This is a genomic window from Rhizobium sp. R693 (assembly GCF_002211315.1).
GTDB lineage: Bacteria > Pseudomonadota > Alphaproteobacteria > Rhizobiales > Rhizobiaceae > Rhizobium.
Window position 1 is genome coordinate 1 of sequence record NZ_LOKY01000006.1, and the last position, 57,055, is coordinate 57,055.

At 59.3% G+C, this 57,055-nt stretch carries 53 protein-coding genes, 1 other RNA gene and 1 pseudogene; 26 read left to right on the forward strand and 29 right to left on the reverse strand.

What is annotated here, in order from left to right:
• Together ATY79_RS30430 and ATY79_RS07425 are read left to right on the forward strand one after the other, a co-directional pair.
• A pseudogene (locus ATY79_RS30430) lies at nt 1–113 on the forward strand (IS5/IS1182 family transposase); the annotation flags it as partial.
• A gap of 90 nt (nt 114–203) precedes the next feature.
• A complete protein-coding gene (locus ATY79_RS07425) occupies nt 204–467 on the forward strand; it encodes a hypothetical protein (RefSeq protein ID WP_088703390.1) in 264 nt (87 codons plus the stop codon).
• Nucleotides 468–562: 95 nt separating this feature from the next.
• Here ATY79_RS07425 and ATY79_RS07430 read toward each other — a convergent pair whose 3' ends face one another.
• Complete coding sequence (locus tag ATY79_RS07430; protein ID WP_088703391.1) at nt 563–1,720, reverse strand: hypothetical protein; 1,158 nt, start codon at nt 1,718–1,720, stop codon at nt 563–565.
• Nucleotides 1,721–2,223: 503 nt separating this feature from the next.
• Here ATY79_RS07430 and ATY79_RS07435 point away from each other — a divergent pair.
• Nucleotides 2,224–2,889 carry an HNH endonuclease gene (locus ATY79_RS07435; RefSeq protein ID WP_088703392.1) on the forward strand — a complete coding sequence of 222 codons (666 nt, stop codon included), beginning with the start codon at nt 2,224–2,226 and terminating at the stop codon, nt 2,887–2,889.
• Between the two features lie 114 nt (nt 2,890–3,003).
• Here the strand turns inward: ATY79_RS07435 and nthB are convergent, their stop codons facing one another.
• Both nthB and nthA read right to left on the reverse strand, forming a co-directional pair.
• Entirely contained in the window at nt 3,004–3,669 is a 666-nt protein-coding gene (nthB, locus tag ATY79_RS07440; RefSeq protein WP_088703393.1) for a nitrile hydratase subunit beta, read from the reverse strand.
• On the reverse strand, nt 3,666–4,301 hold the full coding sequence (gene nthA / locus ATY79_RS07445; RefSeq protein WP_088703394.1) for a nitrile hydratase subunit alpha: 636 nt from the start codon (nt 4,299–4,301) through the stop codon (nt 3,666–3,668). Before nthA ends, nthB begins: the two co-directional genes overlap by 4 nt.
• A 96-nt stretch (nt 4,302–4,397) precedes the next feature.
• On the opposite strand from nthA, the gene ATY79_RS07450 reads away from it, so the two are divergent.
• Entirely contained in the window at nt 4,398–5,678 is a 1,281-nt protein-coding gene (locus ATY79_RS07450; RefSeq protein WP_088703395.1) for an SDR family oxidoreductase, read from the forward strand.
• Complete coding sequence (locus ATY79_RS07455) at nt 5,678–6,154, forward strand: DUF2269 domain-containing protein (RefSeq protein ID WP_088692012.1); 477 nt, start codon at nt 5,678–5,680, stop codon at nt 6,152–6,154. The genes ATY79_RS07450 and ATY79_RS07455 overlap by 1 nt, the downstream gene beginning before the upstream one ends.
• Here ATY79_RS07455 and ATY79_RS07460 read toward each other — a convergent pair.
• Entirely contained in the window at nt 6,146–6,739 is a 594-nt protein-coding gene (locus tag ATY79_RS07460) for a LysE family translocator (protein WP_088692011.1), read from the reverse strand. The two genes, ATY79_RS07455 and ATY79_RS07460, sit on opposite strands and share 9 nt — an antisense overlap.
• A 159-nt stretch (nt 6,740–6,898) precedes the next feature.
• Between ATY79_RS07460 and ATY79_RS07465 the strand changes: the two genes are divergently transcribed.
• Nucleotides 6,899–7,747, forward strand: a complete 849-nt coding sequence (locus tag ATY79_RS07465) for an aldo/keto reductase (RefSeq protein WP_088703435.1) — start codon at nt 6,899–6,901, stop codon at nt 7,745–7,747.
• A gap of 34 nt (nt 7,748–7,781) precedes the next feature.
• Here the strand turns inward: ATY79_RS07465 and ilvN are convergent, their stop codons facing one another.
• Together ilvN and ATY79_RS07475 are read right to left on the reverse strand one after the other, a co-directional pair.
• The gene (gene ilvN / locus ATY79_RS07470; RefSeq protein ID WP_016554457.1) at nt 7,782–8,354 is read right to left on the reverse strand and encodes an acetolactate synthase small subunit; all 573 of its coding nucleotides are present in this window, start codon (nt 8,352–8,354) and stop codon (nt 7,782–7,784) included.
• Between the two features lie 26 nt (nt 8,355–8,380).
• Nucleotides 8,381–10,174 (reverse strand): acetolactate synthase 3 large subunit, encoded by a 1,794-nt coding sequence (locus tag ATY79_RS07475; RefSeq protein ID WP_088692010.1) that lies wholly within the window; start codon nt 10,172–10,174, stop codon nt 8,381–8,383.
• Nucleotides 10,175–10,519: 345 nt separating this feature from the next.
• On the opposite strand from ATY79_RS07475, the gene ATY79_RS07480 reads away from it, so the two are divergent.
• The gene (locus ATY79_RS07480) at nt 10,520–12,592 is read left to right on the forward strand and encodes an ATP-binding protein (protein WP_088703396.1); all 2,073 of its coding nucleotides are present in this window, start codon (nt 10,520–10,522) and stop codon (nt 12,590–12,592) included.
• An 11-nt stretch (nt 12,593–12,603) separates the two neighbouring features.
• On the opposite strand, the gene miaA is transcribed toward ATY79_RS07480, so the two are convergent.
• Nucleotides 12,604–13,494 carry a tRNA (adenosine(37)-N6)-dimethylallyltransferase MiaA gene (gene miaA / locus ATY79_RS07485; RefSeq protein WP_189637109.1) on the reverse strand — a complete coding sequence of 297 codons (891 nt, stop codon included), beginning with the start codon at nt 13,492–13,494 and terminating at the stop codon, nt 12,604–12,606.
• 1 nt (nt 13,495) lies between these two features.
• Between miaA and serB the strand changes: the two genes are divergently transcribed.
• Together serB and ATY79_RS07495 are read left to right on the forward strand one after the other, a co-directional pair.
• On the forward strand, nt 13,496–14,386 hold the full coding sequence (gene serB / locus ATY79_RS07490) for a phosphoserine phosphatase SerB (RefSeq protein ID WP_088692007.1): 891 nt from the start codon (nt 13,496–13,498) through the stop codon (nt 14,384–14,386).
• The gene (locus ATY79_RS07495; RefSeq protein ID WP_088692006.1) at nt 14,383–14,949 is read left to right on the forward strand and encodes a GNAT family N-acetyltransferase; all 567 of its coding nucleotides are present in this window, start codon (nt 14,383–14,385) and stop codon (nt 14,947–14,949) included. Before serB ends, ATY79_RS07495 begins: the two co-directional genes overlap by 4 nt.
• 79 nt (nt 14,950–15,028) lie before the next feature.
• Here the strand turns inward: ATY79_RS07495 and ATY79_RS07500 are convergent, their stop codons facing one another.
• From ATY79_RS07500 to ATY79_RS07520, 5 genes are all read right to left on the reverse strand, one after another.
• Complete coding sequence (locus tag ATY79_RS07500; RefSeq protein ID WP_088692005.1) at nt 15,029–16,624, reverse strand: DegQ family serine endoprotease; 1,596 nt, start codon at nt 16,622–16,624, stop codon at nt 15,029–15,031.
• A gap of 188 nt (nt 16,625–16,812) precedes the next feature.
• Nucleotides 16,813–17,742 carry a protease modulator HflC gene (locus ATY79_RS07505; protein ID WP_088692004.1) on the reverse strand — a complete coding sequence of 310 codons (930 nt, stop codon included), beginning with the start codon at nt 17,740–17,742 and terminating at the stop codon, nt 16,813–16,815.
• A gap of 3 nt (nt 17,743–17,745) precedes the next feature.
• A complete protein-coding gene (gene hflK / locus ATY79_RS07510; RefSeq protein ID WP_088692003.1) occupies nt 17,746–18,831 on the reverse strand; it encodes an FtsH protease activity modulator HflK in 1,086 nt (361 codons plus the stop codon).
• Between the two features lie 153 nt (nt 18,832–18,984).
• Entirely contained in the window at nt 18,985–19,500 is a 516-nt protein-coding gene (locus ATY79_RS07515) for a dihydrofolate reductase (RefSeq protein ID WP_088692002.1), read from the reverse strand.
• A 12-nt stretch (nt 19,501–19,512) separates the two neighbouring features.
• Nucleotides 19,513–20,307 (reverse strand): thymidylate synthase, encoded by a 795-nt coding sequence (locus ATY79_RS07520; protein ID WP_088692001.1) that lies wholly within the window; start codon nt 20,305–20,307, stop codon nt 19,513–19,515.
• Nucleotides 20,308–20,589: 282 nt separating this feature from the next.
• Here ATY79_RS07520 and cmoA point away from each other — a divergent pair, with 282 nt between their 5' ends.
• The 6 genes from cmoA (at nt 20,590) to ATY79_RS07550 (ending at nt 23,723) form a co-directional block, all read left to right on the forward strand.
• Nucleotides 20,590–21,351 carry a carboxy-S-adenosyl-L-methionine synthase CmoA gene (gene cmoA, locus ATY79_RS07525; RefSeq protein WP_088692000.1) on the forward strand — a complete coding sequence of 254 codons (762 nt, stop codon included), beginning with the start codon at nt 20,590–20,592 and terminating at the stop codon, nt 21,349–21,351.
• A gap of 14 nt (nt 21,352–21,365) precedes the next feature.
• A complete protein-coding gene (locus ATY79_RS07530; RefSeq protein ID WP_088691999.1) occupies nt 21,366–22,109 on the forward strand; it encodes an isoprenylcysteine carboxylmethyltransferase family protein in 744 nt (247 codons plus the stop codon).
• Nucleotides 22,110–22,155: 46 nt separating this feature from the next.
• Nucleotides 22,156–22,525: a transfer-messenger RNA gene (gene ssrA, locus ATY79_RS07535) on the forward strand.
• Nucleotides 22,526–22,652: 127 nt separating this feature from the next.
• Complete coding sequence (locus ATY79_RS07540) at nt 22,653–23,162, forward strand: SspB family protein (protein ID WP_088691998.1); 510 nt, start codon at nt 22,653–22,655, stop codon at nt 23,160–23,162.
• A gap of 50 nt (nt 23,163–23,212) precedes the next feature.
• Entirely contained in the window at nt 23,213–23,407 is a 195-nt protein-coding gene (locus ATY79_RS07545) for a DUF4169 family protein (protein ID WP_088691997.1), read from the forward strand.
• A gap of 97 nt (nt 23,408–23,504) precedes the next feature.
• The gene (locus tag ATY79_RS07550; protein WP_088691996.1) at nt 23,505–23,723 is read left to right on the forward strand and encodes a ribbon-helix-helix domain-containing protein; all 219 of its coding nucleotides are present in this window, start codon (nt 23,505–23,507) and stop codon (nt 23,721–23,723) included.
• 102 nt (nt 23,724–23,825) lie between these two features.
• Here ATY79_RS07550 and ATY79_RS07555 read toward each other — a convergent pair whose 3' ends face one another.
• The 3 genes from ATY79_RS07555 to ATY79_RS07565 form a co-directional block, all read right to left on the reverse strand.
• Nucleotides 23,826–27,569, reverse strand: coding sequence for an AsmA-like C-terminal region-containing protein (locus tag ATY79_RS07555; RefSeq protein WP_088691995.1), 3,744 nt, complete (start codon nt 27,567–27,569; stop codon nt 23,826–23,828).
• Nucleotides 27,570–27,751: 182 nt separating this feature from the next.
• Nucleotides 27,752–29,164, reverse strand: a complete 1,413-nt coding sequence (locus ATY79_RS07560) for an FAD-linked oxidase C-terminal domain-containing protein (RefSeq protein ID WP_088703397.1) — start codon at nt 29,162–29,164, stop codon at nt 27,752–27,754.
• A gap of 108 nt (nt 29,165–29,272) precedes the next feature.
• Complete coding sequence (locus ATY79_RS07565) at nt 29,273–30,307, reverse strand: aldo/keto reductase (RefSeq protein WP_088703398.1); 1,035 nt, start codon at nt 30,305–30,307, stop codon at nt 29,273–29,275.
• Nucleotides 30,308–30,403: 96 nt separating this feature from the next.
• Here ATY79_RS07565 and ATY79_RS07570 point away from each other — a divergent pair, with 96 nt between their 5' ends.
• Together ATY79_RS07570 and ATY79_RS07575 are read left to right on the forward strand one after the other, a co-directional pair.
• Nucleotides 30,404–31,306 carry a LysR family transcriptional regulator gene (locus tag ATY79_RS07570; protein WP_088703399.1) on the forward strand — a complete coding sequence of 301 codons (903 nt, stop codon included), beginning with the start codon at nt 30,404–30,406 and terminating at the stop codon, nt 31,304–31,306.
• Nucleotides 31,307–31,465: 159 nt separating this feature from the next.
• Entirely contained in the window at nt 31,466–32,560 is a 1,095-nt protein-coding gene (locus ATY79_RS07575) for an AbrB family transcriptional regulator (RefSeq protein ID WP_189637108.1), read from the forward strand.
• Here the strand turns inward: ATY79_RS07575 and ATY79_RS07580 are convergent.
• Nucleotides 32,520–33,407, reverse strand: a complete 888-nt coding sequence (locus tag ATY79_RS07580; RefSeq protein ID WP_088703400.1) for an AraC family transcriptional regulator — start codon at nt 33,405–33,407, stop codon at nt 32,520–32,522. The two genes, ATY79_RS07575 and ATY79_RS07580, sit on opposite strands and share 41 nt — an antisense overlap.
• Before the next feature lie 33 nt (nt 33,408–33,440).
• On the opposite strand from ATY79_RS07580, the gene ATY79_RS07585 reads away from it, so the two are divergent.
• Complete coding sequence (locus tag ATY79_RS07585; RefSeq protein ID WP_088691989.1) at nt 33,441–33,848, forward strand: DUF2000 family protein; 408 nt, start codon at nt 33,441–33,443, stop codon at nt 33,846–33,848.
• A gap of 51 nt (nt 33,849–33,899) precedes the next feature.
• Here the strand turns inward: ATY79_RS07585 and ATY79_RS07590 are convergent, their stop codons facing one another.
• The 4 genes from ATY79_RS07590 to ATY79_RS07605 form a co-directional block, all read right to left on the reverse strand.
• On the reverse strand, nt 33,900–34,565 hold the full coding sequence (locus ATY79_RS07590) for an OmpA family protein (protein ID WP_037084427.1): 666 nt from the start codon (nt 34,563–34,565) through the stop codon (nt 33,900–33,902).
• A 194-nt stretch (nt 34,566–34,759) separates the two neighbouring features.
• Nucleotides 34,760–35,755: a flagellin gene (locus ATY79_RS07595; protein WP_088691988.1), complete on the reverse strand. Its 996-nt coding sequence runs from the start codon at nt 35,753–35,755 to the stop codon at nt 34,760–34,762.
• Nucleotides 35,756–36,004: 249 nt separating this feature from the next.
• Nucleotides 36,005–39,157: an efflux RND transporter permease subunit gene (locus ATY79_RS07600; protein WP_088703401.1), complete on the reverse strand. Its 3,153-nt coding sequence runs from the start codon at nt 39,155–39,157 to the stop codon at nt 36,005–36,007.
• The gene (locus ATY79_RS07605) at nt 39,154–40,320 is read right to left on the reverse strand and encodes an efflux RND transporter periplasmic adaptor subunit (RefSeq protein WP_088691986.1); all 1,167 of its coding nucleotides are present in this window, start codon (nt 40,318–40,320) and stop codon (nt 39,154–39,156) included. Before ATY79_RS07605 ends, ATY79_RS07600 begins: the two co-directional genes overlap by 4 nt.
• A gap of 396 nt (nt 40,321–40,716) precedes the next feature.
• On the opposite strand from ATY79_RS07605, the gene ATY79_RS07610 reads away from it, so the two are divergent.
• Nucleotides 40,717–43,203 carry a UvrD-helicase domain-containing protein gene (locus ATY79_RS07610; RefSeq protein WP_088703402.1) on the forward strand — a complete coding sequence of 829 codons (2,487 nt, stop codon included), beginning with the start codon at nt 40,717–40,719 and terminating at the stop codon, nt 43,201–43,203.
• 152 nt (nt 43,204–43,355) lie between these two features.
• On the opposite strand, the gene ATY79_RS07615 is transcribed toward ATY79_RS07610, so the two are convergent.
• The 4 genes from ATY79_RS07615 to ATY79_RS07630 all read right to left on the reverse strand — a co-directional run bounded on the left by ATY79_RS07615 (nt 43,356) and on the right by ATY79_RS07630 (nt 45,641).
• Nucleotides 43,356–43,751 (reverse strand): hypothetical protein, encoded by a 396-nt coding sequence (locus ATY79_RS07615; RefSeq protein ID WP_088691984.1) that lies wholly within the window; start codon nt 43,749–43,751, stop codon nt 43,356–43,358.
• Between the two features lie 344 nt (nt 43,752–44,095).
• Nucleotides 44,096–44,443 carry a hypothetical protein gene (locus tag ATY79_RS07620; RefSeq protein WP_088692062.1) on the reverse strand — a complete coding sequence of 116 codons (348 nt, stop codon included), beginning with the start codon at nt 44,441–44,443 and terminating at the stop codon, nt 44,096–44,098.
• A gap of 32 nt (nt 44,444–44,475) precedes the next feature.
• Nucleotides 44,476–44,877, reverse strand: a complete 402-nt coding sequence (locus ATY79_RS07625; protein ID WP_088691983.1) for a DUF488 family protein — start codon at nt 44,875–44,877, stop codon at nt 44,476–44,478.
• A gap of 74 nt (nt 44,878–44,951) precedes the next feature.
• Nucleotides 44,952–45,641, reverse strand: a complete 690-nt coding sequence (locus ATY79_RS07630; protein ID WP_245306780.1) for an isoprenylcysteine carboxylmethyltransferase family protein — start codon at nt 45,639–45,641, stop codon at nt 44,952–44,954.
• Between the two features lie 545 nt (nt 45,642–46,186).
• Here ATY79_RS07630 and ATY79_RS07640 point away from each other — a divergent pair.
• Both ATY79_RS07640 and pncA read left to right on the forward strand, forming a co-directional pair.
• On the forward strand, nt 46,187–46,687 hold the full coding sequence (locus ATY79_RS07640; RefSeq protein WP_088692061.1) for a hypothetical protein: 501 nt from the start codon (nt 46,187–46,189) through the stop codon (nt 46,685–46,687).
• Between the two features lie 394 nt (nt 46,688–47,081).
• A complete protein-coding gene (gene pncA, locus ATY79_RS07645; protein ID WP_088691979.1) occupies nt 47,082–47,708 on the forward strand; it encodes a bifunctional nicotinamidase/pyrazinamidase in 627 nt (208 codons plus the stop codon).
• Here pncA and ATY79_RS07650 read toward each other — a convergent pair whose 3' ends face one another.
• Entirely contained in the window at nt 47,709–47,957 is a 249-nt protein-coding gene (locus ATY79_RS07650; RefSeq protein ID WP_088691978.1) for a DUF2164 domain-containing protein, read from the reverse strand.
• A 133-nt stretch (nt 47,958–48,090) separates the two neighbouring features.
• On the opposite strand from ATY79_RS07650, the gene ATY79_RS07655 reads away from it, so the two are divergent.
• Nucleotides 48,091–48,807: an AzlC family ABC transporter permease gene (locus ATY79_RS07655; RefSeq protein ID WP_088691977.1), complete on the forward strand. Its 717-nt coding sequence runs from the start codon at nt 48,091–48,093 to the stop codon at nt 48,805–48,807.
• 2 nt (nt 48,808–48,809) lie between these two features.
• Entirely contained in the window at nt 48,810–49,118 is a 309-nt protein-coding gene (locus ATY79_RS07660) for an AzlD domain-containing protein (protein WP_088691976.1), read from the forward strand.
• Nucleotides 49,119–49,133: 15 nt separating this feature from the next.
• Here ATY79_RS07660 and ATY79_RS07665 read toward each other — a convergent pair whose 3' ends face one another.
• Nucleotides 49,134–50,969: an aminopeptidase P family protein gene (locus ATY79_RS07665; protein ID WP_088691975.1), complete on the reverse strand. Its 1,836-nt coding sequence runs from the start codon at nt 50,967–50,969 to the stop codon at nt 49,134–49,136.
• Nucleotides 50,970–51,249: 280 nt separating this feature from the next.
• Here ATY79_RS07665 and ATY79_RS30780 point away from each other — a divergent pair, with 280 nt between their 5' ends.
• Nucleotides 51,250–51,423 (forward strand): hypothetical protein, encoded by a 174-nt coding sequence (locus ATY79_RS30780; RefSeq protein ID WP_183754615.1) that lies wholly within the window; start codon nt 51,250–51,252, stop codon nt 51,421–51,423.
• Nucleotides 51,424–51,579: 156 nt separating this feature from the next.
• Here the strand turns inward: ATY79_RS30780 and ATY79_RS07670 are convergent, their stop codons facing one another.
• From ATY79_RS07670 to ATY79_RS07680, 3 genes are read right to left on the reverse strand one after another with little or no spacing between them, the layout of a single operon-like run.
• Nucleotides 51,580–52,458 (reverse strand): 50S ribosomal protein L11 methyltransferase, encoded by an 879-nt coding sequence (locus tag ATY79_RS07670; protein ID WP_088691974.1) that lies wholly within the window; start codon nt 52,456–52,458, stop codon nt 51,580–51,582.
• A gap of 14 nt (nt 52,459–52,472) precedes the next feature.
• On the reverse strand, nt 52,473–53,600 hold the full coding sequence (locus tag ATY79_RS07675; protein ID WP_088703404.1) for an NAD(P)/FAD-dependent oxidoreductase: 1,128 nt from the start codon (nt 53,598–53,600) through the stop codon (nt 52,473–52,475).
• Nucleotides 53,601–53,604: 4 nt separating this feature from the next.
• A complete protein-coding gene (locus tag ATY79_RS07680) occupies nt 53,605–54,207 on the reverse strand; it encodes an SCO family protein (RefSeq protein ID WP_088691972.1) in 603 nt (200 codons plus the stop codon).
• Nucleotides 54,208–54,561: 354 nt separating this feature from the next.
• On the opposite strand from ATY79_RS07680, the gene ATY79_RS07685 reads away from it, so the two are divergent.
• Entirely contained in the window at nt 54,562–56,526 is a 1,965-nt protein-coding gene (locus tag ATY79_RS07685) for a methyl-accepting chemotaxis protein (protein WP_088703405.1), read from the forward strand.
• A gap of 2 nt (nt 56,527–56,528) precedes the next feature.
• On the forward strand, nt 56,529–56,996 hold the full coding sequence (locus ATY79_RS07690; protein ID WP_007534808.1) for a chemotaxis protein CheW: 468 nt from the start codon (nt 56,529–56,531) through the stop codon (nt 56,994–56,996).
• Nucleotides 56,997–57,055 lie beyond the last annotated feature (59 nt).

The window sequence follows — 57,055 nt, forward strand, 5'->3', positions numbered from 1 at the left end:
TCAACAAGATCAAACAGTTTCGAGGTATCGCTACGCGCTACGACAAGCGCCCGGAAAACTATCTTGCTGCTGTCAAACTCGTCGCCGCAAGGATCTGGTGTCAGAGTTTATGAGTCGACGGCCTAGTCGGGTACGATGTTTTACCAAGAAAAAGAGGATCGTTATTTGAATATGTTCCGAAGCGAAAACGAAGGAAGGCTTAGATGAAAGTACATCTAAAGGTCGAGCGTACGAGTGGCGGCGTGCGTGTCGTCGCGACTGGAGATTACGAGGACACTATCGAAACGACCCTCGTCCCGCGCGAACGCATCGGCAGATTCGTTGCCGATCTCATCCTTGATCGTGTCTACCTGAAGGGTGCGCAGATTATCGTCAATGACGCCATCGCCTTCGAGGTCTTCGATGCCAATGATAACTTTGATGAGTTCGCCGAGATTATCCAGGAGGCCCAAGGGTCCGGTATCTGAAAATGATCACCGACGCGGCTCATAGGGCCCCAGAAACGAACGCCGTTAAAGTGAATCAAATGCGTGGGCGCGTCAGCCGCTACCGAGCACTAGCCCTAACGCGACCGGGGCCTGAGATACTCTCGTGTAGGAAACACGGGAAGCTGCTTTGGTTTAGATAAATTTTCCTGCGGCGATTTCATCTTCTTTAAGCGATCTTGCAATCGGGAGATAATCCGTTTGTCTGTCACTTCGATGTAAAAGCGACTGTATTGATTGCGTTGAATGAACTCGGCTTGAAACAATGTTGCTGACTGAAAGCTCTCGACAAGGTACATGACGGCGTCGTCGCCGCTTACCTGATCACAATAAAAATAACGCAAAGGGCTATAGGCAAAGTAAAATACACCCGCCTTGAAGTAAGAATCGCCAACTGGTAAAGATTTCGCCGGAACTTCTATCGAAGATCCATCAATAACATTTGTGTATTTTACCGTTTCTTTCGTAACAGAGGGTTCAATTAAAGAGTTTGACTCAATAAGCTTCCCAGAAATGCCTTTTACGGTTATAATAATTTCCTTTACAGTTCCTTTTTTCAAAAAGTAATCGTCCGGTGGATGCAATTCGTCTCCCACTGAGACTGATCTCGTCGCGATTTGATCGAGGGGAACGAGTTCCGAAGAAACCGTCTTATCAATCAAATCTCCGATTGATTGTCCGGACGAAAAAAGACTTCTTTCTAGGTAGTAGTTCAACTGGCTCGGTTCATCCGGAAGGGCGGAACTGCTTCCATCGGAGTAAGCGAGCTTGACTGTTTCTACGACGTTCATCCTCCGGTCGGTATCCACGACGCGCACTTCTAAATCCTTGAAGGGAGGTGCCTTACCCTGTGTGATTATTACGTGCGCTGATCCGGCGTCGACGCTCGGAAGATCGTCCGCCGAAAGATCGAGACGAAACAGGTCAATGCCATGATTTTTACCAACTGAAATCGCGCCACTTTGAAAGCCAGATCTGCTGACGAAGATAGGTTTGTTTATACCCGCATCCCTTGCTTTCGTGACAAAAGCGTCCATAGCCTCAACCGAGATGGGCCTGCTTTTATTCTTCACTTCATAGCCGATCAGAACGGAGTGAAGCCCAACTTTCAGTTTTGCCAGGACGTCAAACTGACGGTTCCCGATCTTAACGTTCCACTGCACATCCGCTTCGGGTATCGTGCTGCGCTGGATAGCCGCAGCAAGTATCTCGATATATCGATCCTCAGAAATCATATACTGCGCTCCACGTCTCGAAGAATGCCGCAAGGTCTCGTGCAAGTTGCACGTAGTTGGCACGATGGGCAATGGGGGCTGAGCACTGATCTCGCTAAATTCCCCATGGTTCAACCTCTTGGGTCCGTCCGGACCACACCCCACCTAAGCACGCCGCGATCGACTAAACGGCAATGTTGTCTTCGAGGTGTTCGATGCCAACGACGACTTTGACACGTCAGTAGAGCTCATCGTTGCGGCGTAAGGCGCACGTCAGCGCCATTGGGTGATCAAAAGAAACGTTTCTTGTTGTCGTGCAATTTCCAGAAACGATGAGATTCTCTACTTTTTGTTGTGGGCAATGATCAGGTCCTCTTGCAGCGATAAATCTAGCCGTTGCACCCTGTCATCTTGGATGCACCACCGCATCCGCGTGGGTTGGGGACTATGAGACAGAATTTTATTGCATCTATGCTGCTTTCGGCAGGGCAGGAAATCCCGATTGGACATGGGACGAAACTCTCTTGGCGTTGGACCTGCTCTACCGCCATGGAGCGCCGATCGACCGCAACCACGGGGATGTAAGCGACCTATCTAGTTCGCTCAGGGCAGCGGAAATCCATCCGAAGGATAAACGGAAGGACAATTTCCGAAACCCTGATGGTGTTTCCCTGAAGCTGCAGAACCTACAATCTGCCATCGATCCCACACGCGGCTTGTCGTCTTCGAAAAGAGACCGCGAAGCGGTTGCAGAGTTCCCTATTTCGAGAAAGCACGAACTAGCCGAAATCGCGGCGGCTATCCTGCGAGAGTTGTCAAACGATCCACAACCTTTAGAAGTCCCCGAGGATGAGGTGTTTGTTGAAGGTCACGTCATTACGGCATCGCATCGACGGCGCGATGCTCGCCTTCGACGAAGGCTTCTCGACAAACGCACTGACGAGGGGCTTATTTGTGAAATATGTAACTTCTCACCACCTTCTCTGACGAGGACCTTGCGTGAGAGCTTCTTCGAAGCGCACCATAAAATTCCGCTATCTGCGGCGGTCGGACAAACATCCACCCGCGTCGCTGATATGGTCCTGCTATGTGCTGGCTGCCACAGGTTTGTCCACAAGCTCATTTCATGGAGAAAGCAATGGGTCAGTGTCGAGATCGCGCGTACTCTCATGGCATCCGCTGACGAGTGACCGGCGATGCTGCCTAAATTCGGCAATCTGACGAAGACCACTTCCTGCCCATTTTGCTAATTTGTTTGTTAATTTCACCTACAACTAATGCACGCAATGCGATCAGCGATTGACTCAGCCGTCAGCCGGAATTATGTAGGATTCCCAAGCGTCTATCGAGACAGTCGAGGTTGGATCCCCATCTTCGCCCCATAACTCGGTCGCCTCAAATACAACCAAATACACCCATTGCGGATTTTCGCCCTTTCCATGCGCATTGTCGTCAGGAAAGACGAAGGAGCCCTGAACGGCCTCGACGACGCCGGCTTTTGAACGAGCGTAGCGGGGCAGCCGCGTGTGTGTCGTCGGATTGAAATTTATGGTTCGAACCCTGTCCCCGGCTGCAAAGCGGGGTGGCGTCGCGACAGGTCGGTCGCAAGGACCGCCCTTGGCGAGCACACCCGCCACCATGTCGGCCTTCAGGACACGCTTGGGCGCAGCTCCGTCCGTTTGCTTGTGGCCGGCATTGATCTCGTCAGCTGTCACGAAGCCGTGGCGCTGCAGGAGGACCTCCAGCGCCCGCGTCCAGATCTCATAATAGCTCGCGCCAAGATAATTCGCCGGCGGAATGTTCTCGCGCGCATGCCGGCTCTCATCGATATTCCAGGCGCCAAGCGCACCGCTGGAAAGCGTAAGACCGAGCGCACGCTTCTCCCACTCCGCATGGAAATACGGCTCGTCCTTTTCGGGCGCGACGGGGCCAAACCCCATCAGACCGCCAAGATCGTGCGGACCGTTCATGACGCATCTCCCGGCACAGTCGCAACACCCGTTCCGATCATCGCGTCACGGCTGACGAGATCGGCAAGCTGGTCCTCGCTCCACCCATCTGTGCCTTCCGGCCGCTCAGGAATGACGAGATATCGCAGTTCTGCCGTCGAATCCCAGACGCGGATCTTCTTGCCGTCAGGCAGTGTCACGCCGAACTCGGCCAGCACGCCGCGCGGGTCGATAACCGCCAGCGAGCGATAGGCCGGTGCCTTGTACCAGACCGGCGGCAGGCGGAGCACCGACCAGGGGTAACAGGAGCAAAGAGTGCAGACGACGAGATTGTGCGTATCCTCAGTGTTGAACACAGCGCGCATGTGTTCCCCCTGACGGCCCGTATAGCCGAGGCTCGCGATCGCAGCCGTCGCATCGCGCCGCAGCCAGTCCGCAAAAGTGGGATCGCTCCAGGCTCTGGCGACGACGCGCGCGCCATTGCGCGGACCGACCTTGGTCTCGTAGGTCTCCACGATCGCGTCGATCGCCGCCGGATCGATCAGCCCCTTCTCCGTCAGGACCGTCTCCAGCGCCCTCACTCGCGCCTGCATGTCGGTGTAGTGGTTATCGTGATCATGGTCATGGTCATGCTGGTGATCGTCGTGGTGCACGAAATAATCTCCGCCAATCTGCGGGTATCTTTAGGCTCTCGCGCGTGTCACGCCAAGACCTCTTCCAGATGCAACTTTTCGGTTAAGTTCGGTGCCATGAACATCCTGATTCTCGGCGCGACAGGCTTTATCGGCTCGGCGGTAGCATCTCGCCTGCTGGCTGACGGGCATAGTGTGACTGGCCTCGGCCGCAACCCGTCGCGCGCTCATCTAAAATTCCCTGATATCAAATGGATCGCAGCCGATCTGTCAAAAATGCTGCACGCCGAAGACTGGAGTGCGGTCATTGGAGGCTATGGCGCGGTCGTCAATTGCGCCGGCGCCCTGCAGGACGGTCTCTCCGACGACCTGGCGGCGACCCAATCCAAGGCGATGCAAGCGCTGTACGCGGCTGCACAAGAAACGCGCCCTCTCATAGTGCAGATATCAGCACGAACGAATGGCGCCGCTGCCGACCTGCCATTCCTGGCGACGAAACGTCACGCTGACGAAGCGCTCGCGGCAAGTGGCCTGCCTTACGCAATCCTGCGCCCTGCCCTCGTCCTCGGCCGCAATAGCCATGGCGGTTCGGCCCTGCTGCGTGCGCTCGCGGCCCTGCCCTTCGGCATCCCCTTGGTCCATGCAACAAGTCCGGTTGCAACAGTCGCGCTTGACGACGTTGCGGCGGCCGTAAGCAACGCTGTCATGGGACAGCTCGGATCGTGTACTGACGCGGATCTTGCATCGACAGAGCAATTGACGCTCGTCAAACTCGTTACCCTCCACCGGCAATGGCTGGGTTTGCCGCATGCAGACGTGGTTTCCCTGCCTGACATCGTTGCCCGACCTGTCACCTGGCTTGCGGATGCCGCCGGTCACCTTGGATGGCGATCACCCTTGCGTTCCACGGCCATGGCCGTCATGGCGGAAGGCGTTCAGCCAAACGCCGGCAGCAACCTAGGCATCGCGGCCGCGTCGGCGCAGGACACGCTGCACACGAACCCGGCCGGGGTGCAGGATCTTTGGTTTGCCAGGCTCTATCTCCTGAAGCCGCTGATGATTGCGGCACTGTCGAGCTTCTGGCTGCTGTCGGGCGTTCTGCCGCTCCTCGAAATTCAACGTGTCGTCACGCATTTCCACCCCCTGCTGCGGGAAGGCCCGGCCACGTCGCTTACCGTCTTCACCTGCCTGATCGATGTGATGCTCGGTGCGGCCGTGCTCGTCCGGCCATTCGCCCGGAGAGCTATGCAGGGCATGATATTGGTCTCGCTGAGTTATCTTGCCGGTGCCACAATCATCGAACCCTCTCTGTGGCTCGATCCGCTTGGCCCCTTGGTGAAAGTGCTGCCGTCGCTGGTGCTGACATTGACCGCCCTCGCGATCCTGGATGAGAGATGATGCTCGAACAATTGCTGCTGCTGGCACACGTGATCGGCGCGACAGTTCTGTTCGGCACGGGCGCCGGGATCGCTTTCTTCATGGTGCTCGCCCACAGGACACGGGATCCGAAGCTGATCGCTCATGTCGCAGGGACCGTCGTCATCGCTGATACGTTGTTTACGGCGACGGCTGCAATTTTCCAGCCGGTAACAGGCTATATGCTAGCGAGACAGATCGGCTGGGAACTGACAGAGGGCTGGATCGCCCTCTCGCTGCTGCTCTACGTTTTTACCGGTCTTTTCTGGTTGCCGGTCGTCGGTATCCAGATTCGTATGCGAAACCTCGCCCGCGCGACCGCCATGTCACGCACGGAATTGCCCACCGACTATTTCCGGCTCTATCGCATCTGGTTTGCTTTTGGATTTCCCGCATTTTTCGCAGTTATCGGCATCCTGTGGCTGATGGTCAACAAACCGACGATCGCGCTATTTTAGCATCGGCCAGAGGCTGAGGACCAACAACACAGCCATGGTGATGTTGAACCATTTGAGCCGTGCAGGATCCGACAACCAATCGCGTAGTGCTGAGCCAAACCCGGCCCAGGTCGACACACTCGGCACATTGACCAGCGCGAAGGCGCCTCCGACGATCAGGACACTCGCCAGGTAGATGTCGGGGATGGTGTAGGTGGCCATTGCGGTCACCGCCATGACCCATGCCTTCGGATTAACCCACTGGAAGGCCGCCGCCGACAGGAACGACATCGGCTTCGCGCCGCTTTTGCCTTCACCGAGAGTACGCGATGTCGCGATCTTCCAGGCGATCCAGGCAAGGTAGGCCCCACCAGCAAACTTCAGCGCCGTGTAAACAACTGGCACCGCATGAAGCAGCGCGCCCAGTCCGAACCCGACGCCGATTAGCAGCAAGAAGAATCCCGCCCCGATGCCCAACATATGCGGAACGGTGCGGCGGAAGCCGAAATTCACGCCCGATGCGAAGAGCATCATGTTGTTAGGGCCGGGTGTTATCGATGTGGTAAAGGCAAACAGGACGAGTGCCAGGAATGTATCCAGCGGCATGAGACCTCCCAGAGGCCCGCGATTGCTGGGCGAGCTCAATTGATTTAGGTCAATATAACTGACCTAAATCCGCCATTCCACGCAATCATTGTCATGGTGACAGGATTGGTGAAAGATTGCCGGGCCATCCAATCTCTTTCGAAACCCGGAATGATGACCATGCGAGATGACGCGATCCCAACCATCAGCTTTCCGAATGGTGCAGAGGTCCCCGCCCTCGGCCAGGGCACCTGGAACATGGGCGAGAATTCCACCGAGGCGAAGCGGGAAATAGAAAGCCTGCGCGCGGGCCTCGATCTCGGCATGACGTTGATCGATACTGCGGAAATGTATGCAGAAGGTGGAGCGGAGAAGATTGTCGGCGAAGCGATCCGAGGGCAACGGGATGAGGTCTTTCTCGTCAGCAAGGTCTACCCCTGGAACGCCAGCCGGAACGGAACGATTGAAGCCTGCGAACGCAGCCTATCGCGCCTCGGCACCGACCACCTCGACCTCTACCTGCTGCATTGGCGCGGCGACCACCCGCTCGCTGACACCGTCGAAGCCTTCGAAGCACTGAAGGCATCCGGCAAGATCGGCGCCTGGGGCGTTTCCAACTTCGATACTGTTGACATGGAGGAACTGCTGACGGTCCCCGGCGGACGCAATGTCGCCGCCAACCAGGTTCTCTACAACCTGTCGCGGCGTGGCGTTGAATACGATCTGCTACCCTGGTGTCAGGAACGTCGGATCCCGATCATGGCCTATTCGCCGATTGAGCAGGGACGCATCCTGCATCATCCGGAGCTGATCCGCATCGCCAAGGCCTATCAGGCGACGCCAGCGCAAGTGGCGCTTGCTTTCCTGCTGGAACGCGACGGTGTGATCGTCATCCCGAAGACGTCGAGCGCAACTCGCGCCGCCGAAAACCGGGACGCCGTCTCGCTCGACATTACCGATGGAGATTGGGCCGTGCTGGACGCCGCCTTCCCACCACCGGCAAGAAAGAAGCCACTGGAGATGGTCTGATCCCCAGCGGCCTAAAGTGTCACTGACTGGCGACTTACATGCCCTGCTGGCCGCGGTTCATCGCGGCGATACCGGTACGGCAGACCTCGATCAGGCCAAGCGGCTTCATGATCGAAACGAACTGGTCGATCTTCGAGGACTTGCCCGTGATCTCCAGGATAAAGTGATCGACCGTCGCGTCGACGACCTTCGCATGGAAGGCATCCGCGAGCCGAAGCGTCTCGGCGCGGGTCTCGCCAGTGCCGACGACCTTGACAAGCGCCACTTCGCGCTCGATCGGACGTTCCTGACCGAGTTCGCGGGCGCGTACCGTCAGATCAACCACCCGATGAACCGGAACGATGCGCTCAAGCTGCGCCTTGATCTGTTCGAGGACATGCGGCGTACCACGCGTCACGATGGTAATTCGCGACAGATGCGCCTGATGCTCTGTCTCGGAGACGGTCAGGCTCTCGATGTTGTAGCCGCGGCCGGAGAACAGGCCGATGACGCGGGCAAGGACGCCCGGCTCGTTGTCAACGAGGACCGAAAGCGTATGGCTCTCGGCCGCCGCCGTCTCGGGCGAGATGAAGTAGGCAGAGCCCGTCGGCTGAAGATGTGCGTTCATGATCGTGGGTTTCCTCTACCTTGATATCAAACGAGCTGCCGGCCCTTGGCGTCGATCGCATTGGCGACCGCCTCGTCCGTGGCTTCATCCGGCAGCAGCATCTCGTTGTGAGCCTTGCCCGAGGGGATCATCGGGAAGCAGTTGGCGAGATTGGCGACGCGGCAATCGAAAATGACCGGCTTCCTCACGTCGATCATTTCCTGGATTGCGCCGTCCAGATCATCAGGCTTGTCGCAACGCAGACCAACGGCACCATAGGCTTCGGCGAGCTTGACGAAGTCAGGCATCGCCTCCGTATAGGAGTTGGACAGACGGTTGCCATGCAGCAGCTGCTGCCACTGGCGAACCATGCCCATGTACTGGTTGTTCATGATGAAGATCTTGATCGGCGCTTCGTACTGGATCGCCGTCGACATTTCCTGAATGCACATCTGGATCGAGGCATCGCCGGCGATGTCGATGACGAGGCTTTCGGGATGCGCGATCTGCACGCCGAGCGCTGCCGGCAGGCCGTAGCCCATGGTGCCGAGGCCGCCCGAGGTCATCCAACGGTTCGGCTTCTCGAAGCCGTAGAATTGCGCTGCCCACATCTGGTGCTGGCCGACTTCGGTCGTGATGTAGGTGTCGCGATCCTTCGTCAGCGCATAGAGGCGTTCCAGCGCGTACTGCGGCATGATGACGTCGTTGCTCTTGGTATAGGCGAAGGAGTTGCGCGCACGCCAGCGGGCGATATCGGCCCACCAATCGGCGGTCTGGCTCTTCTCCGGCTTCTTCGGCAGAGCCCGCCACAAGCGGACCATGTCTTCAAGAACGCTTCCAACATCGCCGCGGATGCCGAGATCGACGCGAACGTTCTTGTTGATCGAGGACGGGTCGATGTCGATATGGATCTTCTTCGAGTTCGGCGAGAAGGCATTGATGCGGCCGGTGATGCGGTCGTCGAAGCGGGCGCCTATGCAGACCATGACGTCGCAGTCATGCATCGCCATGTTCGCCTCGTAGGAGCCGTGCATGCCGAGCATCTTCAACCAGTTCTTGCCTGACGCCGGATAGGCGCCGAGGCCCATGAGCGTCGAGGTGATCGGGAAATCCGTCAGCTCGACCAGCTCGCGCAGCAGCTTGGTGGCCTCGGGGCCGGAATTGACAACGCCGCCGCCGCTATAAATGACCGGGCGCTTTGCGCTCGCCATCAGTTCAACGGCCGCCTGGATCTGGTGAAGATCGCCCTGAACCTTCGGCTGGTAGCTCTTCTGGATCGCATGGGCCGACGGCGGCGTATAGGTGCCGGTCGCAAACTGCACGTCCTTCGGAATATCGACGACAACAGGACCCGGACGGCCGGACTGCGCGATACGGAAGGCCTCGTGGATGATCGCGGCCAGATCATTGACATCCTTGACAAGCCAGTTGTGCTTGGTGCAGGGGCGCGTGATGCCCACCGTATCGCACTCCTGGAAGGCATCCGAGCCGATCAGCGAAGTCGGAACCTGGCCGGTCAGGCAGACGAGCGGGATCGAGTCCATCAATGCGTCCTGCAGCGGCGTGACGGCATTCGTCGCACCTGGACCGGAGGTAACGAGCATGACACCGACCTTGCCGGTGGAGCGGGCGTAGCCTTCGGCCGCATGGCCGGCGCCCTGCTCGTGGCGGACGAGAATGTGCTTGATATCGTCCTGCTGGAAGATCTCGTCGTAGATCGGCAGCACTGCGCCACCCGGATAGCCGAAGATATGCTCGACGCCGTTGTCCTTCAGCGCCTGGAGGACGATCTCCGCTCCCGTCATCCGATTGCCTGCTGCCTGATTGTCCGTGCCCGTCATGTTTCTTTTCCGTTTTGACTGCTGGGATTTGAGTTTTGTGGTCCGGAAGCCCGAATTTCGGGCATAAAAAAAGGCCCCTGGGGAGCCTGTCATCTAGCGCATGGGTGGCTATCGCCGGATGGTTACACCATCCTGCCCATGCGCCTTCCCACCACGATAAGAGCTGCTGCGATTTTCATGGGGCGAAGTGATAGACAGAAAATTTCGCATCGTCAACGCATGCCGCAATAAAAAATCGAGCGGCATCTTACCGGCTGAGCATGTGCGAGAATGGCGCGCCTGTCGCAAAAAGACTTTCTTAAACGTTCGCTGATATCCTCCCTTGCTACCGCAGGGAGTAGCCCTTTGCTGAATAAGGACTTGCACACGTCAGGCAAGGCAGGCGAGCATGACCGCCGCAATGACCAGACCCCAGGCAACCGGTTTCTCGGTCGCGTTGTTGCGTGCAGCGGTTCTCGCGCCACTATCGCCGCCGTCGCAGAAGCCGGCGGCACCGAGTTGGCAGAACTGTGGTCGGTCGGCAGGCTGATTTCGATCAGCGTCGGTCGAAACCGTGTGGTCGCCCTTGTCTACTCCATGAACACCGGCAGCCACAGCTGGGGTGAAGGCGAGGACAACTACTTCCAGATCGAAACCGAACTGCTTGGCGAAGTCCGCGTCGACGAGGATGGTCGCGAGCAGTTCTCGACCGGCATCTCGCGCTACCCCTATCTCGGCGCCATCGCCCACCGCATTCGCGCAAGCGACCTCATGCGGATCTATGACGCTGGCACTGGAACGACGGCCGTCATCGGTAAGCTCACCCAGGACGAGAGCATCGACGCCGCGATCCACATCCCCTCAATGCTGTCGAAGCATTTCGCGATCGTCGGCTCAACCGGCGTCGGCAAGTCGACCGCCGTCTCACTCCTCCTGCATAAAGCGATCGAGGCCGACCCGAAGCTGCGCGTCCTGATTCTCGACCCGCATAACGAGTTTGCCGCTGCCTTCCCGAAGCACTCCGTCGTCGTCGACACGGACACGCTCGATCTGCCGTTCTGGTTGATGAGGCTAGAGGAGTTCGCGGAGGTCGTCTTCAGAGGTCGGGCGCCCATTCCCGAAGAGGTCGATATTCTGCGAGACTTGTTGCCGGAGGCAAAGCGCGCCTTCCGCGGTAGCGATAGTTCTCTTGTCAGGCGCACGACGGAGAAGAGTTCGATCACGGCGGACACACCTGTGCCCTACCGCATGGCCGATCTGCTCGCTCTTATCGACGAACGCATCGGCAGGCTTGAAGGCCGCAGCGAGAAACCGTTGCTGAGATCGCTGAAGATGCGCGTTCTCGCTGCCATCAACGATCCACGCTACCACTTCATGTTCTCCAATAACACGATCAGCGACACGATCATGGAGACGGTGGCGGAAATCTTCCGTATTCCTGGCGACAGTCGGCCGATCTGCACCTTCCAACTATCCGGCATCCCGTCCGAGGTCGTGAACTCCGTGGCCTCGGTTCTCTGCCGCATGGCGTTTGAAATCGCGTTGTGGAGCGAGGGCGCCATCCACATGCTTGTGGTCTGCGAGGAAGCGCATCGCTATATCCCTTCGGACCCCAATCTCGGCTTCTTCCCGACGAGGCAGGCAATCGCCCGCATCGCCAAGGAAGGCCGCAAATACGGCGTCTCGCTGGGGATCATCACCCAGCGTCCCGGCGAACTCGATCAGACGATCCTGTCGCAGTGCTCGACGCTGTTTGCCATGCGCCTTGCCAATGATCGCGACCAGGAAATCATTCGTTCGGCTATTCCAAATTCGTCGATCTCGACGACGAGTTTCATTTCTTCGATCGGCAACGGCGAGGCGATCGCCTTCGGTGAGGCGATCAGCGTTCCGATGCGAATGCGCTTCTCGCGCGTCGAGGAACGTTACTTGCCGAAGGCAAACGGCGCCAACGTGAAGGTTAGCGACGAGGATCCTGACAACGTAGACTTGCGCAAGATCGTGACGCGCATGCGCGCGGTCAGCGGCCCCGATATTTCGGCGTTCCAGCAAAGCTATTCCGCCGCGATGCCGCCCAGTGGCCCCTATGAGGACGAGGACGACTATGACGACTTCGACGGGCCGGTCGCACCACCTTCCTACCCGTCGACGCCAATGGCTGCCCGCATACCGACAACACCGCCACTTGCCCCGATCGAACCCTATCGCCGGGACATGCTGCCGGGAGCGGCCTCTCCGCGCGAACCTCTAGCTGCCGCGGCACCGGAAACATCCATCGACAGTCGCCTGGAAGCTTTGAGGCGCGAAGTCCGTCGAGAACCGGCACCGGGACAAGGCGACAATCCAGCGGTCGCAGGGAGCATTCGCCGCGAACCCGGCATGTCCCTGCGTGACAGCATACTGAAAAAACCGCTCAGTAGCCTCAATAACAAGGAATAGCGCCGCGCGGCCTACGGCAGGCGCTCCCAGCTTTCGTCCATCTGGTTGCGAAACCAGGTCATCTGCCGCTTGGCATATTGCCGCGTCGCGGCCGCACCCCGCTCCAGAACTTCGTCGCGGGTGAGCTCGCCCCTCAGCATCGCCGCGATCTGCGCGACGCCGATCGCCTTCATCACGGGCATATCAGGGGACAGCGAAAGCGAGAGCAGCGCCTTCACCTCGTCCGCAGCCCCCTGCTCCAGCATCTTTTCAAATCGCCCGTTGATCCGCTGGTGAAGGACGGCTCGCTCCGGTTCGACGACGATCTTGCGGGCCATCGAGGGGTCGACGATCACCGGCCCCGCTTGTGTCTGGAAATCGACAATCGATCGGCCGGTCGCTTCGATAACCTCCAGCGCCCTTACGATCCGCTGCCCGTCCTGCGGGCGAAGACTGCTGGCGACCGCGGGATCGCGCTCTTGCAGTTGTCGATAAAGTTCGTCGGGCCCTTCATCCTGCAGGCGCGAGCGGAGGCTGTTGCGCACGTCGTCCGGTATTGCGGGCATATCCGAAAGCCCGCCGGTCAACGCCTTGAAATAAAGGCCGGTTCCGCCAACGAAAATCGGCCTCCGCTGGTCAGCATGAAGGCGTTCCAGCAGATCCGCAACATCGCGCAGCCATGCGCCTGTCGAATAGGCCTGACCTGCCGGGACATGACCGTAGAGGCAATGCGGCACGCCCTGCATATCCTCTTCAGATGGCCGCGCGGTCAACACGCGCAGCGTGTCGTAGACCTGCATGCTGTCGGCGTTGACGACGACCCCGCCGTGCTCTTTTGCCAATTCGACGGCGAGCGCGGACTTGCCGCTGGCGGTCGGCCCGGTTATCAGGATCGCATTCAATGCGCTCAGAAGGTTTTCCATCATGGCCCTCGTTGCCACGCTTGTTGCCAATCCGTCAAATCCTGTTCTCACGCCAGTCATTGCCGAGCAGGCAGCCGATACGGTGAAAGCTTCCGGCCTCTACTGGCTGGCTGACGGAATCGCCTGCGATATCGCGTTGAGGGACGGGACAGATGCGGACGTCGCGCGAGCCGACATTCTCACCGTCATCGGCAGCGCTGCGATCGACCTCGTCGTCCAGGATGCCGCGACGCGCCGCAAAAAACTTCTGATCGCGGATATGGACTCCACCATGATCGGTCAGGAATGCATCGACGAACTTGCCGCCGAAGTGGGCCTTAAGGAAAAAGTCGCCGCAATTACCGCTCGGGCCATGAACGGTGAGATCGCCTTCGAGCCGGCACTGCGCGAGCGTGTCGCACTCTTGAAGGGCCTGCCGATCTCGGTCGTCGACGAGGTCATTTCCAAGCGCATCACATTGACTCCAGGCGGCCCGGAACTGATCGCCACCATGAGGTCCAAGGGACATTATACAGCGCTGGTCTCCGGCGGCTTCACCGTCTTCACCGGCCCCATCGCAAAAACGCTCGGCTTCAACGAGAACCGCGCGAACGTTCTGCTGGCAGAGAACGGTGTGCTCTCCGGTTCCGTATCTGAACCTATCCTCGGCAAACAAGCCAAGGTTGACGCGCTGAACGACATTTCAGACAAGCTTGGCATTTCGCCAGACGACGCCCTTGCCGTTGGCGACGGCGCAAACGATCTCGGAATGCTTCAACTCGCCGGATCCGGTGTCGCGCTGCACGCCAAGCCGACCGTTGCCGCGCAAGCCAAAATACAGATCAATCACGGCGATCTCAGCGCTCTGCTCTATATTCAGGGCTACCGCAAAACCGATTTCGTAACGCCATGACAGTGATCCTAACGACCGATCGCCTGATTTTGCGCAATTGGACCGAAGAGGATCGGTCGCTTTTCCACGAAATCAATTCCGATCCCGACGTGATGGAATTTTTCGCTTTCCGTCGCGATCGCGCCGAAGCGGATTCTATGCTGGACACCATCCGCGATAGTATCGCAACGACAGGGCTCGGGTTCTACGCGATGGCTCTGAAGGAAACCGATGAGCCGATCGGCTTTTGCGGCCTCTGGAAACCCAAGCTCGAACCGTTTCTTCCCGCCGGCACCATCGAAGTCGGCTGGCGTCTTGTAAGGCGGCATTGGGGCAAGGGCTATGCGACAGAAGCCGGAACAGCAGCACTAGGCCACGGCTTCACCCAGTTCGATCCAAGCGAAATTGTTTCTTTTGCGGTGACAGACAACCATCGCTCCACCGCTGTCATGCACCGGCTTGGCCTGCATCATGAACCCGATCGCGATTTCGACCATCCCAGCATTCCAGACACTCATCCGCATCTGAAGCGCCACGTTCTCTATACGATCACCCGTCAGCAATGGGAGCGTTGTATCGGCTGACGCCGATTGCCTCGTCGCCGGCACTTCGAAAGACGCAGCCAATCGATTTAGTCAAGGGATGAACGGAGACCTCGTCTCGCTATTCCATCGGCACGGCTACGAAGCGCAAGTCGCCATTCGCCGACGCGATCATCATCTGCGCATTGCGTCGGCCTTCCTGCTTCAGCGACTGCACCTTCGCAGCCACCGCTTCAGGCGAGCGCATGAACTCCTGCGCCACCTCAACGATCACGTCGCCAGGCTTCAGGCCCTTTTCCGCCGCGAGCGAACCGGGTGTGACCTCAGCGACGAGCACGCCGTCGACGCTTTCAGCAATACCGAAGGTCTTCCGGGTCTCCGCGCTCAGTTCCGACAGCGAGAGGCCGAGGACATTCTTGGGATTCGTTGCATCGGGTGTCGCCTGATCCGTCTTGCCCTTGCCATCCGGCATAGGCTGACTCTGCTGGTCATCGGGCTCATCCATATCCTGGTTTTCATCAGGATCCGGGTTGATGACACCACCCTTGTTGTTGGAGTCAGCATCGTTCGAGGCAGCCTGATCGCTGTCTTCGAGGCGGCCGAGCTTCACCTTCACGGTCTGCTCCTTGCCGTCGCGAAGAACGACGACATCGACTTCCTTGCCCACCGGGCTCTCAGCCACCACCCGCGGTAAATCGCGCATCTCGTTGACGGGCTTGCCGTCGAATTTCAGGATAACATCGCCGGCCTTGATCGAGCCGTCATCGACCGGCCCCCCCTTGATGACACCTGCGACCAGCGCACCCTTGGCGCTTGAAAGCCCCAGGCTATCCGCGACATCATCGGTAACCGGCTGGATACGCACGCCGAGCCAGCCACGGCGCGTTTCGCCAAACTCGCGCAACTGCTCGACGACGCCGGCCGCCAACTCGGACGGCACCGAGAAACCGATACCAATCGATCCGCCACTCGGCGAAATGATCGCAGTATTGATACCGATAACCTCGCCCTTCATGTTGAAGAGCGGACCGCCGGAATTACCCTTGTTGATGGCCGCATCTGTCTGGATGAAATTGTCGTAAGGCCCGGCGTTGATGTTGCGTCCGCGTCCCGAAATGATGCCGACGGTCACCGAACCACCGAAGCCGAACGGATTTCCGATCGCCATGACCCAGTCGCCGATGCGCATCACGCTGGAATCGCCGAATTTCACAGCCGTCAGCGGCGCCTTCGGCTCCACTTTCAGCACCGAAAGATCGGTCTTCGTATCGGTTCCGATCAGCTTCGCCTTCAGCTTGGTGCCGTCGGCGAAATTGACTTCGATGTCGTCGGCGCCCTCGATCACGTGGTTGTTGGTAACGATGTAGCCTTGCGGATCGATGACGAAGCCCGAACCCAACGAGTTGACGTTGTGGTTACCGCCCTTGTTACCCTTCTGCTTGTTGAAGAAATCGTTGAAGAACTCCTGGAAAGGCGAGCCGTCGGGCGCGCGCGGCGCCGGGCCAACCCCTTCATCGTCCTTGACATTCTGTGACGTCGAAATGTTTACGACGGCATTGAGGAGCCCTTCAGCAAGATCGGCAACGGATGCCGGACCGTTCATCGGTGGCGTGCCCTGTGCATGGGCGGCGCCTGTGAAACCAATGTTAGCCAGAAGTGCGGCGCCGGCCAGGAGAGCGAGCGATCGTCTGAAGGTCGGGCGGGTCGTCGGGGCCATCAAGCATCCTCATTTCAAATAATACGCACTCTGAGCACCAGCATAAGGCGGAATGATGGAGGGTGAAATCACCTTTTCGCGAAATCCCGTGCAATCTCTCCGCTGCGCTCACCATCATCATGCTGGAACGTAAAAAGGGCCGGCAAAGCTGCCGGCCCTCTGTGTTTCTGCAGATCCCGATACGCCGATCAGTTCGTCGGCGCGCTCGGCATCGCCGCCGGCGGTGCGTTTCGTGGCGCGCCGCTTGCGTCGTTGAAGAAACGGAAGAACTGCGAGTTTGGCGAGATCACCAGCGTCGTGTCCTGCGACGTCAGAGCCGTCGAATAAGCGGCCATGGAGCGGTAGAACTCGAAGAATGCCGGATCCTTGCTGAAGGCATCAGCAAACAACCGGTTCCGTTCTGCGTCGCCCTGGCCGCGCAAGACTTCGGAATCGCGTTGCGCCTCGGCGGTGATCTCAACCACCTGCCTGTCTGCGATAGCCCGGCGGCGCTGGCCTTCTTCCGTACCCTGCGCACGCAGGAGTTCGGCTTCGGCAAGACGCTCAGCGCGCATGCGGTCATAGGTCTTCGGCGCAACTTCACGCGTCAGATCCGTACGACGGATGCGGACGTCCTGAATGTTGAGGCCGAGATCTTCGGCGTCGCGATGCAGATCGTCGCGAACCTCAAGCATCATTGCCACACGCTCTTCCGACAGCGCAGCGTCGAAGTCGCGCAGACCATAGACACGGCGAAGCGAAGAATCGAGCTGCGTGCGAAGGCGAGCTTCCGCTGCCTCGCGATCGCCCGAGACCGTTTCGCGGAACTTGCGGACGTCCCTGATGTCATAGACCACGAAGGCGTCGACATCGAAGGTCGCGCCACCACGAACCTGGACACGAATGTTGTCGAGGTCGAAGCGAAGCGCCTGCCTTTCAACGATCTGGACGCGGTCGGCATCCATGAAGGCAAACGGCAGCTTGAAGTAGATGCCCGGCTCGGTCTTCACAGACTGGATCTGACCGAAGCGGACAACGATTGCCTGCTCCCGAGCGTTCACCACGAAAATCGAGGAGTAGAGCCCAACCAAGACGACGGCGAGGAGGCCGAGAATGAGCGGAAGCCTGTTCGATGTCATGGCTCAACCTCCCTGCTGTGCCGGTTTGCCGATCTCGTTGAGCGGCAGGTAAGGAACGACCCCCTGCTTCTCGTCGATCACGACCTTCTTGGAATTCTTCAGAACCTGCTCCATTGTTTCAAGGAAGAGACGCGTCCGGGTTACCTCAGGCGCCTTCGCATATTGTTCGTGGATGAACGAGAAGCGCTGAGCCTCACCTTCGGCTTCCTTGACGACGCGATCCTTGTAGGCTGCTGCCGCTTCGCGGATCTGGGCCGCGTCACCGCGCGCCTGACCCAGCTTCTGGTTGGCGTACTGATTGGCCTCTTCGACCAGTCGCTGCTTGTCCTGGTCGGCGCGCTGCACTTCTTCGAAGGCATCAGCAACTTCGCGTGGCGGCGCCACGTCCTGGATCGTCACCGCCCCAATGGAGATACCAGCCCTGTAACGGTCCATCGTTCCCTGGACGATGTTGGCGACCTCCGTCTCGATCGGTTGACGATTGTCGCGAAATGCGTCCTGGGCCGGACGACGGCCGACGACTTCGCGCATGGCGCTTTCGGCGACCTGCTGCAGCGTCTCAGCCGGGTTCTCGACGTTGAAAAGATATGCCTTCGGATCACTGACCGTGAAGAAGACGGAGAACTGGACGTTCAGGATGTTCTGGTCACCGGAAAGCATCAGCCCGCTCGGCGAGGAGGAAGACGTCGATGCTGAGCCGATATTCTGCTGCTGCATCGTCACCTTGACGATTTCGACGGTCTCCATCGGCCACAAATGGAAATGCAGGCCCGGTGTGGAAATCTCTTCCTTCGGATTACCGAAACGCAACTCGACGCCGCGCTCGTCCGGCTGGACTATGTAGATGCACTGGAAGAGCCAGAACACCACCAAAATCGCCGCCACAATGACGAGAACGCCGCCATTGAACCCGCCGGGTACAATGTTGCGCAGTTGATCCTGGCCACGCCGGATAATGTCTTCCAGATCGGGAGGGCCGCCCTTACCACCGCCGCCGCGCGGGCGGTTGGGCCCTTGCCCCCATGGTCCCTGATTGTTACCGCCGCCGCCCCAAGGGCCGCCGCCGCCATTCTGATTGCTCCAGGGCATCAAAACCTCGTTATTCGTTAAACTCCCGATCGCCCAACCCACGGGGGCGGCGGATACCGGCGATCGTGACCGTTATAGGTATCGCCGCATCCGCTTTCAACGCAGCATGAGGAACTTGGCGATATTTATTGGAAAATAGTTGCTTTTCAGCGGTTAGCGCCGGTCATAGACAACGAATTTCGTAGGATAGCTATCCTTGTCGCCTGCCGGCACGTCAATGGTCTCAGTCGCCTTCCAAAGTGCCGGCTCAATCGCTGGAAACGAGGTGTCGCCGTCAACAGAGGTTTCGACGTGGGTGACGCACAACCGATCGGCCAGATCGACAGCCTGCGCATAAATCTGCCCACCACCGATAATGCAGATTTCGCCCTCGCCTTTCTGGCGCGCAATTTCCTCGGCAAGATTGACGGCTTCAGTCAACGAACCGGCCATGTGCACATCGGGGTGATCTATTGCCCCTGCCTGCCTGGAGATAACGATATTCGCTCGTCCCGGCAGCGGCTTGCCGATGGACTCGTAAGTTTTCCGGCCCATGATCACGGGCTTGCCCAGCGTTAGAGCCTTGAACCGCTTGAGATCGGTCGAGAGCCGCCATGGCATGTCGCCATCCCGCCCGATGATACCGTTGTCGGAAACGGCAACCACAATGGTCCTGCGAATTTCAGACATCAAGCTCTCCGATCAGACGGCGATCGGCGCCTTGATGCTGGCATCGGCCTCGTAGCCGATCAGCTCGAAATCATCGAATTTGAAACCGAAGATGTCCTTCACATCAGGGTTGATCCGCATGAAAGGCAACGGCTTCGGCGCGCGGGTAAGCTGTAGTTTCGCCTGCTCGAAATGATTGTGATAAAGGTGGGCGTCACCCAGCGTATGTACGAAATCCCCGAGCTTCAGGCCGGTCACATGAGCCACCATCATGGTCAACAGCGCGTAGGAAGCAATATTGAACGGCACGCCGAGGAAGATGTCGGCGGAGCGCTGGTAGAGTTGGCAGGAAAGCTTGCCGTCGGCAACGTAGAACTGGAACAGGCAATGGCACGGCGGCAGCGCCATGTCGTCAACCTCGGCCGGGTTCCACGCGGAAACGATATGCCGACGTGAATTCGGATTCTTGACGATGCCCGCGACGAGATTGGCGATCTGATCTATGTGACCGCCGCCGGGAGCCGGCCAGGAGCGCCATTGGGCGCCATAGACCGGCCCAAGGTCGCCGTTTTCGTCCGCCCACTCGTCCCAGATCGAGACGCCATTGTCCTTGAGATAGCCGATATTGGTCTCGCCACGCAGAAACCACAGGAGTTCGTGGATGATGGACCGCAGATGCAGTTTCTTGGTGGTCAGAACCGGAAACCCCTCATGCAGGTCGAATCGCATCTGATAGCCGAACACGGACCGCGTGCCCGTTCCGGTGCGATCGCCACGATCGGTTCCGTGTTCCATCACATGTTTCAAGAGATCGAGATACTGCTTCATCGTTCGCCGCCGATTCCGTTTCCCGTCTATTTAAGCCCTTCGCTCTTCGAAACCAATCATTGCGCGCTGATTATCCCGGCAAATCTCGGAGGGGGGACCGGCGGAGGACGTCAGAGCACGACATGGCTCACAATGCAGAACGGAGGCGCTTTCAGGCTAACGTCAGGTTCACATGTCTCCCTGTGCGTGGCGCGGGGGCGCTCCACGGGGATTCAACACGACAACCGACGGCATTTCATGCCGTAACCCCCTTGGGAACCGTACGCGAGTTTGGGGGAAATCATGACAGAGAGCCTAGTACGGTTGCAGCTGCGAACGGAGCGGCGCGACGAAGTATTCGCCGAGCAGGACCAGCCTATTGGCGACTTTACCTTCAACGCGAAAGTCGCCGACGTCTTCGATGACATGGTCAGCCGATCGGTGCCCTATTACGAGGAAATGCAGCGGATGGTCTGCGAGCTGGCGCAAGACTTCGCCAGACCGGAGACCAATCTCTACGACATCGGATGCTCGACGGCGACGACATTGCTCACTCTCGATCGTGTAATCGATCCAACGGTCAATTTCGTCGGCATCGACAACGCCCCTGACATGCTGGAAAAGGCCAGACAGAAGATCGAGCGGGCAGACACGCAGCGATCGGTAGATCTCAAAGTCGTCGATCTCCACCAGGGCCTTCACATGGAAAATGCCAGCGTCGTCACGATGCTGCTGACGCTGCAGTTTATTCGTCCCCTATTTCGCGAGCGCCTGATGAAGATGATCTTCTCAGGATTAAACAATCAGGGGTGCCTGCTGCTTGTCGAGAAGCTGACCAGCGAGGATACGGCCTTCAACCGCTTGTTCATCCAGCATTATTACGACTTCAAGCGGCGCAACGGATACTCCGAAATCGAGATATCGCAGAAGCGCGAGGCGCTCGAGAATGTGCTCATCCCCTATCGCTTGGAAGAGAACATGCAGCTTCTGAAAGAAGTCGGGTTCCGCAGCGTCGAGGTCTTCTTCCGCTGGTATAATTTCTGCGGCATCATCGCCGTTAAGTAAGGTTGGGACGCCAGATGAAAGCAACCATGATCGGCATTGGGAACTTCTTCTTCAAATACCGCAATCAGGCGTTTCCGCTCATAATCGTAGCCTTGTTCCTGATGTCTTCGCCACCGGCGGAAATTGCTGGAAGCGTCGCGGCAGAGCGTGTCAAAGACCTGATGGCGCTTCTGGTCATATTTTCCGGCCTCGCACTTCGAGCAAGTGTGATCGGCTACGCTTATATCAAGCGGGGTGGTCTGAAGAAGCGCGTCTATGCCAACGACCTGGTGACCGAGGGGATGTTCGGCGTCTGCCGCAATCCGCTCTATGTCGGAAACATGCTGATCTATGCGGGCGTATTCCTGTTGCATGGAAATCCGGTGGTCGCAATTTCAGGCATAGCGCTCTTTTTGTTCATCTACCAATGCATCGTCTATGCCGAAGAAGCGTTCCTTGAGGACAAATTTGGAGACGCCTATCGGGCCTATTGTGCAGACGTTCCTCGCTGGCTTCTCCGTTTCAGCAATTTTGCAGCTTCGACCCAGGGGATGGTGTTCAATGTGAAACGCGTGATCGCGAAGGACTATTCCACGGTCTCCGCCGCGTTGCTGGCTGTTCTCCTGATCGAGATCTACCGTGTCGTCGGCGCCACGAGTGTGCCACCTGTGCAGGTCTATGCCCTCGCCTCCTTGATTGCGATCGTGGCTGCGGCAACCGGCGTAGTGAGCATGCTCAAGAAGCGCGGTGCCTTCAAAGAGCACAAGGCAACCTCCTAGGACGGTTGCCAACTGCTTCTCTCCACGACACGGTTTTGTGACAAGGCCTCTTCCCATCCATCGCGGAAAACACTATATCAGCCATGCCGGTCCTCGGGCCGGCTATGGCGATAAATGAGCGGTGTAATAAACCTATTGGACCCGGGGGCGGTACCCGGCGCCTCCACCAAAAACCGGCGGGCTGCCAAATCGATGGCCGGCTTTTGATGGGGGCGAAACAGGATCGACAAGGGTGTAAAGATCGTCTTTTTGCTCGGCATTGTACCGCCGTTATCGGGCTAAAATTGTAGTTGCAAACGACAACTATGCGGAAGCTCGTCTCGCTGCTTAATCGCGGTGTGACACTTCAAATAAAGCCCTAGTGGTTCGCACCTCTAGGCGGGGTCCGAAGGCACCTGGCAACAGAAGCCTTCACCTTCTCCCTTGTGCGCAAATCATGTATGGTTTGGTCAAGCATGACTCGGCTCAGGCCTTTTCCACGGCGTCTTGGCATGCCATACAGCCTTGGGAAACGAGTCCGAACCAAAAGAAAGACAGGAAAGCATGGGGCAGGATCACATCCGTTACGACATTCTGGCACAGGACGCACTGCGCGGCGTCATCCGCAAGGTTTTGTCTGAAGTTGCCGCGACGGGCCGCCTGCCGGGTGAGCATCATTTCTTCATCACCTTTCTCACTGGTGCGCCAGGTGTTCGCATTTCGCAGCATCTGAAGGCGAAGTATCCGGAGCAGATGACCATCGTCATCCAGCACCAGTTCTGGGAGCTGAAGGTCACAGAGACGAGCTTCGAGATCGGCCTTTCCTTCTCGGATGTACCGGAAAAACTGTTCATTCCGTTCAACGCCATCCGCGGCTTCTACGACCCGTCCGTGAACTTCGAACTGGAATTCGATGTGCCTCTCGCCGACAGCGAAGAGCTTCCGGCTGCCGAAATCACCGCTTATCCGGTGGCATCCGACAAGTCGGAGGAAACGCCCGCCGCCAAAGCGGACGGCGAGGAAAAGAAGCCTGGTTCGGTCGTCTCGCTCGACGCCTTCCGAAAGAAGCAGTAAAACAAAGGGAAGCAACTGCTTCCCTTTTTCAATTCCGATCGAGGCCAGCCGTGACCGCCGAAGTCGTCAATCTCCGTCAGTTCAAAAAGAAACAGGCCCGCGCCGACAAGGAGAAGCAGGCGGAGCAAAACCGCATCTCCTTCGGCCGCACCAAGGCTGAAAAGCAGCTCACGAAGGCGCTCAACGAGAAAGCCGAACGCTCTCATCGACTAGGCCGGATCGAGAAACCCGAAGACGACAAATGAGCGCCCGGAGAAACGGAAAAGATTCAGAGATCAATCAGTTGGACGGTTTTCTGGAATCACATTCTCGGCAACTTGAATCGAATTCTGAAGCCTTGCGATGATCCGCAAGCACTCAGCGACCCTGCACGGACACCGCACCAGCTTCTCCCTGGAAGACGAATTCTGGCTTGAGCTGAACACAATCGCCAAGGCGCGCGCAATTCCGCTCGCAGCCCTGATTTCTGATATCGATGATCAGCGGCAGCCGGAGAGCAACCTCTCGTCAGCGCTGCGCGTCTATGTCCTTAACTGGCTGAAATCCGAGAATGTCGGTTAGGCTTTGCAACCGGCAGGTCGATGCATTGCAGACGATAAACCACCGGCAGTGACGGGTGGCAGAATTTCTGTGATGGCAAAGCCCACGATGTATCAGACGTGATTACTGCGGCATCTGCACACCCGGCAGCCCAGGTATCGTTTTGAAATTGAGAGAGTTTTCGGGCGGTATCGCAAGCTGCTCCTGCGCACGCCGCGCGGCATCCGCGGCAGCCTTCTCTTGCGCCGCCCTGGCGCGTGCTTCAGCATCGGCTTTCGCCTTGGCTTCTGCCTCAGCCTTTGCCTTCGCTTCGGCTGCTTGTTTCTCGCGCTCGGCCTGCGCGGCCAAAGCTCTCAGACGCTGTTCTTCAGCTTGCTGCTCTGCTTCGAATGCCACAGCCTTCTGGCGTTCCGCACCATTGAACTTGTAGAGAGCGACTTCGCGACGCAGTCGCTGCTTTTCCAGCACATTCGACTGCAGACGCTCGACGCGCCGGCGCTCGCGCTCGAAGGCGCGCAGCGACAGGAAACCGGTGATATCGGTAACGTCCATGGTACGCCCAGGCGACGCAAGCAGCCCCGAGAAGTCGAGGCGTACCGCAGGCTCCGCGCCGGGAAGCACCTCGCTGCCCGGATTCAGCGCAATTTTGAGCGACGCATTGATGCGCTGCTGTGGCAGGTCGATCTGGCCGTTGCCAACAACCTTCGCCTGATCGGTCGTCACGCTGACGTTCTGAAAGCGCAGAACCCCGTCCGTCACGTTGAATGGAATGGCGGTCGGCGGCAGCTTCGCTTCGCCGTTATTGAGCAAGGTCTCGACGATCGGGTGGACTTTGCCGGCATTCAACTGATCCTGCATCGGATCAGTAGCGGCCAGCAACGGCGCCAGCATGCCGAGATTGAGCCCACGTACGCTGATATCACCGAGCTTCACCTCACCGGAGCCATTCAACGAACCGGCGATATCCTTCATCGACTTCCCGGAAGCTTCCAGAGAGAGTGCCAGCCCGAACTTGCCGTTTGCGACGGGAGCTCCATCGCGCGGCCATACGACCCCGGCGAGGTCCGCGTCCGCCAAAGTAAGCTTTGTCTGGAAGAAGCCCGTACCATCGGCGTTGGTAAAGAGCAGATTGCCGTTCAGGCTACCGCCATCCCAGCCGCCCTTGATGTCGTTCAGCTCGAGTTCGTCGCCTTTGTAGGCCACATTAGAGGTGAAATCCGAAATCGGACCCGACCAGCCAGGCCAGAATTGCTTGGCCGAAAGCTTGAGGTTGACGTCCATGTCCTTGAAGACTGGCAAGCCCAACGCCGCGCCCGACAGGTCGCCTGTCGCCGCATCCGTCATTGGCCCGTAGACCGCTTCTCCGAGCCACGCGGCATCGGCGTTGGAAAGTGCCAGCTCGCCCGTCGCCGCTGTCTTCTCCGCTTTGCGATCGACGGTCAGCGCGCCGTTGAACTCGTTGTCGGCGGCATGTCCTGCGATATTCGCAAAGGCAATCCTGTTTCCATCAATGGTCGCGTTCGTCGTCAGTTTGAACGGCAAGCCCGTACCCATCTGCGGCACTGCGATGCCGTTCATGACAAGATACGGATCAAGGTCCGCACTCTCCAGCGATACTGCAAGCTGCCCGTTCATGAAGGCCTGCGGACGAACATCCACCTTGCCGCCAGCGGTGAACGAGGTACGGTCGGTGGCAAACGTCAGCTGCGCATCCGCGGGATCCGTGCCTTCAGCCTGCACCTTGAGTGTCAGACGGCCGTTCGCGTCCGCATCGACCGGCAAGGGATCGAGGCCGGCCTGCCCAAACAGGATCGACGTGACGCTGTTTTCGAGCGTCGCCTCCAGGCTTGTCGTACCCTTGCCCGTCAGCGCCAGAAGATCCGACATGCGATAGTCGAGGTTGACACGGCTGCCGTTGCTCACCCCGGCCAGCGTCAGGGTCAGACCGTCGCCCTCGTCTCCTCCAAGCGTCAACGCTCCGCGCAGGGCGGTATTGGTGTACCAGGCAGCGTTGCGTACGAGCCTGTCCATGACCGGATGCTGCGGCAGATGCTGCTTGAGCATGGTGAAGAACGAGCCCGGATCGGCCGATTTGAAGGTGATTTCCCCGGACCCCTTGTAGTCCAGCAAGGAGCCCTCGGCGCGACCCGTCGCGGTCACCTCGGCACCCGCCAGATTCTTGACGGAAAGATTCTCGACGGCCAGAGCGCCGTCGGCAATTGCGAAGCTCGTTTCGACGTCGGCCGCTTCGACACCAAAGGCCGTAAATTTGTCGGCCTTGAGCCGCGCGTTGATTTTGTGATCAAGCACGTTGTCGCCGGCATCCTGACCGGTGAACAATCCTGTCAGCGCGCGCAGCGCATCCAGATCGAGCGTATCGCCTGCAAGCGCCACGTCCAAGGTCGGAGCCTGATTGGCCACCGCCTGCCGGTCCAGCCTGCCCTTGAGCGTCGCCTGCCCCACGGCAATTTCCAGATTGTCGAACGTCTGCCGGTCGTGCGTGAGATTGACATCGGCGGAAAAACCCGCCTGTCGCAGTTGCCGGATTGCAGGATCGACAGAGCCGGCAAGCCACGCCGCAAGGCCAGTGGGCTGGCTGGATGCCACGGTGAGCTGCCCCACGAAGGATGCTTGCCCCTGCAAATTAAGATTGCCTTGGCCCTCCACTTGCGTGCGACCGGGTAGTGTACCGACCACATTGGCGATCGTCCAGCCCTTGCCGGCGGGTTCGACATCAAGCTGAATATCGCGGATCGTAGTGTCTCCGGCGACGATCGCCGGCAACCGGATGCTCGCCTTCCCCGGAACCTGCGGCACAGGGACTTGCGAAACGATCTGGATCAGCGCGTTCAGTCGCTGCCGGGCCGAAAGACTGGGGTCACGGTTCGTCTTGCCGTTTGCCCCCTGATTGCCGATACGATTGACATCGATCTGCTGGCCATTCGCAATCAGCAGGAATTGCGGCTTGCTTCCGGTGTCGAGCGTCGCCTCTCCGGTAACGACATAGGGATCGTCCGTAGGCCCGACCTCCAAGCGATATTCCGGTATCCGAACGCTTTCGTTGGTGAGCTCGAACTTCCCTTTCAACCGTGGAGGAACATCGACCTTGTCGGTCTTCTTGCCATTCCGGCTCTCGATCGACGCAGAAATCGTTCCCTGATAGTTCGGTCTGCGATCTACGAGCTTGAGTTCACCATCGAGATCGACCGTCACGGGGTGCTTATCAGGCTGCAGCCGCGTGCGCATCCGCAGGACTCCGTTCTCATCCGGCTGATTGCTGGCGATCGTGAAGTTGCCATGCTCGCCGTCCAGAGCTGCATCACCCTCGATCCGCCACGGACCGGCAAGCGATTTGGCCGACATCTCGGCGTTCAGACCCGTAACGTGCCGCGAGCGCCCCGATTGATCGTCAATGAACTGAAGATCGCCACCACTGACGTGAACATTCTCGAGAACAACCGTCTTGGCCGGAATTTCAGGTTGACTGCCGCGCGTCCAGTCGAGCGTGCCGTCCTTCAGCAACCTCAGCTTCACCTTCGGGTTGACCACGCGCATGTCGAAGATCAGCGCTTCGCCCGACAGGAACGGCGCAAGTTCAGCGTCCATCGAGAACTGCTCGATCTGCACGATCGGCGATCCGTCGAATTCCTGCCCGACGCGCACGTCATGCAGCGTCACCGACGGAAACGGCAGCAGGCGCGCATCCACCGCACCATGGACCACGACCTTCTTGCCGATAATGCGGCTTGCCTGATCCTCGAAATTCTTTCGGAAGTCGGTCCAGTCGATAAACAGCGGTGCCAGCAGCGCCACGAACAGCGCCACGACAATCACTCCGCCCAAAAAGACGAGGAACCGGCCTACCAACTCAACATTTCTCCATTTGGGAATCCAATGCGGACACTAGAGCATGATACCGAAAGCTGTGAAGCAGCTTTCGGGCAACATCATGCTCTATTTACTTGATTTGGAGATGAATTCGCCTCATCGCCAGTCAATCTTCCGCTGCGTCAATCTTGGCCATCCCACCATGCAACGGAATTCCCGTTTTAGCCGCGGTGGAATATCTTGCCGGGATTGAAGATATCATCCGGATCGAGCGCCTTCTTGACCTGCCGCATGAGTTCGACCGTACCACCGAGCTCCTCTTCGAGAAATGCCATCTTACCCTGACCGATACCATGCTCACCAGTGCAGGTGCCATCCATTGCCAGAGCGCGAGCGTTAAGCCGGCCGACAAAGGCTTCAGCGACAGCAATGCCCTCCTCCGTCTTGTCGTCGAACAACAGAAGCACATGGAAGTTCCCATCGCCGGCATGCCCGACGATCATCGCCAGCAAACCATGTTCCTCGATATCGGCCTGCGTTTCGCCGATGCAATCGGCAAGACGCGAAATCGGCACGCAGACGTCCGTTGAGAGCGCGGCCATTTCAGGCGCCAGCGCTCGCGACGCCCAGTAGGCATCGTGCCGTGCCTTCCAAAGCTTACGGCGCTCCTCGGCGTTGACTGTCCAAGAGAACTCACCGCCGCCGCATTCGGAGGCGATCTCGGCAAACTGCTCCGATTGCAGGGCAACGGTTTCGTCCAAACCGTGAAACTCGAGAAAGAGCGTCGGTTTTTCCTCGTAACTGAGCTTTGAATAGGCATTGCACGCGCGAATTTGCAGCGCATCGAGAAGTTCGATACGGGCAACCGGAATGCCCATCTGGATGGTCATGATGACAGCATCGCAGGCAGCGCGAACGGTTGGAAACGCGCAGACGCCGCCGCCGATCTTCTGCGGAACACCCTGCAGCCGCAGCGTTACGGAGGTCAAAATGCCCAGCGTGCCTTCTGCGCCGACAAAGAGCCGGGTCATATCGTAACCGGCGGACGACTTGCGTGCGCGTCGCGCGGTGCGGATTTCCTCTCCGTTCGCGGTGACCGCGGTTACTGCAAGCACATTGTCCTTCATCGTGCCGTAACGCACGGCATTCGTTCCCGAAGCGCGTGTCGAGGTCATGCCGCCGATCGAGGCATTGGCCCCGGGATCGATCGGGAAGAACAGACCGGTATCGCGGAGATAGGTGTTCAGTTCCTCCCGCGTCACGCCGGGCTCGACGGTACAGTCGAGATCCTCAGCATTGACTTCAAGAATCCGGTTCATTCGGCTGAAATCGATCGATATACCGCCGTTGGGCGCGTTGACTTGCCCCTCCAGCGACGAACCGGTGCCAAAGCCGATGACCGGCACCTTATGTTCGGCACATATCTTCACCGCAGCCTTCACGTCGTCGGTACTCTCGGCAAAAAGCACGCCGTCTGGCAGCTGCGCCGGGATGTAGGTGGTGGTATGTGCGTGCTGCGCGCGAAAGGCTTGACCGGTCTGGAAGCGCTCACCGAAGCTCTGTTTCAGAACGCCGAGAACGGCAGCGATGCCAACCTCGTTCCGTGTTCCGGTCTTTGCATCTTTGAGCGCCATCTCTTTGATCTCCTTCGCCTTCGCTGCCGGAAGGCACGTTGGTATGAGACAAGAGACGGCGCCTGTCCAGTACAAGATTGGGAAGAACGGCTCCCTGCCGAGTGCCGCTTAGACCAAGGGCGGATTGAGCCGCGCGAAGGCCGCCTGTCTCCGGTACGGGAAGTACGGATAGGGTGCGGTCACGGCACTCGCCTTATCGAGCCTTTCCACCTGTTCCTTCGACAAGGACCAGCCGACAGCACCGAGATTCTGGCGCAATTGTTCCTCGTTGCGCGCGCCGATGATGACGCTGGAAACGGTTGGACGACCGATCAGCCAATTGAGGGCGATCTGCGGGACGGTCTTGCCCGTCTCTTCGGAAATCTCGAACAGCACGTCGACGATATCATAAAGCTTCTCATCATCGACCGGCGGGCCGTAGTCCGCCGTCTGGTGCAACCGGCTGCCCTCCGGCAACGGTTGGCCACGCCGGATCTTCCCGGTGAGACGGCCCCAGGCAAGCGGACTCCAGACCAACGCGCCGACGCCCTGGTCGGCAGCCAGTGGCATCAGTTCCCATTCGTAGTCGCGGCCGGCAAGAGAATAGTAGACCTGATGCGCAACATAGCGCGGATAGCCATGCCGCTCCGAAATCCCGAGTGACTTCATCAGCTGCCATCCCGCGAAATTGGAGACACCAACATAGCGGATTTTTCCCGCAGCGATCAGCCCATCCAGTGTTGCGAGCACTTCCTCGATGGGTGTCGAGGCATCGAATGCATGAAGCTGCAGCAGATCGATATAGTCGGTCCCAAGCCGTTTCAATGCCTCGTCTGTCGAGCGGATGAGGCGCGAGCGCGACGTTCCCCACTCAGCAGGTCCATCGCCCATCGGCAACGCGATCTTGGTTGAGACCAGTACTGCATCGCGCCGGCCGGCGATCGCTTGGCCAAGGACCTCTTCGGAGGCACCGCCCGAATAGACATCTGCCGTATCGAAGAGGTTGACGCCCGCCTCCAGCGAAATGTCGATCAGGCGCCGGGCTTCGGCTGCGTCCGTATTGCCCCATGCACCGAAGAGCGGACCCGAGCCTCCGAATGTTCCCGCGCCAAAGCTCAAAACCGGCACCCTGAGGCCCGATGCGCCGAGATTTCTATATTCCATGGTCGGTCTCCTGTTGTGGACTTCAGAAGAGATAGACACTGAATCTACGGTGATATAGATTGCCGGAAGGAAAACCATCCATGAATTGAAGTCATCATGAGCAGGCAAGACAGCAATCGCTCCGGCGAAATGGAAGTCTTCGTGCGCGCTGTCGAACTCGGCGGCTTCACGGCCGCTGCCCGCGCCTGCCGCATGACACCGTCCGCTGTAAGCAAGCTTGTGGCAAGACTCGAGGCCCGCCTTGGCGCTCGCCTCGTCAACCGTTCGACCCGCAAACTGCATTTGACGCCGGAAGGCTCCGCCTTTTACGAGCGCAGCGTTTCCATTCTTGCAGACATAGCGGAGGCCGAACGCTACGCATCATCAGGCGAACAAGCCACGGGCCCCATCCGCATCAACACCAGCGCCTCCTTCGGCCACCATATTCTTGCGCCGCTGGTTTCCGAATTTCTGGCGCTCAATCCCGCCGTCACGCTCGACATCTCGCATACCGACGCCATCGTCGATCTCGTCGAGGATCGAGCCGATGTCGCGATCCGCGCCGGACCGCTGAAGAGCTCCAGTCTCATTGCGCGCAAGCTTGGCTTCACCCGCAAGCTGATCGTGGCATCGCCGGATTATTTGAAGCGCGAAGGCGAACCAAAGACCATCGCCGACCTGAAGCGTCATCGCCGCGTCGGCTTTTCCTATACGCGCAGCGTTCAGGGCTGGCCCTTGCTCGATGGTGGCGAGACCATTGCGCTGCCGATTACGCCGGGCGTCCAGGTGGGTGACGGCGAAGCGATGCGATATATGGCGCTATCAGGTGCGGGGCTTGTCCGCCTCGCCACCTTCACCGTTCGCGCCGATCTCGAGGCCGGGCGGCTGGTCCCGGTTCTCGAAGACATCAACCCCGGCGACATCGAGGAATTCTACGCCGTCTACATTGGCCAGGGCGGCCCGTTGCCGGCTCGCGTGCGGGCGCTGCTCGACTTCCTGGCGGAGCGCGTCAGCCTCTGACACTGCGAAACCGGCAGGAATTCGCAATTGACCGCTTCCCCGGCTGACGCCTATATCGACGCATATCCTCCGGTCTCCGGCCGGCCTCTTTTGCCACCAGTGCGGCTCCCTGCTTCGACTGATCGCGGTTCCAGCATTGGCAAGATATGCATGGGAATCATGCCGTTGTACGACGCCAGCCGTTTCTTTCGATACGCCAGCCTGCCGCGATGGATCCTCCTGCTCAGCATCTCGACCCTGCTTGTGGTCGGGCTTGAAATGCTCGGGCTACCAGCCTCGCTTCTTATCGGCCCGATGGTGGCGGCAATTATCCTTGCCCTATCCATCGGCCCCGGATCGCTTCGCGTCCCGCGCTGGCCGCTCCTCTTCGGGCAAGCGCTCGTCGGCTTTCTGATGGCGCGCGCCATCACCGTCGATATCCTGAAGACGATGGCGACCGATGCGCCACTCTTTCTCGCGATGATCTTCTCCGTCATCGTCGCCGCGGCCGGTCTTGGCTGGCTGCTGACGCGCTGGCAGGTCTTGCCGGGTACGACGGCGGTCTGGGGTTCCTCGCCAGGGGCAGCCTCCGCAATGGTCATCATGTCCGAAGCCTATGGCGCCGACGCCCGTCTCGTCGCGTTCATGCAATATCTCCGTGTGGTCTTCGTCGCTGTGGCAGCCTCGGTCGTCTCCCGCCTCTGGGTTGCCGCAGATGGTGGCGAGCCGCCGGCATTCATTCTCTTCCCCCCGGTCGACTGGCCGGCGCTGGCCGCCACTGTCGCCCTCACATGCTTGTCCGCCTACATTGCTGTGCGCTTTCGCATTCAAGGCGGCACGATCACTGTGCCGCTGGTGGTCGGCTCGCTGCTCCAGGGCTTCGGTCTGCTCACTATCGAGCTTCCGCTATGGCTTCTGGCAATCAGCTATGCGCTGATCGGCTGGAACATCGGGCTGCGTTTCACCCGTGGCATCGTCATGCACGCCGCTCGTGCCCTGCCCCGCGTGACCGCCTCAATCCTGCTGCTGATGTCGATCTGTGGCTGCATGGCCCTTGCACTGCACAAATTCGCGGGCGTCGATCCGCTCACGGCCTATCTTGCCACTAGCCCCGGCGGCGCGGATTCCGTGGCGATCATCGCTGCGTCGAGCGACGTGGACGTGCCCTTCGTGATGGCTATGCAAACCGGCCGCTTCTTGCTGATCCTGTTTACTGGCCCAATGCTGGCTCGCTTTATCGCGCGCCGATCCGGCCTTGCGGAGAAGCCCGTTTAAGGCTCGCCCATTGGCCGGGCGTCAAGCCATAGGCTTTCTTGAAATGGCGGGTCAGATGGCTTTGGTCTGCAAAGCCCGTGGCAGCCGCCACATCCGAAAGCCCGTCGCCTGCGCCGATCAAGGTACGCGCCTGCTGCAGCCGCCGCATGAGCAGATAGCGATGCGGACTTGTTGCAAATGCGGCCCGGAAATGCCGCGCGAGGGAAAAGCGGTCGAGGCCGGTGACGGTCTCCAACTCGCCGGATCGCACAGCTTCCGTGGCGTGCGCTTCGAGATAGTCGCGCGCCAATCTTGCGCGCTGCCACGCCAAATTGCCGAGCGGACGCTGCGGGGTCTTCGCAAGCCTTGCAAGTCCGCCTGCAACGCGCGAAACGAAGTCGTCGACGAACAACTCGTCGGGCTCGCGATCCAGCTCGCCAAGCGCTGCGAGCAGCGTGCCTGCCAGGATGGGATCCCAGATGACAGGGTCGTCGACGAAAGGCAGTCCGATCCTCTCAGCAGCCAGGCATTCGAGCAGTAGCGCCGGCTCAAGATAAAGCATGCGATATTGGAGCCCGTCATCGGTGCCAGCTCCACCATCATGCTCTTCATCCGGATGGAGCACGAGCACTTGCCCCGGCATGCTGAAGCGCCGCTCACCGCGATAGGAGAAAGTCTGCACACCCTTTATCGTGACGCCGAGAGCATAAGTATCGTGGCGATGCGGCTCGAACGCCTTGCCAGAAAACTGCGCTTCCATCCGCTCGATGCCGGGAAAGCCCGGCGCAATTACGATCCCGTCTGTGCCGGGCTGCGTGCACAAACGTTCAAGACCCTCGAAGGCATGACTGTTTACATCCTGGTCCAACGCGACTTTCGAACCCGCATGAAAGAGACTGGAATGTTTGATACCAAAATTGCGATCGTCCTGCGAAACAATCTTGCATCCTGGCAGAAGCTGAACGTCACCGCTTTCCTGATGAGCGGAATTGCCGGGCAGAGCCCCGAGATCATCGGTGAATCGTACAAGGATCGCGCTGGCAATCTCTACAATCCGCTGTCCATCCAGCCGATTATCGTACTGTCGGCCGAGGACGAAACGATGTCGGCAATCCACCGCCGCTCCCTGGAGCGCGGCGTAACCTCATCGCTGTTCATCGAAGAGATGTTCGCAACCGGCCACGACGCCGCCAACCGGGCCGTCTTTGCCGAATATGCACCTGACGATGCCAAGGTTGTCGGCATAGCCATCAGGGCCGAAAAGAAGATCGTCGACAAGATCACCAAGGGTGCGACGATGCATCGATAACGAAAACGGCCGGGCGTTGACCCGGCCGTTTTTCTTGACTGAAAATGTGGATCAGCTCTGGGTGACAGGCGCGATCTGGATTTCAACGCGGCGGTTCTGCGCGCGACCAGCTTCCGTAGCGTTGGAAGCAATCGGCTGCGACGGACCGAAACCGACGGCAGAAACACGGCGCGGATCGATGCCCTGCGTGCCGAGATAGTCGGCAACCGACATGGCGCGGCGCTGTGACAGATCCTGGTTGTGCTGCAGGCTGCCGGTGGAGTCGGTATGACCGTTCACGTCGATAAGGGTGCGGTTGAACTTGCGCAGGACGATCGCGACAGAATTCAGCGTCGGATAGAAACCAGCCTTCACGGCATCCTGGTCAACATCGAACGTAATGTTGGACGGCATGTTCAGGATGATGTTGTCGCCGCGGCGGGTCACCGAGATGCCGGTTCCCTGGAGCTGAGCGCGCAGTTCGGATTCCTGCTGGTCCATGTAATTGCCGATCGCACCACCCGCGAGCGCGCCAACGCCGGCGCCGATCAGCGCAGCATTGCGACGTCCAACCGGCGAGCCGCCGACAGCCAAGCCGGCAAGCGCGCCAACGCCTGCACCCAGCAGCGCCCCACCTGAGGTGTTCGACATTTTCTGCTCGCCGGTATAGGGGTCGGTGGTGGTGCAGGCACTAAGGTAAGTTGCAGCAACAGACAAAAGTATGAATTTCTTGATCATGGACAGGCTTGTCTCCAATTCGGTGTTGATGCGACCAGTATTAAGGATTGCGGCAACAAGATGAAACAGATGCTTCAGATACCGGAAATTGAGAAAAATGCACAGCTACTGCGGATCGTAAGCCACAGTGGCGGGCCGAGCAGTCATGTCGCCCGTTGGAACACGGGCGACGCGTCGCTTATCAAGACAACCTGTCAGAAGTTCTGGAAGAGTTGGCGAACTTTGTCGTAGCTGGCATTGGCGATGTTCAGTGACTGCAAACCTAGCTGCTCCTGCGTCTGCAGGGCCCGCAGCCGGCTTGACTGCTCCTCCATGTCCGCGTCGATCAGGCGGCTGATGCCGCGGGAATAGGAATCGTCCAGCGACTGCGCGAAATCGCTCTGGATACTAATGCGCTTTTCGAGTGCGCCGAAGGCCGAGCCGACTGTCGTCATCTGGTTCAGCATCCTGTCGACGACGGTGATCATCTCCGTCACCTGCGCCTGGGTCGTCGTGCTCGAAACCCCAATTTCGACTTGCCCTGCCGTATTGCCGGCCCCCTTCAGCATCACATAGTTTTGCGAGGCGCCGGCCTCGGTGGCAAAATACTGAGAGGTCAGAGCGCCATATTCGCCGGAACCAGTCGTGCGGTCATCGATCAGGTAGCGCGCATCCTGAGATGTAGTCGCACCCACCGGCGCTAGATCGGCCTCGTAGCTTAGCATGTCGACCTTCACCGTTCCGTCGGGATAGCGGATGAAGGAAGACGGGATCTGCCTCGGCTTTGATGGATCGGCAGAATCGTCGATCGCAACCCAGTTGTCGCCATTGAACTCTGCCGACTGCGCAACCGATCGCAGCTGATCTTTCAGCTGGGTGATGTCAGTGTTGATCTTGTCCTTGTCGACGCCGGACTCGGTCGCTGCGACCAGCTTCGCCTTGATCTCGCTGACGAGATCGATCGCGCTGTCGACCGCGTTGTAAGCTGTGCCCATGGTGGCAGCCGCGAGGCCAAGGGCATCGCCAATGGCCGACTGGGCTTTCTGATCGGTTTTCAACGTCGAACTTATCGCCCAGTAGGCGCCATTGTCGGATGCTTTTTCCACTCTGAGGCCAGTAGAGACCTGCCTCTGGGTCTTGGTCATATCGCGACCGATGTCACGCAAAACATATAGCGCGGCATCCACCGAAGTGCGCCGATAAATGCTCAAGGTACTGTACTCCGAACACAACAATACACTGATACAAGCGAACCGTACCGCGAACGATCATTGTCCGGGAGCGCCTGAACGAGGCACCAAGGCGGTCCTCTGAAAACGCTGGAGGACCTATCGGCTTCAGTTGGAATGATTGCTGCCCATGCTTAAAAAACATCTAAAGTTCAGAGTAAATTCATCCAATCCTACAAGTTTTCATAAACTATAAGTCGCAGCCTTTGCCCGCCAGGGCAGCGGGCGGCTTTACTCCGCCGCTTGCAGTCGGCCCGCCTTTGGTGCCGGGGCGCGCGAGGCATGCGCCATTTCTTCGTGGAGGCGTTCTTCCTCGTGAGCATGCGGCTTCGCGAAGCGGGCAATCAGCAGGTAGGCGACCGGCGTGATGTAGAGCGTCACAAGTGTCGCAAAGCCGAGCCCCCCGACGATGACCCAGCCGAGTGCGATACGCGCCTCCGCGCCGGCCCCGTGCGCAAAGACCAGCGGGACGCCCCCGAGGATGGTCGCGATCATCGTCATCATCACAGGGCGTAGACGCAGCGCACACGCCTTCTCGATCGCCGTGCGTACTTCCTCGCCACGATCGCGTAGCTGGTTGGCGAATTCGACAATAAGAATGCCGTTCTTCGCCATCACGCCGACAAGCAGAACAAGACCGATCTGGCTATAGATATTCAGGCTCGACCCGGTGATAACAAGCGCGAATACAGCGCATGCGAGCCCGAGTGGTACCGTCGACATGATGATGACCGACGACAGGACGCTTTCGAACTGCGCGGCCAGAACCAGGAAGATGATGACGATGGCAAAACCGAAGGTCAGCGCCATGCCACTCGAATTCTCCTCCAGCGTTGCCGCCTCGGCTAGTGGGACGAGACGGGCGCCCGCGGGCAGGACCGACTTGGATATCTCGGTCACTTCCTTGACCGCGTCTCCCAGCGAGAGGCCGTTCTTCAAACCGGCTGTGATCGCCACCGACGCAAGCTGCTGTTCGCGGTTCAGCTGCGGCGCGACCGAGCCTTCCGTCAGCGATGCGATCACCGACATCGGAACGATCTTGCCGTCGCCCGTCTTCAGGAACACGTTCTCGAGATCAGTCGGATCGTCGAGCGGTCGGGTATTCGAGGTGAGCAGCACGGGATAGGCTTCCCCCTTGACAAAAACATCGACGACCGACCGGCCCTCCAAAAGCGACTGCATCGCCGTTGAAAGACCCGTGATGTCGATGCCGAGATCGGACGCGCGCTCGCGGTCGATCGTCACCGACACCTGAGCCTGTGTCGGCTCGTTGGTCAGTCGCGGCGTGTCATAGTGGCCCGTCGCGTCGAGGACCTGCACCAACCGAGCGGCCGCGACAGTCAGCGCCTCGTGGTCGTTGCCGACAAGCGCCATCTGCAATCCATTGCCGGCGCCGCGAATGCGCAGGCTGTTCGACTGGATCGCATTGCCGCGCAGCGCCGGGACCTTTGCCGCCGCCTGGTTGATGTCGGTAACAATCTCCGCCTGCGTGCGTTGGCGTTCACCCCATGGCGCCAGTGTCAGTACCATGAAGCCGCTATTGACCTGCCCGCCCTGCCCTGAGATCGAAAAGACGTTGCTGATATCGCCGCTGTCGACGAGCGGTTGGAGATACTCTTCGACCCGTTGCATCTTGTCGCGGGTATATTCGAGACTGGAGCCTTGCGGCGTCGTCAGGCGCATCATCACGAGGGCGCGGTCTTCGTTAGGCGTCAGTTCGCTGCGAACTGTCTGGAACGCGAGAACAGCTGCTCCCGCGAAAAGCATGGATGCAACGATGACCACGAGTGGTGCATTCAGGCAGGCATGGAGCGACCAACGGTAAGCATTCGCGAACCAGGTTCCGAAACGACCGAGGATACCGTGATCCTCGAGCATTTCCTTCGTCAATATTCGCGACGCCAGCATCGGACATAAGGTCAAGGCGACGATCGATGAGAGACCAACCGAGAAAGCCAGCACGAAGCCGAACTCGCGAAACAGGCCGCCCACCTGCCCCGGCAGGAAGGACAGCGGAATGAAGACCGCGGCAAGCGTCGCGGTCGTGGCGATGACAGCAAAGAACACCTCGCGCGTGCCAAGCACAGCAGCCGCCCGTGGCCCCATGCCTTCCGAGCGGCGGCGCACGATGTTTTCGAGGACGACGATCGCGTCGTCCACCACGAGACCCGTCGCCAGTACGATCGCGAGTAGCGTCAGGATGTTGATCGAGAAGCCGACGAGATAGACCGCTGCCAGCGTTCCGATCAGTGCAACCGGCATACTGATGGCAGGGATAATCGTCGCGCGCCAGTCCCTCAGAAAGAGATAGATGACGCCGGTGACGATGACGGCGGCCAGAATCAGCGCCAGCACCACTTCATGAATCGCGCCCTGGATGAAGACGGCGTCATCGCTGGTGATGGCGATCCGTGTGCCCTCGGGAAGCGTTTTTGAAAGCTCAGCGACGGCGTCCTTGATGCCGTTCGAGATATTCAGCGTATTCGATTGTGCCTGGCGGATGATGCCGAGGCCGATGCCGGGAACGCCGTTGGAGCGCAGCGCAGTCTGCCCGTCGCGTGGTCCGAGGGTAACATTCGCCACATCGCCGAGACGCACGTGGTTCTGCAGGATGACGTTGGAGAAATCCTCCGGCGTCTGCAGGCTTGCCATCGCACGCACAACGATCGTCTGCGTCGGGCTCTTCAGCGATCCGGCCGGCACGTCGAGTGCAGCGCTGGAAAGCGCCTTCGTCAGATCGCCAACCGTCAGCCCGCGACTGGCCAGTTCGCTCTGGTTGACGTCGACACGGAAGACCTTCTCCTGGTCGCCGTAGGTTTCGACATCGGCAACCCCGTCGACCGAAGCAAGCCGATCGATGACCTGGTTTTCGACGAGAAGGGTCAGATCGTCCATGTTGAGTTTGGACGAGGTGACGGCAAGACGCATAATCGGTTGAGAATCGGAATCCGCCTTGACGATCTGCGGTGCATCCGCCTCCTCAGGCAGACGATCGGCGATACGACCGATGGCGTCGCGCACATCGTTCGCCGCAACGGCGAGATCGACCGAGTCGGAAAATTCGAGTGTCACGCGGCTCTGGCCGAACTGAGAGCTGGACGAAATAGACTTGAGGCCACTGACACGGGCGGCCGCGCCCTCGATCACCTTCGTCAGTTCCTGGTCGATCGTCTGTGGAGAGGCACCGTCGAACATGGTGCGAACCGTCACGACAGGCCGGTCGACATCAGGCAGTTCACGCACTTCGATCCCGGCATAGGCCGCAAGGCCGGCGACGATCATGAGGGTATTGAAGACCAGCGCCAGGATCGGGCGCCGGACGAACAGCGCGGTAAAGGTCTGCTTGCCGGAAGCCGGCTTGTCCTGCATCTCGATCACGTTCATTGCGTGGCAGGCTCCGAGTTCGACGCGACTTCGTTGGCAACCCGCACTGCACCGCCTTCACGGACGCGCTGCAGGCCTTCGGTAACGATCGCGTCGCCGTCCTTCAGATCGGCCTTGACGAGAATGTAGTCGGGGTTGCGCTGCACTATGCTGACGCGCACCTTGCCGGACTTGCCGTCGACAACCCGCCAGACAAAGGCCCCTTGAGAATCCCACTGCACCGAGAGCGGATCGACTGCCGGATACTGGTCGCCCCCAAACTTCATCCCGACGTTGAACGACATGCCTGCGCGCAGTTCGTCCGATGCGTTGTCGATGCGGGCCCGCACGCGCATCGTGCGGCTGGCGGCGTCAATGCGATTGTCGATCGCTTCGACCCCGCCCGAGAAAACGCGACCAGGCCGAGCGACCGATGTTGCCTCGACCGGCTGGCCGACCGTGATCGTGTTGGCGAAGCGCTCCGGCACCCAATAGTCAACAAGAATTTCAGTCCGGTCGTCGAGGGTCGCGACCGGTGTGGTCGTCGAGACGTTATCGCCAACATTGACTGGAATGATACCGACGATGCCATCGATCGGCGCAACGATGCTGCGGCGCTCAAGATTGAGCTCGGCGGCCTGCAGTTGCAGCCGCGCACCCTGCTCCGCGATCTCGGCATCGAAGACGTCCATCCGCGACACGCTGGATTTGATGTTGTGGTAGAGGCTGGACTTTTCGATAGCGCTCTTCAGCGCAACGTCCGCCTGCCCGCGGGCGATGACCTGCTCTTCGCTATCGAGCTTTGCCAGCACCTGACCCTTGGTGATCTTGTCACCCGACTTGATCAGGATCTCGCGGATCGTGCCGCTCGCCTGCGGCATCACCACGACGGAGTGAATGGCGTCACCCGTGCCGATGGCGCTCAGCCGATCATTGACGATGCCACGAACAACGGCTTGTGTGGCGACCAGAACGGGCGCATGGGCCCCGCCGCTGCGGCGCCTTGATTGTCCCTCTGCGTTAGCCGCAGGCTGCGGCGCCGCCGTCCCGGGCGCCAGCTTGGAAACCTCAGCGAAACCGGCCTTGCGTAGCGTCTCTCCAGCACCCGGCACAAAGTAGACCCATCCGGCAGAGCCGGCCGCAATCACGACAAGGCAGATTATAAACTGCTTCCAAAATGGCATTCACGTCTCCAGAGGGACTCGAGGCTGGTCCAGGGTCTATCGAAAGAGGCGTTCGCAGGACAAATTGCCGCACGTCTGCGACAATATTGTCCCTTTGCTGATCACCGGCAAGCGAATTGACCCTTGATTACTGAATTGTAATTCAAGACTGAGTTACCACCGACGCATCTCCCAGCCGCTTGCATCCGTGTTGTAGAGTTCGCCTTCAAGGTCAAATAGCGGTTTTGTTTTCTGACCCGTAGCGACGATGGCGCTCGCTCCAGCGGCATGCGCAAGCAATTCCCGCAATCCAGCGCTCTTGCATAGCTGACATAGACTGAGGACCGCGACCCGAACGGGAATGAAAGCAGAACATCTTTTCTGGTCTTTCCAACCCGAATCACTACATTACGCGCCATGAGCAATAGTTTCGACGATATCCCTTTCTTCGATGAAGAGCCGGGCGGGCCGCCGCGCAAGCAGCCGGCCCCTGCCGCTCCCGCTACCGGAGGGCTCGCCGCCCGCGCCATGGCCGCTCGCGATGGCGGTAAGCGCCCCGATTATCTTTCTGGCCTGAATCCGGAACAGACCGAAGCCGTCGAAACGCTGGAAGGCCCGGTTCTCGTGCTCGCCGGCGCGGGTACGGGCAAGACACGCGTCCTGACCACCCGCATCGCCCATATCCTGAACACCGGCCGTGCATTCCCCTCGCAGATCCTCGCCGTGACCTTCACCAACAAGGCTGCGCGCGAGATGAAGGAACGTATCGCCGTGCTCGTCGGCGGCGCTGTCGAGGGCATGCCCTGGCTCGGCACATTTCACTCGATCGGCGTCAAGCTTCTGCGCCGCCATGCCGAACTCGTCGGCCTGCGCTCCGATTTCACGATCCTCGACACCGACGACGTCGTCCGCTTGATCAAGCAGCTCATCCAGGCGGAAGGCCTCGATGACAAACGCTGGCCCGCCAAGCAGTTTGCCGGCATGATCGACACCTGGAAGAACAAGGGCCTCGCCCCGGGGGACATTCCGGAAGGCGACGCCCGCGCCTTCGCCAACGGCAAGGGCCGCGAACTCTACTTCGCCTATCAGCAACGGCTCTCGACGCTGAACGCCTGCGATTTCGGCGATCTCCTTATGCACCCGATCGCGATTTTCCGCAGGAACCCGGATCTTCTCAAGGAATATCACGGCCGCTTCCGCTACATTCTCGTCGACGAGTACCAGGACACCAACACCGCCCAATACATGTGGCTGCGGCTGCTTGCGCAGCGCCCCAAGGGCGAGCCGCAAAACGTCTGCTGCGTCGGCGACGACGATCAATCGATCTATGGATGGCGCGGCGCCGAGGTGGACAACATCCTCCGCTTCGAGAAGGATTTCCCGGGCGCCAAGGTTATCAAGCTGGAGCGTAACTACCGGTCAACGGCACATATTCTTGGTGCCGCAGGCCATCTGATCGCCCACAACGAGGGCCGCCTCGGCAAGACCCTCTTCACCGACCGCAGAGATCCTGAAGACATCAAGGTCCAGGTGCATGCCTCATGGGATTCCGAGGAGGAAGCCCGCGCCATCGGCGAGGAAATCGAGCAGCTTCAACGCGGCGATGACAGCGGCAAGCGGCATCTGCTGAACGACATGGCGATTCTGGTCCGCGCCTCATTCCAGATGCGCGAGTTCGAAGACCGCTTCGTAACCCTCGGCCTCAATTATCGCGTCATCGGCGGCCCCCGCTTCTACGAACGCCTCGAAATCCGCGACGCCATGGCGTATTTCCGCCTCGTCGCGCAGCCTGCCGACGACCTAGCCTTCGAGCGCATTATCAACACCCCGAAACGCGGTCTCGGCGATACGACCGTGCGCGCGCTTCACGACTATGCCCGCGCCCGCGACATTCCGATGCTGGCGGCTGCGGCCGACATGATCGAGACGGACGAGCTGAAGCCGAAGGCGCGCAAGGCCCTCTTCGACGTTATACAATCCTTCCGCCGCTGGCAGGAAATGCTGGAAAACACGGCGCATACCGAACTCGCCGAGCAGATTCTCGAGGAGTCGGGCTACACCGACATGTGGAAGAACGACAAGTCGGCGGATGCGCCGACCCGCCTCGAAAACCTGAAGGAACTGATCCGCTCGATGGAGAGCTTCGAGTCGATACGCGGCTTTCTCGAGCACGTCGCGCTGGTCATGGACGCCGAGCAGAACGAAAATCTCGACGCCGTCTCGATCATGACGCTGCATTCCGCCAAGGGCCTGGAGTTCGATACTGTCTTCCTGCCCGGCTGGGAGGAAGGCCTGTTCCCGCACCAACGTTCGCTCGACGAAAGCGGCCGCGCCGGTCTCGAGGAAGAGCGCCGCCTCGCCTATGTCGGCATCACCCGCGCCAAGCGGCGCTGCCATATCTGGTTCGTCTCGAACCGCCGCATCCACGGCCTCTGGCAATCGACGATCCCGTCGCGGTTCCTTGACGAACTGCCGGAAACGCATGTCGAAGTTGCGGAGACGGAGCAGAGCTATGGCGGCTATGGCCGGGGCGGCGGTTACGGCCAGTCCCGCTTCGACAAGGCCGATCCCTTCGCCAACTCCTCCTATACGACGCCCGGCTGGAAGCGCGCCCAGCAGAACAAGACGGACGCCACCCGCGACAACTGGGGCACCCGCTCCGGTCATGCCGTCGAACGCATCGGCTACGGCGAAAGCGGCCCGCGCGGCCGCACCATCGACGGCGAACTGGTGGCAAAATCCACCGCCACGGAACCCTCCAAATTCAAGACCGGCGACCGCGTCTTCCACCTGAAATTCGGCAACGGCAACATCGTGGAGATCGAGGGCAACAAGCTGACGATCGAGTTTGATCGCGCGGGACAGAAGCGCGTGCTCGATGGGTTTGTGGAACGGGTCTCCTAAAGCGAAGCCCGCCGGTTCGCAAGGCCCTATGAGCCCCTAGCGATACTGCAAGGCGCCCCTCACCCATTCGTGACTTCGTATGCCGTCGCCTCCCCCGTGTAGTGGGCCTCGTTTGCGCAGCTGCGGATCCAGCGCTAAAGCCTTTCTAGAATTTAAGAGGCACGTAGCTTCTTCTGTTCATTCAGTGCCGATACAAAGTGGAACGCAGACACCGGAACAGCACCGAACGCAAACTGGCGCAACGTCGAAAGGAAGTTGGACTGCAACTCGGGCTCTATGAAGCCGCCGAACATCACCATAAATGCGGCAAAAACCAAACCCTGCAGAATGGCGTATTCAGCTATTCGGGCTAAGGATCGTTCCCGCAGGTTTTCGGGCGGAAAGAAACCAGCTAGTCCCTTCATCGCAAGCAAAAGGAGCGGAAACAGCAAACCAACCTTGAAGAGACTGGTCAGCGAGGAGGTCTCCTCAGTGAGGTACAAGCCCAGTGGAATGACAAACGCGGGCACGAGAAAGAAAAGATAGTCTCTGAGCACCTGGTTTTTCACTGTTCAGCTCCATATTTTGTCAATCAAAGATTGTAGTTTCCTGCAAATTGCTGTCAACGGACTGTGTGCTCGAAATTCTTTGTCAAACCGAAGACACGCTTTCCCGTAATCCCTGAGTTCGCCCTCTGGCTATAGAGTGCCCCTCGACCCCGAGTTCCTTGCATACTGAACCCCCACGCGCACCAATCGCGGGAGAGAAGGAGGACGCAGACGACGTTATTCGCTATCTTTGATCGTTGCCGTCCCGTACTGTCCGACCATCGCCTTTGCCTGCAACGAGATCGTTCTCGGACCTGATACCGAAGATACGCAAACGAGCCAGTCCGCGCTGGCGTGGCGCCCCTTCACCCCAGGATCGGCATCGACCCCAGCCCCAGTATGTCGTTGAGTAATGCCAGCCCGATCCCGGCGGCGACAATGGCGATCCCGATCAAAAACAGCCGCCTGGCCCGATCATATTTGGCGGCGATGAGCGAATCCCTGGCCAGCAGATCGGCGAAGACCTTGACTTGCAAGGCAATCCCTGCCGTCAGCAGCAACATCGGCAGGATATCGATCCGGCTCCAGTCATTCGGATTCGAAGCCCAGCTGCTCACGAAACTCAGGGAAAAACCGAGGATGATGCCGGCAGCCGTCAGCGAGCCGTTGCGAAAGGTCGCATCGATCTTCTCCTCTGGACTGGGCTCGGTCATTGGCTTTGGCGCTGGGTGATCCTCTGCAGCCATTAGGCGCAGCCCTCCGCAGCAAAAGCCGCGCCGCGTTCTTCAAGCAGGCGCCGCAATACGCTCCGATGGCAGTGCTTCTCGTTCTCGCAATAGCAGCCGATTGAAAAATGGCTGGCATGCGAAAGCGTGGCGAGCAGGTCGAGCACATGGCTCGCCTCCGGCACTTTCATTTCCTTCGTGAAGCTGCGCACGAAGGCCGCCCATTCAGCGTCCGTAGTCGCTGCCTTCGCTTCGGTCACCAGCGCCTGGCTCGGCGAAAGGACCGGGAGCCAGACGTCATAATAGTTGCGGCTGGAAAACTCTTCCTTCGGCACGCCCCGGGGCGGTCGCCGGACGGTGCCGATGCGTACGCCCTCGCCCTTTGCCCGCGGCGAGCCCAATTGAACGACACTGATAGCCACTGCGCCCTCCCTCAACCTGACGCGATATTTACCGCAAGGGTCGCCTCCTCACCAGTCCGCCTCGGTTTGATGCGTCACCAGATCCCCGGCAACAAGCGCCATCGGATCTCGTTACGATACTCGGCATAACCGGCCAGATTCCTAACAAGATACTTCTCCTCATCAAGCAGCCGTGCGACCAGACCGCCAATGACGGGGAACACGACGAGCACTCCCCAATAAGAACCGAGCGCCAGAGGCACACCGAAAAACATCGCCAGCGCCGAGGCATACATCGGATGGCGCACCACACCGTAGAGGCCGGTCGAAATCACCCGCTGCTCCGCCGTCACGCCGACTGTCGCCGCGGCAAACGAATTCTGCCGAAGCACGAAGAAGCAGCCGATAAAGCCAGCTGCGATCAATGCGTTGCCGAGAAGTACGAGGGAGCTCGGCACAACCGACCAGCCGAACCTGTGGTCCAGCGCCGAAACCACGAAGAGCGCAAGGATCGCGATGCTGTTAAAGGACTGTATGCGCTTCTGCGACGGCTCGCGTTCCGCCGCCGGTCCGACGCTCATGCGCTTCCGGACCAGAGCCGGGTCGCGCTTGACGAAGTAGGCCGTAAGGGCTGCGCACCACCCGCAGAAATGTACGAGAAACAGCCAGCCTTGCCAGTAAGATAGGGATCCCGCAGCTAGAAAGATCATTACCAGCATGACGAGACAAAACATGACCGTCGCCACCGTTGCTTGCCGGCCGATACTCTGAACGCTACTCACCATCATCGTCACCGCTCGCGCCTTGGTAGCGCGAGATCTCCTATCGGATAGATTGGCTGCATTGCGGGCGCGTCAATGGCGCACCAAGCGCTTTCGCGCGATCATGGTGGAAGAGTGCAACCACCCGAAAGCTTGGATCAAGACTGCTGGCTGTCGGAAAAGCGGCCAGGCGGACTTCCACGAGACGCATTCGGATTGAGTCGAGAGCCGATCTTGCATGGCACAAGCGTCGCCTTCGCCATGCGAGATCGACAAAATGCCGCAGGCGGACCGCCAACGCTGAAGCACCTCAAAATGGCAAATCCGAGTAAGAACGCGACCGACGAGAGTGAGAACACCCCCGCCGGAGGCAAATCACTGGCCGGCAAAGCCAAACAAATCAACGGGATGTGATAGGTTGACGAAGGTTAACTCGCTTCACCCAGCCCGTCAATCGGGCGAAATTCATCATGATATTCCCGCTTTGACGTGGTGTGCAAATCGCCCTAGCCCCTTTGTGTCTGCCCATGAAAGGCGGATTTCACGATGAACTTGCAAAGGAGGTTCAAGTGACCAGTGTTTCCTCTATCGGGAGTGGCCTGTCCCAATACAGCTCCCTTTCCAGCCTCGACAAGAATGGCGACGGCATCATTTCAGCCGATGAGCTCGCTGCCGCCAACAGCAACTCGACATCCACTTCGTCGACGAAACCTGCGACGTCCACAAGCAGTGACGATGGCGCCAGTGTCACGCAGAAGATCGCCGGCGACATCCTGTCGATCATGCTGCAAATGCAGGAGTCGAGCGCGAGCGATGACGATAGCAACACCGACGACGGCTCCAAGGGCATTCTCGCGTCTTTGGACGCCAACGGCGACGGCAAGCTGACAAGCGACGAGATCCTTTCCGCCGACACCTCCAGCATTGCGTCCAGCGCTTCCGGTTCTGACGATCCGATACTCGCTGAAGTGCTCGATGACATGCAGACGGCTCTGCGCGCCTATCAGAATACCTACGGTTCGTCAGCCGCAGCCGACACCGGTAGCAACGACGAAGTTCAGACAGCCTGACCGATCGTTGACGGCTCCGCCGGGGGAGCCGAAAATGATCGGCGCAATTGATCGCGACAGCGCATTTTTGCCGCACGCATTCAAAGTCACGCTTCCCTTTGCCTCGAGCCGAGGCCAAGGACGCGAAAACGCACATTTCATTGAGATCAACCAGTGGCCCGATATCGAGCCGTCATCTCCGTCGAAAGCAAGGCGCAATAGAAATGGTTGCCGACACCATTGGCACATCTCGCAGCCCGGTTGCCGGTTCTGTGCTATGCTTGCATCGCCTTTTACGGGCTGACGGACCCGACCTTTTCAAGGCTCGCTCCGCCCCTGCGGCGAAGCGTCTCGGCGCTTGCGCCTTCGTTCGGCCCTTGGCATGGTGCAATGCAAAATCGTGGGAGTCGCACCGATGAAAGCCTTGCTTCTAGTCGATATTCAGAATGGCTTTTGCCCGGGCGGCAATCTTCCGGTTCCCCACGGCGACGAGGTTGTCCCCATCGCAAACCGGCTGATCGAGAGCGGCAAATACGACCTGATCGTCGCCTCCCAAGACTGGCATCCGCCCGGCCATGGCAGTTTCGCCTCCTCAAATCCCGGCAAGAAGCCATTCGAACTGGGCACACTGTCCGGCAAGCCACAGATGATGTGGCCGGACCATTGCATTCAGGGCACGGCGGATGCGGAACTGCATCCCGACCTCAAGATGGGCAAGATCGATCTCATCCTGCAGAAGGGCGAGAATCGTGGCGTCGACAGCTACTCGGCCTTCCGCGACAATGATCAGGACGCGCTCACGGGGCTCGCCGACTTTCTCGAAGGCCAGGACGTCACGGAACTCGATCTTTGCGGCCTCGCAACCGACTATTGCGTAAAGTTCTCGGCATTGGATGCGACCGAAATGATGCCTGGCGTGCGGGTTCGCCTCATCGAGGACGCCAGCCGCGGCATTACCTCGGAAGGCGTTGCAGCGGCAATCGAGGAGATGCGCGCACGCGGCATTGACATCGTCACCAGCCGCCAAATTCTGGAAGGCTGATCACTCCGTCGCATTCCGTTGCAACTGATAGACGTCCTCGGAAAAGTCATCCATACGTCTGGCGAGCGCGACTTGCGCGTCTTCAAGCCCCTTCTTGTAGTAGGTGGCGCCAACTTCCTTCGCAAAGAATTCGAGAACGAACTCCGCTTTCAGGAGGCCGATCGGCTGGTACAGTTCTCTGTCGAAATAATGCTGGATCCGCGCGATGAGTTCAGCCTTTTCCTCTTTCGAAAATTCGATCTGGTCCATCTTTGCTCCTCGAACGGAAATCAGTCGCGCGTGCATCGTTCAGCGAAATCGATCGTTCAATCAAGGAAATTTGCTTGCGGCAAATACTGCCTGTCCTTAGACGAGTGACAAAATTCCAGAAGGATTATCGCTGATGACTCGCGCTCATTTTTTCGACGGTTTGCGCGGTGGCTCGGCCGTAGCACTGGCCTCGGCCCCCTTCGGGGCGTTGTTTGGAGCGCTCGCGGTCGATAACGGCATGTCGCTCTCGGAACTGACCTTTATGAGTGCCACGGTCTATGCCGGCGCGAGCCAGATGGTCGGCATCGAGCTCTTTGGTCACAACGTCCAGGCGTGGCTGATCGTCGCCTCCATCCTGGCCGTCAACTTTCGCCATGTCCTCTATTCGGCGGCACTCGCCCCATATATCAAGCACTTCTCGCCGCTACAGAAATTCTTCACGTTTTTCCTGCTGGTCGATCCGCAATTCGCGGAAACGGTCAAACGGGGCGAAGCAGGCAAGCCGGTTACCTTCGTCTGGTATCTCGGCTTCGGCATCATCATCTACATACCCTGGGTCCTGGTAAGCCTGCTCGGCGGATTGCTCGGCAGCTACATCGGCGACCCGAAGTCGATCGGCCTCGACATCCTGCTGCCCGCCTATTTCCTCGGCATCGTCCTCGACTTCCGTCATCGCGACAATTTCGTCCCGGTCGCTTCTGTTAGCGCAGTCGCCTCCGTCATCGCCTACCGCTACGTCGGCTCGCCTTGGCACGTCAGCCTGGGTGCCGCGGCGGGCATCATCCTTGCCGCCCTGTTCCCGCCTCCGCCGCACGAGCAGGAACTCGAATCCGATCTGCACGAGGTATAACGATGGCCTTCGATCTTCACATGGCTCTCGTGATCGCCGCGGCGGCTGTTGCAACCTACGCAACCCGGATCGGCGGCTATATCCTCATCACCACGATGAAGCGCATTCCGCCGCGCATGGAGGCCGCGCTGGCCGCAGTCCCCGCCGCAGTCTTGACGACGCTTGTTGCGCCGGCCTTCTTCATCGGCGGCTGGGATTCGAAGCTCGCCCTGCTCGTGGCGCTCATCGTCGGTCTGCGGGCCTCGCACACCTGGATGCTGATTGTCGCCTGGCTCGTCGTCATGAGCTGGCGTCACACGATCGGCATGTGACGCCAGCGGCGATTCTCAATATTCCAGCGGCAGGGTCGCGTTCTCCAGCCATGCCTTGACGTCGTGGTCGTGGATCAGTGGCATCAGCGCCTCGCGGCTGCGCTGATGGTAGCTATTGAACCAATGCAGCTCGTCATGTGTCAGAAGTTCCGGAATAACCAGGCTGCGATCGATCGGGCAGAAGGTCAGCGTCTCGAAACCGAGCATCGACATGTCACCGCCGTCGATCGCCTCTGCCTCGCGGACATATATCAGGTTCTCGATACGGATTCCGAAGGCGCCGGGCCTGTAATAGCCCGGCTCGTTCGAGAGAATCATGCCTGGCAGTAGCTCCTGCGTCGAGAGCCTGGAGATACGCTGCGGCCCTTCATGCACCGATAGATACGAACCAACGCCGTGGCCGGTGCCATGGGCGAAATCCGCCCCTGCTCGCCAAAGCGCGATGCGGGCCAGCGGATCGAGGTCGCAGCCGCGCGTGCCCTTCGGAAAGCGCGCCGTGCTGATCTGGATCATTCCCTTCAGCACCAGCGTGAAGAAACGCTTGTGTTCTTCAGTGACCGACCCGATACCGACCGTGCGCGTAATATCCGTCGTGCCGTTGATGTACTGGGCGCCGGAATCGATCAGGAAGAGCTCTCCAGCCTCAAGCTTGCGGTTCGTTTCCGTTGTCACGCGATAGTGCATGATGGCCGCGTGTTCACCGGCACCGGAGATCGTGTCGAAGGAGATGTCCTTCAGCGGGTTCTGCATACTCTGGCCGACGCGGGCGCGTGCTGCTTCCAGCTTCTCCGCCACCTCGATTTCGGTCACGGTCCCCGGCTTCGTCTGCGACAGCCAGTAGAGAAATTCGACCATCGCCGCGCCGTCCTGCAGATGCGCGGCTGCGGAACCGTTGATCTCAACGTTGTTCTTGACGGCTCGCGGTAGCTTGGCGGGATCATTCCCTTCGACGACCTCACCACCTCCCTTGCGAATAATCTCCGCCAAGGCATGCGAGGTAAGGTCCGGATCCGCGAGAACTCGACCGCCATCCTTCCCAACCGCTGCCAGCCTCTTTTCGAGTTCCGAGGGAGGAAGCTGCGTACACATCTGCGCGAGATAGGCCTCGGCCTCGATACCAGTTTTGCGCTTATCGAGGAAAAGGTCCGCCTTACCGTCGGCATAGATGATTGCACGCGCCAGCGGGTGCGGCGTATGCGGCACGTCGGCACCGCGAATATTGAAGATCCAGGCGACCGAAGACGGATCCGCGATCAGCGCCGCCTTCAGGTTCTTCTTTGCAAGGTCAGCTGCGATCGCTGCGATCTTGTCGGTTGCGAGCACGCCCGCCTGCACGATGTTCTGGATCGTCACCTGCCCGAGCGGCTCCTGCGGCCTGTCGCTCCAGAGCTTGTCGAGAGGATTGTGAGGCAGGATAACGAGGGAACCGCCAATCTCGGCAAGCGCCTTTTCAAGTCGCCGCACCTCTGCGCCGGAATGCAGCCAGGGATCGATACCGAGGCGCAGTCCGTTGGAGCCGTTCTTCGCAAGCCAGGCATAAGGCGGTTCGTTCACAAGATCTCCACCGGTGAAGACGGAGTTGTCCACCTGCTCGGCAAGTTGCGTCACGTAGCGTCCGTCCACGAAGACGATCGCCGCCGAACGCGTCACCAGCGCGACGCCAGCCGACCCCGTGAAGCCCGTCAACCATGACAAGCGCTCCGAACAAGCCGGGACATATTCCCCGTTGAACTCATCGGCGCGCGGCACAAGAAAGGCGTCGATACCAAGCGCATCAAAACTTGCGCGCAAAGCCGAGACGCGATCGCGGCCGAATTGTGGCGTCGAGGTGACTTCAAAAGACTGGAACATGCTCAATAACCTGGTTTGTGTGCGAATCCCTCACCGAAGGGATTCGGCTATGTTATCGGAATTTCAGGCGAATACGAGAAATTCGCGGAGTGATGCTTAAGCGAAAGCCGCCCAATAATTCGGCGGAAATGAGGCGCCGATTCAGAAACTGGCACGCTTTATGCATTCAACGCATGGCTCCCATGAATGAAACCCTCTCCCTCAACTTTTCTAAATCGCTATATAGGCGCCATCAAACGGGTTCGAGACGAACCTGAAACGAAACAAAAGGAATTCAGATATGACTGCCCCTCTGTCGCGCTTCGCTTACAGCAGCCCGGTGCAGGCTGGCGAGCGCCAGACTGTGCGTCACATCATCGGCTCGCGCCGTCCGCTGCATGAGGATACCCTCAAGATGCTCGGCGCCGGCCAAAAGGTTACGCGCCATCAGGTCGCAACCAGCTACGCGTTCTGAGCAACTCGCCGCTCCCTTCTCCTCCTCCCTCACGGGACCGGCGATCAGAACAAGTGGAAGCCCGCTCGAGCGCTCCTCCTCCTTCGAGCTCGCGGGCATGACCGGGAAACTGGTCTCAAGGCGGTGCCATTGGCACCGCCTTTTCTTTTGCCCATCTCAGGGGCGGTCGAGATGGATCGTCACCCAACCGTTGCGCCAGATCGTGCGGACATGCCGCAAATGCGCACCATTATAGGCCGCGAGCACCTTCCAGCGCTGCGAGGCCAGAATACCGGAGAGGATAACGGAACCGCCTGGCGCGAGGTGATTGACGAGCTGTGGCGCCATCTTGATCAACGGTCGCGCCAGGATATTGGCGATAATCAGATCGAAAGGACCGTTGGCCGCAAACGTGGTCGAGTGAAACCCCGGCGCCGTCGCGGTTGAGATACCCGAAGCGATCCCATTGGTTCTGATGTTCTCGGCCGCGACCCGCGTTGCGATCGGGTCGATATCGGTGGCGAGAACCGGAATGTTCCGCAGCTTCCTTACGGCAATCGCCAGAACGCCGCTGCCGGTTCCGAGGTCGAGCGCATTCCGTACCGGGCGGGAGCGAAGAACACGATCGATCGTCTCTAGGCATCCGGCCGTCGTCCCGTGGTGACCGGTACCGAATGCCTGGCCCGCATCGATCTCGATAGCAATGTCGCCGGGCCGCACCTTGTCGCGGTCGTGTGAGCCATGGACAAGAAACCGCCCTGCCCGAACCGGCTTCAGCCCCTCGAGTGATTTCGCGACCCAATCGACATCCGGGATAATCTCACGTTTGACCTTGGCGTCGGGAAAGCTCGTCTTCAGTGCTTCCTCGACACGAGACCGAACTTGCGCCTCGTCCTCGCGCATCATGTAGACCGAGGCTTCCCAAATGTCCTTCTTCTCGTCGATCTCAGTCGTCGCGATTGCGAAGTCTTCTTCGCCGAAGACATCGGACAGCAGGTCCAGAATCTCACCTGCCTGCACTTCGGTCGTCGTTACATAAAGGCGTATTTCGCTCACAGTCGGTCTTTCTTCTATAGGGCGCCATCGATCCAGGGCGGCGACTGCGTATCATATCCCGACACGCTGCGGAGCAATTTTTGCGAGAACGCAGGTATCCGCAAAATCAGCGGCACGGCAAGATTGCGGATCGCGATTGCTATCGGATTGCTCATGGTGATTAACGATGTCAACTGGTACGTCTGCTTCAGCACTGTTTTGACGGCCGGCATCCTGAGTTCGGTATACTCTCTCTCCCGCCCGTCGGAGATTAGCCAGGCGAGCCAGCACGCGTCCTCAATCCCAAGGTTCATGCCGCGCGCACCGGCTGGCGAATGTACGTGCGCGGCATCGCCGGCCAGAAACACGTTGCCCTTTGCCATCGCGTCGACGTGGCGGAAGTGAATTCGAAAATCGGATGCCCATACGCGCTCGGCGACAGGCGCGGGATGTTGAATGCGGCTTTCGAAATCCGGGAGCGTCGAGATGTAGCGCAGCACATCGCGCGTAACAGGAATACGCCCGATAATACCGGGATCGACCAAGCTGATCTCGGCAAAGCCCGGGTCGATCGGCGCAGCATAACGAAAGTCGGCCAGATAGAAGCTACTCTCCAGCGACTGCCCAGGATAATCGATGCCCACGGCTTTGCGCACCGCCGAATGGGATCCGTCCGCCCCGATCACGATATCGAAATCGGTGGTTTCCACCGAGCCGTCAGCCTTTCGCAGCGTCACCTGCGGTTTCGCAAGGTCGCCGGAAACCGTCTCCACGACGGTTTGCCACTCCGGAACGATCTCGTAATCGGAGAGCTTGCCAAGCAGCAAGCGCTCTGTATGTCCCTGCGCCAATGCGTAGATCGCGCCGTAGGGACCGCGAAGCCTGGTCGTGTCGAGGTCGACTAGCTGTCTCGCCTTAGCCGTGATCCGGAACCGCGCGATCTGCTGCGCTTCTTGCAGTATGGCATCCGTCACGCGGGAGGGTGAAAGCAGCGTCAGCGTCCTTGCATTGACGCCAAGTGCGCGGCTTTCCGTGAGCGACACAGGCCCGGCATCGCTATCGACGATGCGCGGAAGGTGTCCGCGCCGGGCCAGTTCAAGAGCGGCAGTCAGACCAGTCGTACCGGCCCCGGCGATCAAGATGCTGCGATGCCCTGACGCCATGCCGTCATCCCTTGCTGACGAGGTTCTCCAGTTTTTTTACAGCCGTATCGGGATTTTCGCCATAGGCGATGGTCCCGGAGAACCGCCCTGCTGAATCGAGCAGGAAGACGGAGGCAGTGTGGTCCATCGTGTAGTCGCCGTCGGGTTTGCTTTCGTCCACCGGAACCTTCTTGGCGTAGACCCGGTACCCCTTGATGACCTCGGCAACTTTGTCGGGAGCGCCAGTAATGCCGACGATCCGCTTGGAGACATTGGAGACGTACTCGTTCATGACTTCGGGCGTATCGCGCTCGGGATCGACAGTCACGAAATAGGCCTGCAGCTTTTTGCCTTCAGGATCTACCTTCTCCAGCCAACCGTTCATTTCGAACAGAGTCGTCGGGCAAACTTCTGGGCAATGCGTGAAGCCAAAGAAGAGTGCCGTCGGCTTGCCGCGGAAGGCCTGCTCGGTGATCGGCTTGCCGTCCTGGGCGACCAGCGTGAAAGGCACGCCGAACGGTCCCTCGGAGATCGCCTCGTTTGTTTTGGTGACATTGAGCGTCAGCCAGCCGAGAATTCCGGCCATTAGCAACACCGCAACCCAGACCGCTATGCGGACAGTCTTCATCTATCGAACCTCTGAGATCGGGATCATTCCCGCCTCCCGCGTGATATCGCCTCGTTCTCCGGGACGCAATTCAACAAGACGTTTTCCCAAAGGCGACCGATTGCCCCACCGACACACGGAAAAAGCGCAATCCAGACAGGAAAATAAAATATTTTCAAATACCTACCAAATTAATCAGGGGTGCCTGCAATCTTTGAGGGTTAGCAAATGCTTAAAAATACACCTCTATATTTAGCCATGGATAGAACGCCCGCCGTTCTCGTGACATGACGTCTGCCTGGCACTTCAACCCCGGCGATCCGCGTGAGCGCAAGATGCATACCGCGTCTCATCGCGGAGGGGAATGATCGTCAAATGACTGATATGAAAGTGCGCAAGAGCCTCTCTGTAGGCCAACGTTTGTGGACACTGGCCGGTGCGGCGTTCATTGGCTTCGGTTCGATGCTTGGGGTTGGTTGGTACCAGAACTCGGGCGCCGATCTCGCTCTGAGGCACGCCAACGAGATCCAGGCCAGCGTAGACCACATCAACGAGATGCGCGCCGCGAACCTTACTCTCATTCTTGCCGCCATGGACACCATCGTCGATCGCGGCGATCGCAGCGTCAAGCCTGAACGCCTGAAACTGATGAACGATGCAATCGTTGAGTTGCAGAGCAGCTCCAAGGAGATGCATCGCCTGGGAGAAGAGCTGAACGCAGGAGGCCTGCTGTCTACCTACGATGCTGATGTGGCGGCCCTGGGGCAGAACATTGTCGGAAACCTAAAGGCTGCCGTCGAATCAGGCGCGCCAGAAAGCGAATTCGACAAGCTGGATGACGCCATCGACGGCGGCGGCGACAAGGTGGGCTCGACACTGGACAAGCTCGCGCGCGAAGGCGGCGAACTAGCCAAGAAGCGGATTGATGACGCGGACGCGATCTCGCAGCAGGCGATCCAGATCCAGCTCGCACTTGGCGTCGTGGCCATACTGACGATGGCGATCCTACAGTACATCCATGGTGGTGCCATTCGCCGCGGCATCGAGGGCGTGCGCAAGAGCATGCAGGGGATCATGCGTGGCGATCTCGATAGCCATGTTCCCGCCACCGACCGTGGCGACGAGATCGGAGACATGGCGCGCGCCGCCGAGAGCTTTCGCCTCGCCGCAGTCGAGAAGCTGGAACTCCAAGCGCGGAGCGAAAGCGAACGCCAGCAGAGCGATGCCGAACGCCGCAGCCGCGAAGCGGCAAAATTGGCGGATACCGAAGCCCTCAACAATGCGGTAAATGCACTGGGCCATGGCCTTACACGGCTCGCCGGCGGTGACGTGACTGTCACCATCGAGCAACCTTTCAAGCAGGAACTGGAACGCCTCCGCAGCGACTTCAATCTGGCCACAGCCACCCTCCGCCAGACGATGGCCGGGATCTCCCAGAACGGCGTCTCCATTCAGGCGAACAGTCAGCAGATGCGCTCGGCGGCCGACGACCTTGCAAAGCGCACGGAACAGCAGGCCGCCTCGCTCGAGGAAACCTCCGCGGCCCTCGATCAGATCACGGCAACGGTCCGCAACGCTGCCAGCCGTGCCGAGGAAGTCAGCCACATGGTGGCCCATACCCGACAGAACACGACGAAATCAGATGTGGTCGTCACCGACGCCATGGCCGCCATGGAGCGAATCGCCACGGCCTCGCGTGAGATCGGAACGATCATCAACGTCATCGATGAGATCGCCTTCCAGACCAACCTCCTCGCCCTCAACGCCGGCGTCGAAGCAGCCCGCGCAGGCGAAGCCGGCAAGGGTTTTGCGGTCGTGGCGCAGGAAGTCCGCGAACTCGCCGGCCGTGCCGCCGGCGCCGCCAAGGATATCAAGGCCTTGATCCGAAAATCCGGTGCCGAAGTAAAGGCAGGCGGTGAACTCGTGACGGCAGCCGGTGAAGCGTTGCGCCGGATCGGGGAAGATGTTTTGCGCATTGACGAGCATGTTAAATCAATCGTAACCTCTGCGCGCGAACAATCCACCGGACTGAACGAAATCAATTCGGCCATCAGCCAGATGGACCAGGTCACTCAGAAAAATGCGGCCATGGTGGAAGAAACGAACGCAGCAAGCCACGCGCTCGCCACCGATGCCGACAGCCTGATCCACCTGATCCAGACATTCAAGATCGGCGAGGGCATGAATGCCCGTTCCACGCCGCGGGAAGCCACCGCAGTCTCGCATCCGAAACCATCTCCCGCACGAAGCCTGATCGGCAAGGTCGCGGGCGCATTCAGCGGCGGCGCAACCGCCAGGGCCATGGCCGCACCGGCCGGAGACAACTGGGAAGAATTCTGATCATGAACAACACCATCATCAACCAGACCGGCTCGCATCTCGAGATCGTCTCCTTCCATCTCGGAGAGCAGGAATTCTGCATCGATATCATGGCGATCCGCGAAATCCGCGGCTGGGCGCCGGTAACGCCGATGCCGCACACACCGCCTTACGTGCTAGGCCTCATCAACCTGCGCGGCGCGGTGATCCCCGTGATCGACATGGCTTGCCGCCTCGGCATGAAGATGACCGAGCCATCCGAGCGCTCTGCGATCATCGTCACGGATATCGCCGGCAAGCTCGTCGGCCTGCTGGTCGAGCAGGTTTCCGACATGATGACCATCAAGAGCGAAGACCTGCAGCCGGCGCCGGAGATTATTCCGGAAGCGCAGCGCGCCTTCTGCCGCGGCATCGTGGCTCTCGAAAAGACAATGGTCTGCTTCCTGAACCTCGACACGGTCATTGCCGACGAGCTGGCACAGGCGGCTTGACGAGACTGGCGGGTTCGGCAAAACCCAGCCATCCCAAGGGAACTTTGAGCCGCTCGCGC

Bases quoted from the DNA above. Each gene is read 5' to 3' on its own strand.
- ATY79_RS07425 (WP_088703390.1), top strand. From the start codon at position 204: ATGAAAGTACATCTAAAGGTCGAGCGTACGAGTGGCGGCGTGCGTGTC.
- ATY79_RS07455 (WP_088692012.1), top strand. From the start codon at position 5,678: ATGCTCGAACAATTGCTGCTGCTGGCACACGTGATCGGCGCGACAGTT.
- ATY79_RS07650 (WP_088691978.1), bottom strand. From the start codon at position 47,957: ATGGACCAGATCGAATTTTCGAAAGAGGAAAAGGCTGAACTCATCGCG.
- hflK (WP_088692003.1), bottom strand. From the start codon at position 18,831: ATGCCCTGGAGCAATCAGAATGGCGGCGGCGGCCCTTGGGGCGGCGGC.
- ATY79_RS07565 (WP_088703398.1), bottom strand. From the start codon at position 30,307: ATGGAATATAGAAATCTCGGCGCATCGGGCCTCAGGGTGCCGGTTTTG.
- ATY79_RS07655 (WP_088691977.1), top strand. From the start codon at position 48,091: ATGACTCGCGCTCATTTTTTCGACGGTTTGCGCGGTGGCTCGGCCGTA.
- ATY79_RS07550 (WP_088691996.1), top strand. From the start codon at position 23,505: ATGATCCGCAAGCACTCAGCGACCCTGCACGGACACCGCACCAGCTTC.
- ATY79_RS07540 (WP_088691998.1), top strand. From the start codon at position 22,653: ATGGGGCAGGATCACATCCGTTACGACATTCTGGCACAGGACGCACTG.
- ATY79_RS07685 (WP_088703405.1), top strand. From the start codon at position 54,562: ATGACTGATATGAAAGTGCGCAAGAGCCTCTCTGTAGGCCAACGTTTG.
- cmoA (WP_088692000.1), top strand. From the start codon at position 20,590: ATGACAGAGAGCCTAGTACGGTTGCAGCTGCGAACGGAGCGGCGCGAC.
- serB (WP_088692007.1), top strand. From the start codon at position 13,496: ATGGCCCTCGTTGCCACGCTTGTTGCCAATCCGTCAAATCCTGTTCTC.
- ATY79_RS07475 (WP_088692010.1), bottom strand. From the start codon at position 10,174: ATGACGGGCACGGACAATCAGGCAGCAGGCAATCGGATGACGGGAGCG.
- ATY79_RS07630 (WP_245306780.1), bottom strand. From the start codon at position 45,641: ATGGTGAGTAGCGTTCAGAGTATCGGCCGGCAAGCAACGGTGGCGACG.
- ATY79_RS07450 (WP_088703395.1), top strand. From the start codon at position 4,398: ATGAACATCCTGATTCTCGGCGCGACAGGCTTTATCGGCTCGGCGGTA.
- ATY79_RS07460 (WP_088692011.1), bottom strand. From the start codon at position 6,739: ATGCCGCTGGATACATTCCTGGCACTCGTCCTGTTTGCCTTTACCACA.
- ATY79_RS07575 (WP_189637108.1), top strand. From the start codon at position 31,466: ATGCCGTTGTACGACGCCAGCCGTTTCTTTCGATACGCCAGCCTGCCG.
- ATY79_RS07505 (WP_088692004.1), bottom strand. From the start codon at position 17,742: ATGACATCGAACAGGCTTCCGCTCATTCTCGGCCTCCTCGCCGTCGTC.
- ATY79_RS07520 (WP_088692001.1), bottom strand. From the start codon at position 20,307: ATGAAGCAGTATCTCGATCTCTTGAAACATGTGATGGAACACGGAACC.
- ATY79_RS07430 (WP_088703391.1), bottom strand. From the start codon at position 1,720: ATGATTTCTGAGGATCGATATATCGAGATACTTGCTGCGGCTATCCAG.
- ATY79_RS07570 (WP_088703399.1), top strand. From the start codon at position 30,404: ATGAGCAGGCAAGACAGCAATCGCTCCGGCGAAATGGAAGTCTTCGTG.
- ATY79_RS07660 (WP_088691976.1), top strand. From the start codon at position 48,810: ATGGCCTTCGATCTTCACATGGCTCTCGTGATCGCCGCGGCGGCTGTT.
- ATY79_RS07605 (WP_088691986.1), bottom strand. From the start codon at position 40,320: ATGCCATTTTGGAAGCAGTTTATAATCTGCCTTGTCGTGATTGCGGCC.
- ATY79_RS07495 (WP_088692006.1), top strand. From the start codon at position 14,383: ATGACAGTGATCCTAACGACCGATCGCCTGATTTTGCGCAATTGGACC.
- ATY79_RS07620 (WP_088692062.1), bottom strand. From the start codon at position 44,443: ATGACCGAGCCCAGTCCAGAGGAGAAGATCGATGCGACCTTTCGCAAC.
- ATY79_RS07465 (WP_088703435.1), top strand. From the start codon at position 6,899: ATGCGAGATGACGCGATCCCAACCATCAGCTTTCCGAATGGTGCAGAG.
- ATY79_RS07560 (WP_088703397.1), bottom strand. From the start codon at position 29,164: ATGGCGCTCAAAGATGCAAAGACCGGAACACGGAACGAGGTTGGCATC.
- ATY79_RS07600 (WP_088703401.1), bottom strand. From the start codon at position 39,157: ATGAACGTGATCGAGATGCAGGACAAGCCGGCTTCCGGCAAGCAGACC.
- ilvN (WP_016554457.1), bottom strand. From the start codon at position 8,354: ATGAACGCACATCTTCAGCCGACGGGCTCTGCCTACTTCATCTCGCCC.
- ATY79_RS07530 (WP_088691999.1), top strand. From the start codon at position 21,366: ATGAAAGCAACCATGATCGGCATTGGGAACTTCTTCTTCAAATACCGC.
- ATY79_RS07590 (WP_037084427.1), bottom strand. From the start codon at position 34,565: ATGATCAAGAAATTCATACTTTTGTCTGTTGCTGCAACTTACCTTAGT.
- ATY79_RS07665 (WP_088691975.1), bottom strand. From the start codon at position 50,969: ATGTTCCAGTCTTTTGAAGTCACCTCGACGCCACAATTCGGCCGCGAT.
- nthB (WP_088703393.1), bottom strand. From the start codon at position 3,669: ATGAACGGTCCGCACGATCTTGGCGGTCTGATGGGGTTTGGCCCCGTC.
- ATY79_RS07515 (WP_088692002.1), bottom strand. From the start codon at position 19,500: ATGTCTGAAATTCGCAGGACCATTGTGGTTGCCGTTTCCGACAACGGT.
- ATY79_RS07675 (WP_088703404.1), bottom strand. From the start codon at position 53,600: ATGGCGTCAGGGCATCGCAGCATCTTGATCGCCGGGGCCGGTACGACT.
- ATY79_RS30780 (WP_183754615.1), top strand. From the start codon at position 51,250: ATGACTGCCCCTCTGTCGCGCTTCGCTTACAGCAGCCCGGTGCAGGCT.
- ATY79_RS07680 (WP_088691972.1), bottom strand. From the start codon at position 54,207: ATGAAGACTGTCCGCATAGCGGTCTGGGTTGCGGTGTTGCTAATGGCC.
- ATY79_RS07610 (WP_088703402.1), top strand. From the start codon at position 40,717: ATGAGCAATAGTTTCGACGATATCCCTTTCTTCGATGAAGAGCCGGGC.
- ATY79_RS07500 (WP_088692005.1), bottom strand. From the start codon at position 16,624: ATGGCCCCGACGACCCGCCCGACCTTCAGACGATCGCTCGCTCTCCTG.
- ATY79_RS07585 (WP_088691989.1), top strand. From the start codon at position 33,441: ATGTTTGATACCAAAATTGCGATCGTCCTGCGAAACAATCTTGCATCC.
- miaA (WP_189637109.1), bottom strand. From the start codon at position 13,494: ATGGAAAACCTTCTGAGCGCATTGAATGCGATCCTGATAACCGGGCCG.
- pncA (WP_088691979.1), top strand. From the start codon at position 47,082: ATGAAAGCCTTGCTTCTAGTCGATATTCAGAATGGCTTTTGCCCGGGC.
- ATY79_RS07690 (WP_007534808.1), top strand. From the start codon at position 56,529: ATGAACAACACCATCATCAACCAGACCGGCTCGCATCTCGAGATCGTC.